The organism is Streptomyces angustmyceticus (genome assembly GCF_040701845.1).
In the GTDB taxonomy this organism is placed as follows: Bacteria; Actinomycetota; Actinomycetes; order Streptomycetales; family Streptomycetaceae; genus Streptomyces; species Streptomyces angustmyceticus_A.
On sequence record NZ_JBFBHQ010000007.1, the window covers coordinates 319,801 to 361,025 of the forward strand.

A 41,225-nucleotide genomic window follows, 5' to 3' on the forward strand; every position below is an offset into this window, starting at 1 on the left:
CCAGCCGGCCGATGCCGCGCACCCCCAGCCGGCCGATGCCGCGCACCCCCAGCCGGCCGATGCCGCGCACCCCCAGCCGGCCGATGCCGCGCACCCCCAGCCGGCCGATGCCGCGCACCCTCGGGCGGCCGACGGTGCCGGCACCTCCCCTCGGCCGGAACCGCAGAAGCCCGGTCCCCCGTGGCCCCCTTCGGCCCCGGACGCCCTCGCCCACACCGACGCACCGCAGACGGACGGCGCGCCAACGACCGCCGTGCCGGCCGCGGGCCCGCAGTCCGCTGCCGCACCCGCCACGGGCCCGCAGTCCGCTGCCGCACCCGCCGCGGGCCCGCAGATTGCTGCCGCACCGCTTGCCGCGGGTCCGCAGACTCCTGCCGCACCTGCCCCGGGCCCGCAGCCCGACGCCGGCCCGCACCCCGCTGCCCCGCACGCCGCGGGCCCGCGGCCCCCCGCCGCACCTGCCCCGGGCCCGCAGGCCGCCCCCTCGGCCGGCGCCCCCCTGGACCCCGCCCCCCGACCGGACACCGGCCCCGACGGACCGGCCACCGGCCCCGACGACTCCGCCCCCACCCCTCAAGCCCCACCCCAGGACACCGCCGACGCCCCGTTCGTCCCCCACCCCGGTGACGGCGGGCCCCGGCCGGCGGGGGCCGCGCCCTACGCGGCGCCACCGCAGGCCTTCTCCGGCCTGCCGGGCGACCACGGGGCGGCGGCCGGTGGCCAGGGGCCGCACCCCGCCCCCCACGGCGCCTGGCAGCAGTACGACCCCTGGAGCGCGCCGTTGCAGGCCGGGCCGCTCGCGCCGGTGTCGCAGGACCGGCGGCGCCGCCGTGGGCCGCTGGTCGCCGGAGCGGTGGCGCTCGCCCTGCTCGCGGGCGGCATCGGCGGCGGCATCGGTGCGTATGTCGAGCGCTACGGCGGGATCAACGACATCAGGCTGCCGCAGTCCGCCGGTGACGGGGCGGGCCGCAGGCCCGACAGCGTCGCCGGGATCGCGCAGCGCGCGCTGCCCGGAGTGGTCACGATCCATGTGCGCGGCAGCGCCGAGCAGGGCACCGGCACCGGCTTCGTCCTCGACCGCCAGGGGCACATCCTCACCAACAACCACGTGGTCCAGCCGGCCGGCAGCGGCGGCGAGATCTCGGTGACCTTCAGCGGCGGCCAGACGGCCAAGGCCAGGGTCGTCGGCCAGGACGGCGGCTACGACCTCGCCGTCATCCAGGTGGAGGGCGTCACGGGACTGCGGCCGCTCACCCTCGGCAACTCCGACTCCGTGCAGGTCGGCGACCCGGTGGTGGCGATCGGCGCGCCCTTCGACCTCGCCAACACCGTCACCTCCGGGATCATCAGCGCCAAGCAGCGCCCGATCACCGCGGGCGGCGAGAAGGGCGACGGCAGCGATGTCTCGTACGTGGACGCGCTGCAGACCGATGCGCCCATCAACCCCGGCAACTCCGGCGGCCCGCTGGTGGACGCCAAGGCGCGGGTGATCGGCATCAACAGCGCCATCCGCGCGGCCGACAGCGCCGGCGGTCTGGAGGGCGGCGGCCAGGGCGGCAGCATAGGGCTGGGTTTCGCCATACCGATCAACCAGGCCAAGCGGGTGGCGGAGGAGTTGATCAACTCCGGCCGGGCGACGCATCCGGTGATCGGCGTGACCTTGGAGATGGAGTACGCCGGTGACGGGGCGCGGGTCGGCAAGAGCAGCAAGGGCGGCAAGCCGCCGGTCCTGCCGGACGGCCCCGGCGCCAAGGCCGGGATCAAGGCCGGCGACGTGATCACGAAGGTGGACGGCGCCCCGGTGCACAGCGGCGAGGAGCTGATCGTCAAGATCCGCAGCCACCGCCCCGGCGACACGCTGGTGCTCACCCTCCTGCGGGGCGGCAAGGACCGGACCGTACGGCTCAGCCTGGGTTCCTCCAGCACGGGCTGATCGTTTGCATGGTGTTGGCACGGGTGACTCCCGTCCGACGTACGGGGCCAGGTACCGTGAGAGGCGGCCTGGCCCAAAGGCCGACGAAGGCCGCGGATGACCCAAGGAGCTGCTAGGTGTTCTTCGACATAGGACCCCTCGAGCTGGTGGCGCTCGTGATCCTTGCCGTGCTCGTCTTCGGCCCGGACAAGCTGCCCAAGGTCATCCAGGACGTCATGGGCTTCATCCGCAAGGTGCGGGCGTTCTCCGACAGCGCCAAGGAGGACATCCGCAGCGAGCTGGGGCCGGACTTCAAGGACTTCGAGTTCGAGGACCTCAAGCCCAAGAACTTCGTGCGCAAGCACGTCCTGGAGAAGGACGAGTACGGCCTCAAGGACCTTCAGGAGATCCGTAACGGCTTCGACCTGAAGAAGGAGATGGCCGAGGTCACCGACGCCGTCCACAGCCGCGAGGGCGCCTCGTCCGCCACGCCCTCGAACGGCTCAGGTCCCAGCCTGTCCAAGGAGTCCCCGGCCGCCTCCGCCGGCCGCCCCGACCTGGTGAAGAAGACCGGAAGCCCTCAGCCGGACGAGCGTCCGCCGTTCGACGCCGACGCCACCTGACACACACCAGTATGACCGGCTGTGTTGACGCCTATGGCTATGCTCCCGGTGTCCGGGGTTCGGTCGCCTGAGGGGGGCGGGCCGCCCACGACACAGGGCAACAAGGAGGCTCCGCGCAGATGGAGACGACGAGTCGGACGGCGGCACAAGGGGTGTCCGTAGAGGCCGGCCGGAAGGTCGACGGCTATCTGCTGGCCGCGTTCCCGTGGTACGGCCTCGACGAGGCGTTCACCGGTCCGCGCTGGTTGATGCAGGTCGGAGCGGCCGCGGACGGGACCGTCGAGCACGGTGCCACCGGGCACGGCGAGGAGCCCACCATCAAGGTGGAGCCGCCTCAGGACGAGCGGTTCGCGGTGGTGGTGACGGTCGCCAGCCGCCCCGTGCGGCGCAGCGCCGACGGCACCGGCGTACTGGAGGCGACCTCGGTCTCGACGGCCGCCTGGCTGGCCGGGTCGGGGCTGCTCGCCCACACCTGGCCCACCCAGATGGACCGGACGCTGCGCCAGGACTGGCTGGACCAGCAGACGATGCTCGCCTGGGAGCTGGCCGACGACCTCGGCGGCGGGAGCTGGAGCGAGCTGATGCTGCCGGTGGACGGCGAGCCGACGTCGTTCGCCTACCGCGAGTCCGAGTACGGCTGGGTACTGGCCGGCTCGGGGGGCGAGGGTCCCGAGGGCGTGCACATCGGCGCCTACGGGCGCGGGATGAGCGCCTACGGGCTGGGCTTCTCGGTGATCAAGGACCTCGCCGCGTACGAGGGCTGACCGGCCGGCGCACACGGGCCGGACGGCCGCACGCACGAAGGGGCGGACCCGCTGTGGGTCCGCCCCTTCGTGCGCGGTCCGGGAACCGGCCCGGCCCGTCTCAGAACTTGTTGCGCGGGGTGATGCCGAGCGACATGCCCTGCAGGCCCCGCTGCCGGCCGCCCAGCTTGCCCGCGATGGTGCGGATCGCCGAGCCGGCGGGGGAGTCGGGGTCGGTCAGCACGACCGGCTTGCCCTCGTCGCCGCCCTCGCGCAGCCGGACGTCGATCGGGATGGCGCCGAGCACCGGCACCTGGGTGCCGGTCGTCTTCGTCAGGCCCTCGGCGACCCGCTCGCCGCCGCCGGTGCCGAAGACGTCGACCATCTCGTCGCAGTGCGGGCAGGGCAGCCCGGACATGTTCTCGACCACGCCGACGATCTTCTGGTGCGTCTGCACGGCGATCGAGCCGGCCCGCTCGGCGACCTCGGCGGCGGCCTGCTGCGGGGTGGTGACCACCAGGATCTCGGCGTTCGGCACCAGCTGCGCCACCGAGATCGCGATGTCGCCGGTGCCCGGGGGCAGGTCCAGCAGCAGTACGTCCAGGTCGCCCCAGTAGACGTCGGCGAGGAACTGCTGCAGCGCGCGGTGCAGCATCGGGCCGCGCCAGACGACGGGGGCGTTGCCGGGGGTGAACATGCCGATCGAGATGACCTTCACGCCGTTCGCCGACGGCGGCATGATCATGTTCTCGACCTGGGTGGGCTTGCCGTCGGCACCGAGCATCCGGGGCACGGAGTGGCCGTAGATGTCGGCGTCCACGACACCGACCTTCAGGCCGTCGGCGGCCATCGCCGCGGCGAGGTTGACGGTCACCGACGACTTGCCGACACCGCCCTTGCCGGAGGCGACGGCGTAGACCCGGGTCAGCGAACCGGGCTGGGCGAACGGCACCTCGCGCTCGGCGGTGCCGCCGCGCAGCGACGTCGCCAGCTCCTTGCGCTGCTCGTCGCTCATCACGTCCAGCTCGACGGCGACGGAGGTGACGCCCTCGACCCGCTCGACGGCCTCCCGCACGTTGCTGGTGATCGTCTCGCGCATCGGACAGCCGGAGACCGTGAGGTAGACCACGACCGCCACGGCGCCGTCCGCCGCGATGTCCACCGATTTGACCATCCCCAGCTCGGTGATGGGGCGGTGGATCTCGGGGTCGTTCACCGTCGCGAGCGCTTCGCGGATCGCGTCCTCGCTCGGTGCGGTGCCTGGGGGAGTGTCGTTGGCCATGTCCCGATGGTACGGCGCGTGAGGGTGCCTCCGGAAAGGCCGTCAGCGGTCGCGTTCCTCACTTTCCGCGCCGGCCGGCCGCCGCGGCTCCAGATCCCTCAGCATGTCCTGGAGCTCGGAGCGGATCCAGTCGCGGGTGGCGACCTCGCCCAGGCCGAGCCGCAGGGCCGCGATCTCCCGGGTCAGATACTCCGTATCGGCGATGGACCGCTCGTTCTGCTTGCGGTCCTGTTCGTGGGTGACCCGGTCGCGGTCGTCCTGGCGGTTCTGCGCCAGCAGGATCAGCGGCGCGGCGTACGACGCCTGCAGCGACAGTGCCAGCGTCAGGAAGATGAACGGGTACTGATCGAACCTCAGGCCGCTGGGCGCCGTGGTGTTCCAGATGACCCACAGGATGATGGTGACGGTCATCCAGACGATGAAGCGGCCGGTCCCCAGGAAGCGGGCGATCTTCTCCGAGAGCCGCCCGAACGCCTCCGGGTCGTACTCCGGCAGGAACGTACGGCGCGGCGCCCGCGGCTGGTCGAGGCGCACCCGCGGCCGGTCGGCGGCGCCCCGGCGCAGCGCCGACGCCCCGTTGGCCCGCGACCGCTCCCTGGCGCCCTCCCGCTCCTCAGCGCCCATGAGCGCGCTCCCCGAGGGCGGTCCCGCCGGTCAGACCGGCCGGACCGGCGCCGTGCAGCCCGTCCTCCCGCCAGTCGTCCGGCAGCAGGTGGTCCAGCACGTCGTCGACGGTGACGGCGCCGAGCAGCGCCCCGCTCTCGTCCACGACCGGGGCGGCGACCATGTTGTACGCGGCCAGATAGCTGGTCACCTCCGGCAGCGGGGTGTCCGGCGGCAGGGCCGGCAGATCGGTGTCGGCGATCGAGCTGACGAGGGTGAACGGCGGGTCGCGCAGCAGCCGTTGGAAGTGCACCAGGCCCAGGTACTTGCCGGTGGGCGTCTCGTCCGGCGGCCGGCAGACGTAGACCTGGGCGGCCAGCGCGGGCGAGAGGTCCGGGTCGCGCACCCGCGCCAGCGCGTCGGCGACCGTCGCGTCCGGGCGCAGCACGATCGGCTCGGTGGTCATCAGCCCGCCCGCGGTGCGCTCCTCGTACGACATCAGCCGCCGCACATCGGCGGCCTCCTCCGGCCGCATCAGCGCCAGCAGCCGTTCCTTCTCCTCCTCCGGCAGCTCGGAGAGCAGGTCGGCGGCGTCGTCGGGGTCCATCGCCTCCAGGACGTCGGCGGCCCGCTCCTCCTTCAGCTTGCCGATGATCTCCACCTGGTCGTCCTCCGGCAGCTCCTCCAGGACGTCGGCGAGCCGGTCGTCGTCGAGCGCCGCGGCGACCTCGGCACGGCGCTTGGCGGAGAGGTGGTGCAGCACCCCGGCGAGGTCGGCGGGGTGCAGCTGCTCGAAGGTGGCCAGCAGGCTCTCCGCGCCCTGTCCGTGCTCCTCCAGCGAGAAGCCGGTCACCGCGGACCACTCGACGGTCAGCACCTCGCCCTTGCGCCGCAGCGCCCCGCCCTTGCCCTTGCGGACGAAGACCTTGTCGATCTCCCAGTCGCGGCGGGCCGGCAGCTGGGTGATGCCGATGTCGAGGACGGTGACCTCCTCGCCGGTGTCCACCAGCCGCACCCGCCGGTCGAGCAGCTCGCCGAGCACCAGCGTCTCCGACGTCCGCTGCTCGAAGCGGCGCATGTTGACCACGCCGGTGATGATGATCTGGCCGGACTCCACCCCGGTCACCCGCGTCATGGGCACGAAGATCCGGCGCCGGCTGATCACCTCGACGACCACCCCGAGCAGCCGGGGCGGGCGGTCGCCGACCCGGAGCAGCGCGACGAGGTCCCGCAGCCGGCCGACCTGGTCGCCGTGCGGATCGAAGACGGCGGTGCCGGCGAGATGGGAGACGAAGACCCGGGGAGTCACCACTGCCATGCAGAGTGCCGCCCTTTCTCCCGTAAGGCCCCGAAACAAGGCATTGATCCGGGTTCAGGCTAACGCGCCCCGGCCTGCGCCGCCCCGGTGGAGGAGGCCGTAGGGTGACCGCCGTGCACCCTGCCGACGACCGTGCGCGGCCCAGGTACGCTGCCGTACTGCTGTCGAGGTCACCCGCATCAGGAGGCACAGCCGACGTGAGCGCAATTCCCCCGGGCGCCGGCCCCCGACCCCTGGCCGGAACCCGTCGTACGGGACGGGCCGCGCTGCTGGGGACGGTCTGTGCGGTACTGGCCGCGGCGCTGGCGGGCTGCGGCGGGGAGGATCCGGACGCCGGCACCAACGGCGTGGGGAAGCTGCCCGCCGCGAAGATCGAAGCCAAGGCGCGGGCCGCGGCCCAGCGCGCAGACACCGTGCACCTCTCCGGCAATGTCGTCAGCCAGGGCCGCACCTACCAGCTCGACATGAGCCTGGCGAAGGACGGCGCGAAGGGGGAGCTGACCACGAAGGCGGCCGCCTTCCAGCTGCTGCGGGTCGGCGACGCGCTCTATCTGAAGGCGAACGCGGCCTTCTGGGCGGGCGAGAAGAGCGGCGGCTCGGGCCGGCCCAACCAGGCGGCGGACAAGCTCGGCGGCAAGTACGTCAAGGTGCCCGCCGGCGACCCCGTCTACCAGCGCTTCAGCGGCTTCACCGACAAGGACACCCTGCTCGCCGGCCTGCTCGGGCTGCACGGCAAGCTGACCACCGGTGAGCGCGGCGACGTCGGCGGGACCCGCACCATCCGGGTGGCGGCCGGCGCGGGCTCCGGCGGCACCCTGGACGTCTCACTGGAGGGCACGTCCTACCCGCTGCGGCTGCGCCGGGCCGGCGGCGCCGGCGTCGTCCGGCTGGCCGACTGGGGCCGCGGCGTCGATCTCAAGGCCCCGGCCAAGGACCAGGTCGTGGACTACGGCTCCAAGATCTCCGGCAAGGGCTGAGCGCCGGGGACGGGCCGCGGAGCCCGCCGCCGGGCGGCCCTCCGGCGGCCCGGCTCCTCGGCGCATCCGGGGCCGGGCAGGGGCCGGGCCTCAGCCCTTGCGCCCCCGCCGCAGCAGCTTCGGCAGCGCCGCGGGTGCCGGGCGCCGGGTGATCGCGGGGGAGGCCGGCGGCGGTGCGGCATGTGAGCCGTCCGGCATCGCGCCGGGGCGCTGCGTCGTCTCCCCGGTCGGCTCCAGCCGCAGCACCCGGCACTCGCGCGCCCAGCGCTCGGTGAGGGTGTCGGCGTCCGGCGCGTTGAGGCGCTTGCCCTTCAGCTCGTCGACGGCGGCCCGCCAGGCCTCGCTGTCCGGTGCCGGCTCGACGACCCTGGCCTGCCAGGCGATCAGCCGGCCGCCCTTGTCCTTGCTGCGCACGGTGACCGTCGCCGTGCCGCCGTCGGCCAGCCCGAGGCCGGTCAGCGGCTGCTCGCCGGCGCCGTCCCCGACGAGGACGGCCGCTCCGTCGTGCCACAGGTGCCACAGCGCCCGGGCCGGGCCGGTGTTCCCGCGCACCCAGATGAGGCCGGACTTCTTGGTGGCCTCTTCGATGAGCGCCCGATCCTGCAGGGCCTGCGACACGGTCTCCGTCATACGACCCAGCCTAATGGCCCCGCGCCGGGCGGTCGGGGGCCGCCCGGGCGCTGGGACGCGGCCGGCCCGGACCCCGCCCGGTCCGCGTCACAGCCACCCGTTGCGCTTGAACCCGCGGTGGATGCCGAAGCAGATGGCGACCGTGACCAGCATCATCGCCGGATAGCCGAACTTCCAGTGCAGCTCGGGCATGTAGTCGAAGTTCATGCCGTAGATCCCGGCGATCATCGTGGGGACGGCGAAGATCGCCGCCCATGCGGTGATCTTGCGCATGTCCTCGTTCTGCGCGACGGCCGCCTGCGCGAGGTTGGCCTGCAGGATCGAGTTGAGCAGGTCGTCGAAGGACAGCACCTGCTCGTTGACCCGCGCCAGGTGGTCGGCGACGTCCCGGAAGTACTTCTGGATGTCGGAGTCGACCAGCCGCATCGGGCGCTCGCTCAGCAGCTGCATCGGCCGCAGCAGCGGCGACACCGCGCGCTTGAACTCCAGTACCTCGCGCTTGAGTTGGTAGATCCGCCCGGCGTCGCCGCCCTTGGGCGAGCCCTTGCCGCCGTTGCCCTTGCCGTTGGTGCCCGAGCTGAAGACGTCGATCTCCACCTCGTCGATGTCGTCCTGGACCGCGCCCGCGACCGCCATGTAGCCGTCGACGACCTGGTCGGCGATGGCGTGCAGCACCGCGGACGGCCCCTTGGCCAGCAGCTCCGGGTCGTCCTGCAGCCGGTGGCGCAGCGCGCGCAGCGAGCCCTGGCCGCCGTGCCGCACCGTCACGATGAAGTCCCGGCCGGTGAAGCACATCACCTCGCCGGTCTCCACCACCTCGCTGGTGGCGGTCAGCTCGGTGTGCTCCACGTAGTGCACCGTCTTGAACACGGTGAACAGGGTCTCGTCGTAGCGCTCCAGCTTGGGCCGCTGGTGGGCGTGCACGGCGTCCTCGACGGCGAGCGGGTGGAGCCCGAACTCCTGGGCGATACCGGCGAATTCGGCCTCGGTGGGCTCGTGCAGCCCGATCCAGGCGAAGCCGCCCTCGGAGCGGACCGAGGCCATCGCCTCGGCCGGGGTGACGTGGTCGCTCACCCGGCGGCCCTCGCGGTACACCCCGCAGTCGACGATGGCGCTGTTGGCGCAGGCCGGGGCGGACTTCTCGTAGGCGTACGGGGCGTGGTCGCGGCGCCGGGAGGGACGGACGGCGGCACGCAGGTCACGGATCATCGACATGGCAGGCTCCTTCACGGGCCGGCCGTCAGCTGCGAGCGCGGGGCGCAACGCTGCCCGGAACGTGGACGTACGAGGCGTCATCGGCTGTACGTCCGCAAAGCGGGCGGCGCTCCGTGCGGGGACACTGACGGCAGTTCGCAGAAAACACGGAACAAAGAGTCGAAGGCGCTCTTCCGTCATCTACATCCGGCGCAAAGGTGCTTCCCTGGTTTCACCGCTGAGCGGCGGGGTACGGAAGCTCTCGGATCAGGAGATTCGCTGCGCGTAGGGGATGACAGGAGAACTATCGGTACTGCACGGTCGACTCGGATCCACCGCAGCCCCACCTCCTCCGGCCGGTCCCCGTTGGGGGACGACGTCATTCCCTGACCAGACGGCAAGGCTATCAGCCGCCTGAAGTGATACCGCGCCGCTTTGCCCGTTCGATACGAAGAACGGGGGCGTTGCGGAGTCGTGCGTGGAGCGGTGACGGACGGCTGACGAGCCCGGCCTATGCTCGCGGCATGTCTGACGTTCTTGAGCTGGTCGAAGCCCGTTTGCGCACGACACTGGGCGAGCCGGACGCGCGTGCTGCCGTCACGTTTCTCGGCACCGACCGTATCGAGGTCCTCCGCTTCGTGGACAGCGGGGTGGTGCGTTACGCCACGCTCGGGATGTCCGCGCAGCCCATGGCCGATCCCACCGCGGTGCTGGCCGATCCGCTGCGCGGACCGCGCGGCGAACTCCTGCTGTCCGTGCGCGCCGGCCTCGTGGAGAGCGACAAGGTGCTCAGGCCGCTCGCCGTGCTCGCCGCGTCGCCGCAGGTCGAAGGGGTGGTCGTGGCGCCGGGGGCCTCGCTGGACGTGGGCGAGCCGCTGTGGCCGGGCGCGCCCTTCACCTCGGTGCTGGTCGCCTCGCCCGGCGGGCTGGTCGAGGACCTCGCGCTCGACGAGCCGAGGGAACCGGTCCGTTTCCTGCCGCTGCTGCCGATGACGCCCAACGAGGCGGCCTGGAAGCGGGTCCACGGGGCCGAGGCCCTGGAGAAGCGGTGGCTGGAGCACGGCACGGATCTGCGCGACCCGCTGCGTCCGGGCGTCCCGCTCGACTGAGCCGCACCCGGCGGTACGACGCGCACGCCCCGTCCGCCCTCCGGAACGAGGGCGGACGGGGCGTCAGTTTCCGTACGCGGGCGGTTTTCGGGGCGTGCGCGATGCCCGGTCGGCTTCAGTCGGCGAAGGCCGCGACCCCGTCCTCCAGGGCGTGCCGCGGCTCCAGTGCCTCGGCCTCGGTGGTCAGCGCGCGGCGCCGGACCGCGACGATGCCGGCGCCGATCGCCGCGGCGGCGGCCGCGACCACGAAGGGGACGTGGACGTCGGTCCACTCCTCGATCTCGGGCGCGAGGAACGGCGCGGCCGCCGCCGCGAACCACCGCACGAAGTTGTAGCCGGCGCTCGCCACCGGGCGCGGCGCGTCCGAGACGCCCAGGGCCAGCTCCGTGAACACGGTGTTGTTCAGGCCGATGAAGGCGCCGGAGGCGACCGTGCAGACGACGGCGGTGGTGTGGTCGCCGTAGCCCAGGACCAGCAGGTCGGCGGCGAGCAGCAGCAGCGAGCCGCCCAGCACCTTCAGCGAGCCGAAGCGGCGTTGCAGCCGGGGCGCCACGAGCACCGAGAACACCGCGAGCAGCACGCCCCAGGCGAAGAACACGCCACCGGACTTGTACGGCGACATGTCGAGCACGAACGGGGTGAAGGCCAGCACCGTGAAGAACGCGTAGTTGTAGAAGAACGCGGAGACGGCGGCGGAGGCCAGGCCGCCGTGGCCGAGCGCCCTGACGGGGTCGAGGAGCGAGGTCCTGGAGGCCGGCTTCGGCTGCTCCTTGAGGAAGGCCGTGATGGCGACGAAGCCGACGGCCATCAAGGCGGCGGTGCCGAAGAACGGGTAGCGCCACTTCATGTCGCCGAGGACCGCCCCGAGCAGCGGGCCGCAGGCCATGCCGAGCCCGAGCGCGGATTCGTAGAGCAGGATCGCGGCCGCGCTGCCGCCGGCCGCGGCGCCCACGATGACCGCCAACGACGTGGACACGAACAGGGCGTTGCCCAGGCCCCAGCCGGCCCGGAAGCCGACGAGTTCGCCGACCGACCCCGACATGCCGGAGAGCGCGGCGAAGACCACCACCAGCGCCAGCCCGGCCAGCAGCGTCCTGCGGCCGCCGATGCGGCTGGAGACGAAGCCGGTGACGAGCATCGCGACGGCGGTGATCAGGAAGTAGGAGGTGAACAGGAGCGAGACCTGGCTGTTGGTGGCGTGCAGGCCCCGGGCGATCGAGGGGAGGATCGGGTCGACGAGGCCGATGCCCATGAAGGCCACGACCGAGGCGCCCGCCGTGGCCCACACCGCCTTCGGCTGGCGGAGGACGGAGGTGCCGCCCTCCTCGAACGGATCGTCCGTGCCGCTGCCGTGGCCGCTGCTCTTCGTGCCGCTCATGCTGCGGATCCCCTTCCCGTTGCCGGTTGCGTATCCCCGGTCCGTGCGGTCCGCCGGGCCGCCGAGATCGTTGACGTTTACACACAATAAGTTAGGCAGGCTAAAGAGTGCAAGTGGCAACTATTCTTCGTGGTGACGGGGGCGGGCCGCGCGGAGCGGTCAATTCCGCTGCGGCGCAGGTGATTCGGGGCACACCGGTCGGGTGATCGTCCTTGACGCGGCGGCGGGGCTGGAGGACCGTGGGGGGCTATGAGGGGCGAACCCAGTTGCCCGAAGTGCGGAGGCCGGGTAAGGGCGCCCGGTCTCTTCTCCGACACCTGGCAGTGCGCGCTGCACGGCACCGTGCACCCGCTCCAGCCGGTCGTCCCGCCGAGCGTCGAGGCGCTCGGCGTTGTCGTGCACCGCGCCCAGGTGCCCGTCTGGATGCCCTGGCCGCTGCCCGTCGGCTGGCTGTTCACCGGCGTGGCCTGCGCCGGCGACGACCGCAGCGGCGGCCGCGCGACCGCGGTGGCCTGCACCGGCCCCGGACCGCTCGGCGGTCCCGGCGAACTGCTGCTGATCGCCGAGGAACTGGGCGTCGGCCTCGGCGCCCGCTATGCCGGGATCGACGGCCCCGACCCCGGCCCCCACATGTGTGTCGACAAGCCGCCGCACGCCAAGGTGCTCGCCGCCGGCCGCCCGACCGCGCTGTGGCACGTCGAGGGGGCGCCCCCGGACCGTGCGGTCTTCGCGGGCGAGGCGCGCGGACTGTGGCTCTGGGCGATCGCCTGGCCGGAGCAGTCGGGGCTGCTGATGTACGACGAGCTGGTGCTGACGGATCTGCGCGAGGCGGGCGCCGAGGTCGACCTGCTGCCGTGCGGGGCCATCTCGCCGCGGATCCTGGGCTGAGGCTCCCTCGGCGCCGTGCCGCCGGGGTGGCGCCGCTCACCCTCCGGCGGGCCCCGGACGCCACCGGCCGCCCGGTATCCTGCTGAGGTCCCTGCGGAGCACCTCCCCGGCGTGCCGGCCGGGCCGCGTCCCGTATCCGTCCCGGAGCAGTCTGGAGTCCGCGTCGTGCGCATCGATCTGCACACCCACTCCACGGCGTCCGACGGTACGGACACCCCCGCGGAGCTGGTGCGGGGCGCCGCGGCCGCGGGTCTGGACGTCGTCGCGCTGACCGACCACGACACCGTCGGCGGCCACGCCGAGGCGCGGGCCGCGCTGCCCGCCGGCCTGACGCTGGTCACCGGCGCCGAACTCTCCTGCCGGCTCGACGGCGTGAGCCTCCACATGCTCGCCTACCTCTTCGACCCCGAGGAGCCGGAGTTCGCCCGCGAGCGGGAGCTGGTGCGGGACGACCGGGTGCCGCGCGCCCGGGGCATGGTCGCCAAGCTGCGCGAGCTCGGTGTGCCGGTCACCTGGGAGCAGGTCGCCCGGATCGCCGGCGACGGCGCCGTGGGGCGGCCGCACATCGCCACCGCCCTCGTCGACCTCGGCGTGATCGGCTCCGTCTCGGACGCCTTCACCTCCGAGTGGCTCGCGAACGACGGCCGGGCGTACGTCGAGAAGCACGAACTCGACCCGTTCGACGCGATCCGGCTGGTCAAGGCCGCCGGCGGGGTCACCGTCTTCGCGCATCCGCTGGCCGTCAAGCGCGGCTCGTGCGTACCGGAGAGCGCGATCGCCGAACTCGCCGCGGCCGGCCTCGACGGCATCGAGGTCGACCACATGGACCACGACGCCCCGACCCGCGCGCGGCTGCGCGGCCTGGCCGCCGACCTCGGCCTGCTGGCCAGCGGCTCCAGCGACTACCACGGCAGCCGCAAGACCTGCCGGCTGGGCGAGTACACCACCGACCCCGAGGTCTACGGCGAGATCGTGCGCCGCGCGACCGGCGCCTTCCCCGTTCCCGGCACCGGCGGCTGAGCCCGCCGCGGCCCGCGGCCGCCCGCGCGCCCCGGTCCTCGTTTCGTCACCGGCACCTGCCCGGCATCGTCCACGCGGTGCGCACACCGCCGTGCGTCCGCCGTCGCCCGCCCTCCCCGTCCCTCGCCTCCTCACGGCTCCGCCTTCGCGCGCCGCCCGAGGGCGTTCGTCCCGTACCACCTCTCGCAAGGCCTTCACCGTGTTCGACATCGCTGTCTTCAGTACGCTCTTCGTCACCCTCTTCGTGATCATGGACCCGCCGGGGATCACCCCGATCTTCCTGGGCCTGACCTCCGGCCGGCCGGCCAAGGTGCAGCGCCGGATGGCCTGGCAGGCGGCCACCGTCGCCTTCTGCGTCATCGCCGTCTTCGGCCTCTTCGGCCGGCAGATCCTGGGGCGGCTGCACATCTCGACGCCCGCGCTGATGATCGCGGGCGGGCTGCTGCTCCTGCTGGTCGCACTGGACCTGCTGACCGGGAAGTCGGAGGAGCCGACCCAGACCAAGGACGTCAATGTGGCGCTGGTGCCGCTGGGCATGCCGCTGCTGGCCGGGCCCGGCGCGATCGTGTCGGTGATCCTGGCCGTGCAGCACGCGCACGGCTTCGCTGCCCAGCTCTCCGTCTGGGCGGCGATCGCGGCCATCCATGTGGTGCTCTACCTGGTGATGCGGTTCTCGCTGGTGATCATCAGGGTGATCAAGGACGGCGGCGTGGTGCTGGTGACGCGGCTGGCGGGCATGATGCTCTCGGCCCTCGCGGTGCAGCAGATCATCAACGGTGTGCTCCAGGTGATCCAGAGCGCCTGACGCCCGCCCGGGGCCCGGACGGCCGCGGACACCGCAGCGCCCCCGTACGACGTGTTCGTACGGGGGCGCTCGTGCGGTGCGGCCGTGCCCGGTCCGCGCTCTGCGCGCGTCCCCGGGCGGCGGGGCGGGGTGTCAGCGGACGGCGGTGCCGGCCGGGCGGATGTAGATGCGCTGGCCCGTTGCGGCGGCCTGCTGCACGATCCGGTTGACGGAGGCGGCGTCCACGACGGTGCTGTCCACGGCGGTGCCGTCCACATCGTCCAGGCGCATGATCTCGAAGCGCATACGGCTTCTCCCTTCGTCTGATCCTCCTGCGGAGAACTTCTGGGTATACGAGCCGCCCGGCTTCGCTGCCGGGCGCTCCTGTTCCGTACAACGACCTGCCCAGTGCAATCATTCCCTACGCTAAAGAAAAATTTCGACGGCCTAAATACGCCGCCCCAGCGCGGTTGTGCCCGTGGAGCGACCGCCCGGACAATGGGTCCGGTATGAACGACGTCCGGCCCACGGGCCCCACCGACCTCACCGCGCTCGCCGCCGGGATCGAGCGCACCAACGAGCTGCTCACCCGGGTGCTCGCCGAGGTCGCCACCACCCCGTCCACCCATGCGGCCTTCGTGGACGCGGGCTATGTCTACGCCGCGGCGGGACGGCTGGTCACGGGTACGGAGGACCGCAAGGCCTTCGACCTCGACGCCGAAGGGCTCATCGAGGCCTTCATCGACAAGGCCCGGATGATCTTCCCGGACAGCCGGCTGCTGCGCGTCTACTGGTACGACGGTGCCCGCCGGCGGATCCACACCCAGGAACAGCAGCGGATCGCCGAGCTGCCCGACGTGAAGGTCAGGCTCGGCAACCTCAACGCCAACAACCAGCAGAAGGGCGTCGACTCCCTGATCCGCTCCGACCTGGAGTCGCTGGCCCGGCACCGCGCGATCACCGACGCGGTGCTCATCGGCGGCGACGAGGACCTGGTCTCCGCGGTGGAGGCCGCGCAGGGCTACGGCGCGCGGGTGCACCTGTGGGGCATCGAGGCCCAGGGCGGCCGCAACCAGGCCGAGCCGCTGCTGTGGGAGGTCGACAGCGCGCGCACCTTCGACATGGAGTTCTGCAAGCCGTACGTCACCCGGCGGGTCGGCGTCGAGTACTGCGAGCAGACCGCCGGCGAAGGGCCCGCGCCCAGCCGGGAGGACGTCCGCTTCGTCGGCGCGCAGGTCGCCGCGCAGTGGCTCTCGGAGCGCGGCCGGGAGTGGGTGGCCGGACTGCTGCCGGGCCACCCGTATCTGCCCGGCGCCGTCGACCAGGAACTCCTGACCGCCGCTGAGGCCCTGCTGCGGCACTCCCTGCGCAGCCACTCCGACCTGCGGCGGGTCCTGCGCGACGGCTTCTGGGACCACGTCCAGGCGCAGTACTGAGGGCAGCGCGCGGGCCTTCGGCAGGGGCCGCCCGGGGAGCGCGGGGACGGCGGCCCGTGACAGGCCGGCGGAGCTTCGGCTTCGGGCCGCCAGGACCGTTCAGGCCCGCGCCAGCAGCTCCGTGAGGCGGTCGAAGAAGCTTGCCCAGCCCGCCTCCGCCTGCCGGTACTGCTCCGAGGTGAGGTTGCCGCCGAGCTGACGGAAGGCCATCTCCGTACCGTCGCCGGCCTCGGTCAGGGTGACCCGGACGATCTCGCCCTCGCTGCCGCCCGGAGCGGCCGCGTCCCGGACGGTGAACTCCAGCCGCTCCGGGGCGCTCACCTCGCGGTAGACACCGGAGAACGGCAGCTCGCCGCCGTCCGGGGTGTGCATGACCAGGCTCCACACCCCGCCCGGCCGGGGGTCCATCGTCACCCGGTCGACGGGCACCTCCAGCTCCCCGCCGAACCAGTACGCGAAGTGCTCCGGCCTCGTCCACGCCTCGAAGACCAGCTCACGGCGGGCGGCGAAGGTCCGGGTGAGCGCGATGCCGTGCGGGCCGTCCTCGGTGCCGCCCCGGGGAGTCGGCGGATTCTCGGTCATGGTCGAGCCCTTCGTACGGAGCGGTGCCGGCCGGGCGCCGGTGAGGGCCCGCCTGATCCGATGCTCGCCGAAGGGCCCGGCGCTGTCCTGGCGACACCGTCCGCTCGGCCCACACGCACCGGCCCGGCCCCTCACGCCTGGGGCGCCCGCCGCCGCGGCCGGACGGCGCTCAGCCCACGCCGCTCCAGAACCCGGCGAGCGCCTCGGCCGTCTTCTGCGGCCGTTCGGCGTTGGGGGAGTGCTCCGCGCCCTCGATGACGGTGCGCCGGGCGGACAGCCGCTCGGCCATCGCGTCCATCGACGGCACCGGCCAGGCGTAGTCGACGGCGCCGGAGACGACATGCGTGGCGAGCCCCGTACCGGCCAGCTCCGCCACCCGGTCGGGCTCCTCCAGCATCTGACGGCCGGTCGCGATCAGCTGCTCGGGGACGGTGTTCAGCCAACGACGGTGCAGGAACGCGCCGATCTCCGGTGGCGTCGCCGCGTCCGCCGCCTCCGGCGGGTCCAGCTCGCGCATCGCCCGCCACACGCCCTCCATGTCGAGCGTGCCCAGCGCCTCGATCAGCATCCGCACCCGGGCCTGCTGGGACGCCTCGATGGCGGCGGGACCGGAGCTGAGCACGGTCAACGACCGGAACGGGGCCGCGTCGAGCAGCACGGCGGCCCGGGTGACCAACCCGCCCAGCGAGTGCCCCAGCAGATGCACGGGACCGCCGTCCGGCTCCCGCAGGACCTGCGCCTGGGCCAGTACGTCGAGCGCCAACTCCCTTTGCGCGTAGGCCCGTTCGTCGCGGGGGCCGGGGGTCTCGTGCTGCCCGCGCCCGTCCACCGCGACCGCCCGGAATCCGGCCGCGGCCAGCGGGGCCAGCAGGGCGATGAAGTCCTCCTTGCTGCCGGTGAACCCGGGCACCAGCAGGGCGGTCCCGATCGGCGCGGCATCGGGCCGGGCGTCCTGGACGGCGAACGCGCCGCGCTCGGTGTCGAGTCGGTACGCACGGGCGCACGGCGGCAGTGTGAGGGAGGGCGGCCTGCTCATGGGGTGAGGTTATCGGGGCCGGACGGCGAAAGAGGCCCGGGACGCCGACGACCCGGCACCCGCGGAGTGCGGGACCGGGTCGTCGGGCCGTGCGGAAGGCGCGGGCCGGGAGGCTCAGCTCTCGGGCGTCGCCTCCGCGGCGGGGGCCTTGGCGCGGGTGCGGCGGCGCACCGGCTTGGCCTCGGCGGTCTCCGCCGCCTCCGCGGCCGGCTTCGCCGCGGCCTTGCGGGTCCGCTTCGGCTTGGCCGGGGCGTCCTCGGCGGCGGGTGCGTCCACCGTGGACTTGGCGGCGGCCGCGGTCTTGCGCGTGCGCTGGGACTTGGCCGGGGCCGCCGCGGCGCCCTCGGCGGTGTCCACGGCGCTCTCGGCGGCCGGCTTGGCGGCGGCCTTGCGGGTGCGCTTGGGCTTGGCGGGCGCCTCCACGGCGGCCTCGGCGGTGTCCGCCGCCTCAGCGGCCGGCTTGGCCGCGGCCTTGCGGGTCCGCTTCGGCTTGGCGGGAGCCTCCACCGCGGCCTCCGCGACGGTCTCCGTCACCGCGGCCGGTGCCGTCGCCGCGGCGGCCTTGGCGGCGCCGCGGGTCCGGCGGCGCGGCACGGCGGGCGCCTCGGTGACGGCCGCGGCCTCGGCGGCCTGCGCCGTGAGTGCGCTCGCGGCGGTCTCGACGGTCTGGAAGGTCCCGGTGTCCGCGGGACGGGCGACCCGGGTACGGCGACGGCGCGGCGCGGCGGGCTCGGCCGGAGCCTCGGTCGCCACGGCGGCGGCGTTCGCGGTCTCGGTGACGGGAGCCGTCACGGCGGCGGCCGCACCGGAGGAGGACGGTCCGCTGCGGGTCCGGCGGCGCCGGCGCGGCTGACGCGGCCCGGTGCTCTCCGCGCCCTCGGCGGCGGGCGCCTCGGTCGGCGGCGCCTCGGTGGTGGCCTGCCCGTCCAGCGGCGTGCCGCCACGGGTACGGCGGCGCTGCCGCGGCGTACGGGTGCGCGGGGGACGCGCCTCCTCGACGGCCGCGCTCTTGCGCGGACCACGGCCGCGGCCGCCGGTCTCGCCCAGGTCCTCGACCTCTTCCGCCGCCAGCCCGGCCCGGGTGCGCTCGGCGCGCGGCAGCACGCCCTTGGTGCCCGCGGGGATGTTCAGCTGCTCGTAGAGGTGCGGCGAGGTGGAGTAGGTCTCCTCCGGCTCGTCGAACGGCAGGTCCAGCGCCTTGTTGATCAGCTTCCAGCGCGGGATGTCGTCCCAGTCGACGAGGGTGACCGCGGTGCCCTTGGCGCCCGCCCGGCCGGTGCGGCCGATGCGGTGCAGGTAGGTCTTCTCGTCCTCGGGCGACTGGTAGTTGACGACGTGCGTCACGCCCTCGACGTCGATACCGCGGGCGGCGACGTCGGTGCAGACCAGAACGTCGACCTTGCCGTTGCGGAAGGCGCGCAGCGCCTGCTCACGGGCGCCCTGGCCGAGGTCGCCGTGCACCGCGCCGGAGGCGAAGCCGCGGCGCGAGAGCTGGTCGGCGATGTCGGCGGCGGTCCGCTTGGTACGGCAGAACAGCATCGCCAGGCCCCGGCCCTCGGCCTGCAGGATGCGGGAGACCATCTCCGGCTTGTCCATGGAGTGGGCCCGGAAGACGTGCTGGGTGGTGTTGGCGACGGTCTGGCCCTCGTCGTCCGGCGCGGTGGCGCGGATGTGCGTGGGCTGCGACATGTAGCGGCGGGCCAGGGAGATGACCTGGCCGGGCATGGTCGCGGAGAACAGCATCGTCTGGCGCTTGGCCGGCAGCAGCTGGATGATCTTCTCGACGTCGGGCAGGAAGCCCAGGTCGAGCATCTCGTCGGCCTCGTCCAGCACCAGGCTCTTGACCTGGGAGAGGTTGAGCTTGCGCTGGCCCGCGAGGTCGAGCAGCCGGCCGGGCGTCCCGACGACGACGTCGACGCCCTTCTTCAGCGCCTCGACCTGCGGCTCGTAGGCACGGCCGCCGTAGATCGCCAGCACGCGGACATTGCGCACCTTGCCGGCGGTGAGCAGGTCGTTGGTGACCTGCTGGCACAGCTCACGGGTGGGGACGACGACCAGGGCCTGCGGCGCCTCGGTGAGCTGCTCGGGCTGCGCGCGGCCCGCCTCGACGTCGGCGGGGACCGTGACGCGCTCCAGGAGCGGCAGGCCGAAGCCCAGGGTCTTGCCGGTGCCGGTCTTGGCCTGGCCGATGACGTCGTTGCCGGAGAGGGCGACGGGGAGCGTCAGCTCCTGGATGGGAAAGGGGGAGATGATGCCGACGGCCTCCAGGGCCTCGGCCGTCTCGGGGAAAATCCCGAGGTCTCGAAACGTAGACAGAATCTTGCCTCTTCTGTGAGACGCGGCGTGAGGCGGCGAAGGGGGTCGTACCGCACCTTCGTACGAGTTCGTACGGGCCGGCCTGATGAGGCGGCCGGTGGGGCGGGACCACTGCCAACGCTCAGGCACTCCTGCCGCGAGCGGTGTCCCTCCTGCCGTGCGTATGTCTGCTACGCGCCGCAATAGAGGGCGGTCGGTTTGGAGCCGATCGGGCCACCGACCGGGCATCCGCTTCGTGGAACGACCCACCGATACTCGGCAGGTCCAAATACCACTGTACCCCGGATAAGGCCCGCCCATCCGAAGGCTTGTATGAGTGAGGAATACATCACGGCCCGGCGCGGCATCGGGACACCGGGTCCGACCGCCGCGCGTACGGGCGAAGGGGAGTGGCTGACCAGGGCCTTCCCCCGGCGGCCGAGCGGGCTATTGTGCCGGTCATGGGAACGCCTGACAACGCCGCCGCCGACGCGCACACACCGACCGGGATCGCCGCCCAGGACTGGGCGCAGGCATCCGCCGACCCGCAGTACCGAGCCGCCGTGATCGACCTGCTCGGCGCGCTCGCCTACGGCGAGCTGTCCGCCTTCGAGCGCCTGGCCGAGGACGCCAAGCTCGCGCCGACGATGGACGACAAGGCCGAGCTGGCCAAGATGGCCTCGGCCGAGTTCCACCACTTCGAGCGGCTGCGGGCGCGGCTCGCACAGATCGAGGCGGAGCCGAACGAGGCGATGGAGCCGTTCGCCGCCGCCCTGGACGAGTTCCACCGCCAGACCGCGCCGTCGGACTGGCTGGAGGGCCTGGTCAAGGCCTATGTCGGCGACTCGATCGCCAGTGACTTCTACCGCGAGGTCGCGGCCCGGCTGGACACCGACACCCGCGGTCTGGTGCTGGCCGTGCTCGACGACACCGGGCACGCCACGTTCGCCGTGGAGAAGGTCCGCGCGGCCATCGAGGCCGAGCCGCGGGTCGGCGGGCGCCTCGCGCTGTGGGCGCGCCGGCTGATGGGCGAGGCGCTCTCGCAGGCGCAGCGGGTCGTCGCGGACCGTGACGCGCTCTCCACGATGCTGGTCGGCGGCGTGGCCGACGGCTTCGACCTGGCCGAGGTGGGCCGGATGTTCTCCCGGATCACCGAGGCGCACACCAAGCGGATGGCGGCGCTGGGCCTCGCGGCCTGACCCGCGACGGGCGCGCCGGGCGGTTCAGGCCGTCCGGTGCCCCTTCAAAGGCGCGGCCGGCCGCCGAAAACGCCGGCGCGGCGGGCGCGCCACGACCGACAGCAGCGCCGCCCCCACGGCGACCGCGGCTACCAGCGCCTGAACGGGGTGGCCCGGGCCGAGGATCGAGCGGGTCAGCAGTGCGCCGAGCAGCGCCGCGACCGGGCCGGTGGCCAGCGTGAGACTGCGTGCGGGGAAACGGTCGGGCAGCCAGCGCGTGGCGGACAGGGCGATGGCGAGGCCGATGAGCACGGCGCCGAGCGCTTCCCAGATCATGCTTTTCCCTCCCGCGTGACGATGCCGATCAGCTGAACAAATCGGTCACAGGCGGTCGTACCCAGGGGGCACCGGCAGCAACCCTCCCTGCGGCGATGCCCTGCCTGATCAGCTCAGCCGGACCGCCTCGAACGGCCTGATCTGCGCAAAAGCGGCGGCCGGGCCCCGGGTCGGGGCGACGGCACCATGGTGGGCCGACGTGCGCAAGCAGCGGGAGACAGCCGGGGAAACTCCGGGAGAACGCGGGGGAAAACGCAGAAAAGGGCGGCGGCCCGGAGTCAGATCTCCGGGCCGCCGCCCTTGTCGCCTCCGGGCGCCGCGCCGGGCGCCCGCTGCGTCAGAGCGCGCCGAACCCGACCTTGCGGGCGGTCGGCTCGCCGATCTCCACATAGGCCAGCCGGTCCGCCGGGACCAGAACCTTGCGACCGTGGTCGTCCACCAGGCTCAGCAGCTGAGACTTGCCGGCCAGCGCGTCGGACACCGCGCTCTCGACCTCTTCGGCGGACTGCCCGCTCTCCAGAACGATCTCGCGGGGTGCGTGCTGCACGCCGATCTTGACCTCCACGGCTTATGTCCCTCCGACGGTCCGGGTCCCCCAGCGTCGGCTGGGGGAGGATGCGCGGCGATCCGCGCCGTACGCAGCACACATTAGCCCGGTCCGGGGATGCGCAGGACGCCCTGGAGCACGCCCGCAGCGAACACGGTCAGTGCGTGTCGCTGCCGTGCAGCGGGAAGCCCGCGATGCCCTTCCACGCGAGCGAGGTCAGCAGCTGCACCGCGGTGTCGCGCGGCACCTTGCTCTCCGAGGACAGCCAGTACCGCGCCACCACCTGGGAGACGCCGCCCAGGCCCACGGCGAGCAGCATCGACTCGTCCCGCGACAGGCCGGTGTCCTCGGCGATCACCGCGCTTATGGCCTCGGCGCACTCCAGCGAGACCTTGTCGACGCGCTCGCGCACCGCCGGCTCGTTGGTGAGATCCGACTCGAACACCAGGCGGAACGCGCCGCCCGGGTCCTCGACGTACGCGAAGTAGGCGTCCATCGTCGCCGCGACCCGCTGCTTGTTGTCGGTCGTCGACGCCAGCGCCGAGCGCACCGAGTGCAGCAGGGCCTCGCAGTGCTGGTCCAGCAGGGCGAGGTAGAGGTCCAGCTTGCCCGGGAAGTGCTGGTAGAGCACGGGCTTGCTGACGCCCGCCCGCTCGGCGATGTCGTCCATCGCGGCCGCGTGGTAGCCCTGTGCGACGAAGACCTCCTGGGCGGCGCCCAGAAGCTGATTGCGCCGGGCCCGTCGTGGCAGGCGTGTGCCCCGCGGGCGCGCCGCCTCGGTCTGCTCGATGGCGCTCACGCTGCCTCCCAGAAGTTGTTTCGTACGCGGTCCGTACAAGGTGGTGCACCGCGCCCGCCATCGTACTTTTGGGTAACCCGGCTGTGCGCGGTCGAGGCCGAGAATTTCTGACCGGTCCCCCACCCGGAAGCCGACATAACGCCCCAGGTCATCGGTATTCGTCTTCGTTGAGTTCGACGACACGGGCCTGTTCGGCGAGATCCGCCTCGTTCGCCTCGTCCGGATCGTGGTCACTCAGCGGCTCGTCGCGCCGCGGAGCGAGGTCGGTGTACTGCTCGGCGGCGTCCGCTTCCGGGGCCTCGACGTCGATCGGGGCGGCGTCGCTCTCGTCCGCGAAGGTCTCCGGGTCTGTCGGGTCGACGCGCATGGTGGCTCCCTTTCCCGCGTGCTCGTTCGTCGGCTGGTGCCTGGCATGAAAGCAGGGGCCGGGGCGGCTGCCCTCGCCTACGAGCGTAGGAGAGCGGCCGCGGCAGCGCGATGCGGTGTGTGACCGCGGACACACGATCGGGGGCGTGATCGTCTCGTAACATCGTTCCATGTCTTCGACCGAGTCGCCGGACACCGCGACCGCCGCCCTCCCGGTGCCGCCGGCCGGCTCCGGCCGGCGCGGCGGGGAGGAGACGGTGCGCACCGTGACCCTGCCGGGCCTGACGCTGACCGTACGGGCACCGGCCGGACGGCCGGCGCGCGGCGGCGACGGGCCGGACGCCGGCGGCGACGGCGGGGCGGGCCGCGAGCCCGCGCTCTACGTCCACGGCCTCGGCGGCTCCTCGCAGAACTGGTCGGACCTGATGCCGCTGCTCGCCGACCGGGTGGACGGCGAGGCGATCGACCTGCCCGGCTTCGGGCACTCGCCGCCGCCCGCCGACGGCAACTACTCCGTCTCCGCGCAGGCCCGCGCGGTCATCCGCCACCTCGACGCGGCCGGGCGCGGCCCCGTCCACCTCATCGGCAACTCCATGGGCGGTGCCGCCTCGACCCGGGTGGCGGCGGTGCGCCCCGACCTCGTCCGCACCCTGACGCTGGTCTCCCCGGCGCTGCCCGAGCTGCGGCCGCAGCTGACCGCGGTGCCCACGGCGCTGCTCGCCGTCCCCGGCATCGCCGGGCTCTTCGGCCGGCTCACCCATGACTGGACGCCCGAGCGCCGCGCCCGCGAGGTGCTGGCGCTCTGTTACGGCGACCCCGGCCGGGTCAGCCCGGAGGGGTTCAACGCCGCGGCCGACGAATACGCGCGACGCCTGGAACTCCCGTACTTCTGGGAGGTCATGGAGCGCTCGGCGCGCGGCCTGGTGAACGCCTACACGCTCGGCGGCCAGCATAATTTGTGGCGTCAGGCAGAGAGAGTGCTCGCTCCCACCCTTCTCGTCTACGGTGGACGCGACCGCCTGGTCTCCTACCGGATGGCGCGGCGGGCAGCCGCGGCGTTCCGCGGTTCGCGACTGCTGACGCTGCCGGAGGCGGGTCATGTGGCGATGATGGAGTACCCGGAGACAGTGGCGCGGGCCGTCCGCGACCTGCTCGACAGTGATGTGACCGATGTGACCGCTGATGCGGGCAGGAGCTGACACGCCCCGTGGGACGCCATAGCCGCCGAGGCCGGCCCGAGACCGCCGCCGAGAGCCCGGAGACGGCCGGTCCGTCCGGCAACAGCCCTTCGGGGGGCGATGCCCCCGGCCCGGGCCCCGGACGCCGCAGACGCGAGCCGTTCGAGGGCGATGCGGTGCGCGGCGGACACCCCGAACAGCACGAGCCGGGAGGCGGCTGGGGCGCGATCCCCGCGACGCCGGCCGCCGGCCGGGGCGCGCCGAGGATCCCGCGCCCGCGCGCGGAGATGCCCGGCGAGGCACCGCCCCTCGCCCCGCCCGGCAGCGGGCCGGGCCCCCGGCGCGACTATGTGGCCGCCTTCGACGCCGGGGCGTTCCCGGACGGCCGGGGCGCCGACGGCGATGCCGACGACGATGTGTTCCGGGCCGGTGCGCCCCGTACCGCTGCCCCGGCGGCCGGTCCGTACGCGCCGGGCGCCGGTGCTTCGCCCGCGGGCGGACGCTTCACCGGGCGGCCGGCGGTCCTCGACCGCGACGAGGCCGACGGGCCGGAGGGGCCTGCCGGGTTCGGCGCCGACGCCGGCGCGGCGGACCTCGATCCGGACGGCGACCCCGCCGTGGAAGAGGCGCGGCACGGCCTCAAGAAGGGCGGCATGGGCCGGACGTTCACCGGTGCGGCGGCCGCGGCGGTGACCACCGTCCTCGCCGTCGTCATCGCGGGCCAGGTCGCCGAGCAGCACAAGGACGGCGGCGACCCGCAGCCCCGCAGCGGCAACGACCGTACCGACGGGGCGGGCGACGAGGCCTCCCGGTCGCGCGCCAGGCCCACCCAGGACGCCAAGCCCGCCAGTTACGACGAGCAGATGACGCAGGTCTTCCCGCTGGACGCGCATCTGACGGCCAGCGGGAAGTTCCAGCCGACCGGCGGCGACGCCAAGGCGCCTGGGCACGGCAAGGTGGTGCGCTACCGCGTCGACATCGAGGAGGGACTCCCGCTGGACGGCAAGCTGTTCGCCGAAGCGGTGCACAAGACCCTCAACGACGACCGCAGTTGGGCGCACGGCGGAGCGCGGACCTTCCAGCGCGTGGGGTCCGGCGACGCCGACTTCGTGATCACGCTGGCGAGCCCGGGGACCACGGCGACGTGGTGCGCCAAGTCCGGTCTCGACACCAGCGAGGACAACGTGTCCTGTGACTCGGCGGCGACCGACCGGGTGATGATCAACGCCTACCGCTGGGCACAGGGCGCCCGGACCTACGGTCACGACAAGATGCACGCCTACCGGCAGATGCTGATCAACCACGAGGTCGGCCACCGCCTCGGGCACAACCACGAGATCTGCTCGCGGCAGGGCGCCCTGGCCCCGGTGATGATGCAGCAGACCAAGTTCCTGACGACGGACGGCGTGACCTGCCGGCCCAACTCCTGGCCGTTCCCCACCCAGCGCTGACCGGCCGGGCGCCGTCGCCCGGAGGCGGCGCCCCCTCCGCGGGCCCCGCCCCGCAGCGGTCGCTACGGACGGTGTCGCGGCGGGCACATAGCGCGCCGAAACGCCCCCGGGGGCGGAAAGTTACGTGTGTTCACCCCTTCCGGTGGCGCGATGGACAACCGTCCATCGCGCCACCGGTCGTTTGCATAGCTTCTTCCCGCAGGTGGCGGCCGTGTCGCTGGCACACCAGGGACGCCGATATGGGAGGACGGTGGTGCACTCGTGCGGATTGGACTGCTCACCGAAGGTGGTTATCCGTATGCGCCCGGTGAGGCGCATACGTGGTGCGACCGGCTCGTGCGCGGGCTCGCCGGCCATGACTTCGAGGTCTACGCCCTGAGCGCCGAGCCCCGCCCGGAAGCGCTCCACCGGCCCGAACTCCCGCGCCACGTACGGACGGTGCACATCGCGTCCCTGGGGAGCGACGCTCCCGGCGGGCGCCGCCGGACCGGTGAACCGCGCCGGGGCCGCACCCCCGGGCGCCGTGAACGCCGCCGCTTCGCCGAGAGCTTCGGCGCGCTCGTGGCGGCCTTCGCCACGGTGCCCGCGGGAGGCGGGCCGGCCGGGGGCGCATGCCAGGGGGGCGCGCCGGCCGACGCCCCCTCGGCCGTCCCGTGCGGCGCCCCGGAGCACTCGCCGACCAGCAAGGCGGACCGTTTCGCCAGTGGTCTGTACGGGCTCGCCGAACTCGCCCGGGAGCACCGGGGCCTGCCCGCACTGCTGCGCTCCGAGGACGCCGTACGCCTCCTGGAGGCCGCCTGCCACGGCCCCCACGCGCTGCCCGCCGCCCACGGCGCACAGGTCGGCGATCTGCTGGCCGTCACCGCCGGACTCGCCCGCGCGCTGCGGCCGCTGTCCCTGGACTGGTACGGCGACGGAGCGGCCCCCGGGCTCGCCGGGGTGGACCTGTGCCATGCCACCTCCGGCGGCGCGGCCGCCCTCCCCGGGCTGCTGGCCCGGCACTACTTCGGCACCCCGCTCCTGGTCACCGAGTACGGCGTACGGCTGCGCGAGCACTATCTCGCGCGCGCCGCCTCGCCGTTGCGTGCGCCGGTGCGCGCCCTGCTCGCGGCCTTCCAGGGTGCCCTGGCCGCCGAGACCTACGCGCAGGCCGCCCTGATCACCCCCGGCAACACCCACGCCCGGCGCTGGCAGGAGCGCTGCGGCGCCGACCGTGCCCGGCTGCGCACGGTCTACCCCGGCATGGACGCCGCCCCCTTCGCGTCCGTCGCGGACGCCGCGGCGGACGACTCCAAGACGCTGGTGTGGGTCGGCAGCATCGAGCCGGCAAAGGACCTCATCGCGCTGCTGCACGCCTTCGCCGAGGTCCGCCGGGCCGAGCCGGCGGCCACCCTGCGGATCATCGGCGGCCCCGGCCGCGACCCGCAGGCGCCCGGCTACCTCGCGCACTGCCGGGCGCTGGCCGCCCAGCTCTTCCCCGACGAGGCGGCCGACGTCCGCACCGTCGGCGAGAGCCCGGTCAGCTTCGAGGAGATCGGCGGCCCCGAGGTGCCCGCCCTGGAGGACGCCTACGCCTCCGGTGCCGTGGTGGTGCTCTCCAGCGTCATCGAGGGCTTTCCGCGCTCCCTTGTGGAGGCGATGTTCTGCGGCCGCGCCACGGTGTCGACCGATGCCGGCGCGGTCTGCGAGGTCATCGGCGGCACCGGCCTGGTCGTCCCGCCGCGCAACCCCCGTGCCCTCGCCGAGGCCTGCACCGCGCTGCTCGGCGACCCGGACCGCAGGGCCAGGCTGGGCGCGGCGGCCCGGGCGCGGGCGCTGGAACTGTTCACCGTCGAGCAGAACGTCGCGGCATTTCGTGGCATCTACCTGGAGCTGATCTCCCACGCCCCGGCCCGGCCGGCCGGCCGCCGCGGGCGCGGGGGAGTACCGCAGCCCTTCGCCCGCCCCGCCGAGTCCCATGTCCCCGGCCGCTGGGCCGCGACCGGCGCCGCCGCGCGGGCCGCCGCGTCCGCCGGCCGGACGCCGAGCTGGGCGGTTCCCGCGGTCCCCGCACAAGAGCGGAGCGCCGACCCGCCGGTGCCGGCCGGCGGCTGCGCGGAGAGCGGGGCGGCCGCTGTTCGAGGGGTGAGACGGCCGGTGAGACGGGGCGGGGCGGGCGAGCCGACGGGCGTGACCGGAGCGAAGGAGGCAGGGCAGTGGTGACGGCTGTGCTGGACGTGATGTGTGCGATGGGGCTGGTGGGCGTGGCACTGGTGACGGGCATGACGGATGTGGCGCACGGCGGGAGCCGGAACGGCACCCGGCGCGCGGGCCGTCCGGCCTACGCCGAGCACCCCGCCCCCGGCGGCCCCGGTCGCCCGGCCCGGCGGCGCCTGCCGCACCCCCGCCCCGACCGGGGCGGCTGCGCGGCGGCACGGGGGAGAGGGGACGGGCGGTGACCACACCCGACACCGGCGCCACCCGCGCCGCAGCCGCGGGAGAAGACCACCCCGCGGCCCGTACCGGGGGACCGCCCCAGGAGGCTGCCGCCCGCTTCGCGCCACGCCCCGACGAGGCCACCGCCCGTACCGCGGCGCCGCCCGGGGTGTCCGCCGCCCGCCTCGCGCCCCTGCCCGAGGAAGCCGTCACCTCTACCGCGCCGCAGGCCGAGGGGGCCGCTGCCCGCTTCGTGCCGCCACCCGAGGGGCCCGCCGCCCGTACCGCGCCCCCGCCCGGGGACGCCGTCACCCGCATCGCCCCACGCCCCGACGAGGCCACCGCCCGCCTCGCGACCCCTCCCAAGGAAGCCGCCGCCCGCCCCGGGCGCCGTGGTCCCGCCGACCCCGTGCGGTCGCTGATGCACCGCCATCAGGAGCTGTGCGCCCGTGCCGTCGACGCGCTGGAGATCGCCGCCGGCCTGGAGGCGCACGGCGTCACCGACCGCACGGCCGCGCGCTTCCGGCACCGCGACGTCTTCTCGCTGGCCGAGGAGCTCTACGCCCGGGTGCCCCGCGCCGACCCGGAGAGCGCCGATCCCGAGAGCGCCGGCCCGGAGCGCGCCGGGCACCACGGGCCGGGGCACCCGCCCGCCCCAGCCCCCGCCCGCGGCGCCGGCGGTGTGCGCGGGGTGCTGCAGCTGCTGCCCGGCGCCGTCTGCGCCGCGGCGCTCGCCGCCCTCGCCTCGGCCGAGGCCGCACCTCCCGGCGTACGCGCCGCGGTCGGCGCCGCGGGCGGGGTGCTGCTCGTCCTCGCCGTCCGGCTGGCCGTCCGGTCCGGGCCGCTGCGGCTGCGCCACCGGGGCGCCGGACCGTGGACCGCGGGACTGTGGGTCTGCTGGACGGCCGGGTACGCGGTGTACGGCGACTGGCTGCTCGAAGAGCTGCTGGCCGGCGGTCCCGACCTGCCGTACGCCGCTCCGCACGCGGCCGTCGCCACCGCCGTGGCCCTCGCCTTCGCCCTCGCCCCCGCGGCCGGCTGCGCCCGCTGGTTCGCGGCCCGCGGGCGGCGCGGCCTGGCCGCCAGCCGCGGCCTCGGAGAACTCGCCGCCCGCATCCGGCCGTTGCTGCTCGCCACCACCCTGCTCTTCCTGGCCGCGCTGACGGCGCTGCTCCTCGGCGCGGACGCGGCCTTCGGGGGCGACGGCAGGACGGCGCAGGCCGCCGCGGCCGCCCTCGGAGTGCTGCTCTTCCTCGCCCGGCTGCTGGCCGTGCACGGCTTTCCCGAGGCGGCCGCGACGGGCGTGGCCGCGGCCGCCGCCCTCGAAGCCCTCGCCCTGTCCCTCGTACTGATCGCCCGGCTCCCCGGCCTGCCTGGGCTGGACGTCCCGGTCGAGGCGCTCACCACCGCCGTGGGACCGGCCGCCGTACCCGCCGTGGCCTGCACGGTCGCGGCCGCCGGCCTCCTCGTGTACGGCCTGCGGGCGCTCACCGGCGCCTGCGCGCACCGGCCGGCCCCCTCCGGCCCCGCGGAGGCGCAGCGGCCGTGACCGTCCGGACGATTCCCGGCCCCCGACTCCCCGTCTCCCCACACGGGCACCCCCACCACGCACCACCCCCGGAGCGGCACCCCGAAACGGCCGCCCCGGCCCCCGCCCCGCGGACCTCACCCCCCACGTGGCCCCCGCCCCCGGGGCGGACGCCGACTCCGCGGAAGCCGACACACTTCCCTCGATCCGCCTTAGGAGCACGACATATGAACGTCCAGCCGACCACACGCCACGCGGACCGGGGGGTCGCACGATGAGGGTGCTGCTCATCGGTGCCAACGGCTATCTGGGCCGTTATGTCGCCGACCGCCTGCTCGCCGACCCCGCCGTCCAGCTCACCGCCCTCGGGCGGGGCGACGACGCCGACGTCCGCTTCGACCTCGCCACCGGCAGCCCCGGGGCGCTCACCCGCTTCCTCGACGCGGTGCACCCCGGAGTCGTCGTCAACTGCGCGGGTGCCACCCGTGGCGGCGCCCGCGACCTGACCCGGCACAACACCGTCGCGGTCGCCACCATCTGCGAATCGCTGCGCCGCAGCAGCTGCGGCGCCCGCCTCGTCCACCTGGGCTGCGCCTCCGAGTACGGGCCCTCCCAGCCCGGATCCTCCACCGCCGAGGACGCGGTGCCGCGCCCCGGCGGGCCGTACGGCGTCAGCAAACTCGCCGCCACCGAACTGGTCCTGGGCTCCGGGCTGGACGCCGTCGTGCTGCGGATCTTCTCGCCGGTCGGCCCCGGCACCCCGGCGGGCTCGCCGCTCGGCCGGCTCGCCGAGGCGATGCGCCGGGCGATGCAGTCCGGCGACAACGAGCTCAAGCTCGGCGGGCTCGGCGTCCAGCGGGACTTCGTCGACGTCCGCGATGTCGCGCGGGCGGTGCACGCCGCCTCGCTGTCCGCCGCGCAGGGCGTCGTCAACATCGGGACCGGCCGGGCCGTACGGCTGCGCGAGGCCGCGTCCGTGCTCGCCCGGGTCGCCGGCTTCGGCGGCGCGCTCCACGAACTCGACTCGCCGCCCGCCCGGCTGGTCATCCCCGGCCCGTCCCCCGAGCACCCGACGGGCTCGCCGCCGGTCACCTACCCGTATCCGGACGGCTGCGGCACCTGGCAGCAGGCGGATGTCCGCACCGCCCGCGACCGGCTCGGCTGGCGCCCGCGGATCGGGCTGGAGGAGTCCCTGGCCGACATCTGGATGGAGGCCGCATGTCGCATCTGACCAGCACTGCCGGCACCGCCCCGGCCCCCAGCGGGGCGACGCCGGTCGGGATCGGGGTGCCGGGCTTCGCCCACCCCCTGCTGGCACCGGCCGAATGGGCCGAACTGCTGCGCTGCGCCGACGGGTGCGTGCTGCCGCGGGAGCCGGAGCGCGGCGACGGCCGGGTCCCGCCGCGGGCGGGGCCGCTGCACTGGGCGGTCCTCGACGTGTCCAACGGCCCCGGCTCCCGCCCCGACCCGCACTGCCTGCCGGCCGCCGCCCGGCTGCGGGAGACCGGTGTCCGCCTGTTGGGACACCTGGACACCGGGCGCGGGACGCGGCCCTTCGGCGAGCTGCTCTCCGACGCCCGCCGCTACCTGGAGTGGTACGAGCCCGACGGCTTCTGGCTGGACCGCGCTCCCACCGACCGGGCGCAGCTGCCCGCGATGCGGCGGCTGACCGACGCCCTGCGCGCGCTGTGCGGCGGCCCCCTCGTCCTCGGGCACGGCAGCCACCCCCACCCCGGCTACGCCGAGACCGCCGACCAGCTCGTCACCTTCGCCGGCTCCTGGGCCGACTACCGCTGGTCACAGGTGGCCGAGTGGACCGCCGACCACCCTCCGGAGCGGTTCTGTCACCTCGTCCACAGCGTGCCGCGCACCCACCTCGACGAGGCGCTGCGGATCGCCCGCTGGCAGGGCGCGGGCACCGTGTACGTCACCGACCGCCGTGCCGCGGCGGCGGCGGGTGTGCCCGACGGCGCCTGGGAGGCGCTGCCCGGCTACTGGGACGAACTCGTCTCGCGCATCGGAACAGGTGTCTCGGAATGAAGAAGGGCGTGGCAGTGTTACGGGGAGAGCAAGCTCCCCCACTCTCGGCTCCGCTCGGGCGGGGGGAACCCCACCACGACCGATCAACGGAGTCCCCGTGTCGCTGCCACCCCTGGTCGAGCCCGCTTCGGAGCTCACCGTCGATGAGGTCCGCAGGTACTCCCGCCACCTGATCATCCCCGACGTCGGGATGGACGGGCAGAAGCGGCTGAAGAACGCCAAGGTGCTGTGCGTCGGCGCCGGTGGCCTGGGCTCGCCCGCCCTGATGTATCTGGCCGCGGCCGGCGTCGGCACGCTCGGCATCGTGGAGTTCGACGAGGTCGACGAGTCGAACCTGCAGCGCCAGATCATCCACAGCCAGGCGGACATCGGCCGCTCCAAGGCGGAGTCCGCGAAGGACACCGTCCTGGGCATCAACCCGTACGTCACGGTCAACCTGCACCAAGAGCGCCTCGACTCCACCAACGTCATGGAGCTCTTCGCCCAGTACGACCTGATCGTCGACGGCACCGACAACTTCGCCACCCGCTACCTGGTCAACGACGCCTGCGTGCTGCTGAACAAGCCGTACGTCTGGGGCTCGATCTACCGCTTCGACGGCCAGGCGTCGGTGTTCTGGTCCGAGCACGGCCCCTGCTACCGCTGCCTGTACCCGGAGCCCCCGCCGCCCGGCATGGTGCCCTCCTGCGCCGAGGGCGGCGTCCTCGGCGTGCTGTGCGCCTCCATCGGCTCCATCCAGGTCAACGAGGCCATCAAGCTGCTCGCCGGCATCGGCGACCCGCTCGTCGGCCGCCTGATGATCTACGACGCGCTGGAGATGACCTACCGCCAGGTCAAGGTCCGCAAGGACCCCGACTGCGCCATCTGCGGCGAGAACCCGACCGTCACCGAGCTCATCGACTACGAGGCCTTCTGCGGCGTCGTGTCCGAGGAGGCCCAGGAGGCGGCGGCCGGCTCCACGATCACTCCCCAGCAGCTCAAGGAGTGGATCGACGGCGACGAGAAGATCGAGATCATCGACGTCCGCGAGCCGAACGAGTTCGAGATCGTCTCCATCCCCGGCGCCCGGCTGATCCCGAAGAACGAGTTCCTGATGGGCAGCGCCCTCCAGGACCTCCCCCAGGACAAGAAGATCGTCCTGCACTGCAAGACGGGCGTCCGCTCCGCCGAGGTGCTGGCCGTACTGAAGTCCGCGGGCTTCGCCGACGCCGTGCACGTCGGCGGCGGCGTCATCGGCTGGGTCAACACCGTCGAGCCGGAGAAGCCGGTCTACTAGAGGCCACGGCCCCGCCGGGCCCCCTCCAGGGGCCGGTGGGGCCGGCGCGAAGGCGCCGGTCCGTACCGCAACGGACCGGCGCCTTTCGCATGCCGTGCGGCGCCCGGCAGCCGCGCTCGGCGGCCTCCGCTCAGATCTCGCCCTTGCGGGTGAGGTAGGTGAAGGCCAGCCAACCCGGCAGCACCGGCAGCCAGAAGACCATCAGCCGGAACAGCAGCACCGCGGGGAAGGCCGTGTCGCCGGCGAGCCCGGCGACCGTCAGCGCACCGATCAGCGCGCCCTCGACGGCGCCCACACCGCCCGGCGTCGGCGCGGCCGAGCCCAGCGCGTTACCGGCGAGGAAGGCCACCGCGATGCTCGCGTAGCTGATCGTGTCGCCGCCGCCGAACGCCCGGATCGAGGCGTCCAGGCACATCACGTTCGCCGCCGTCAGCAGCAGCATCCCGCCGATGCCGGTGACCAGCTTCCCGGGCCGCTGCAGGATGTCCAGCATCCGCGGGACGACCCCCGCGAACAGCGACCGCACCCGGGTGGAGACGAACTTCCGCAGCGCCGGCACCGCCGTGACGATCAGCACCAGCACGGCCACCGTCAGCAGGCCGGCGATGACCGTACGGGACGGCGAGATCGACGGGGTCTGCTCCTGGGTGCCGGTCAGATAGCCGAAGACCAGCAGCAGCAGCACATGGCTGCCCAGGCCGAACAGCTGGGACGCGCCGACGCTGGCCACCGCCAGCCCGGGCCGGACCCCGGCCCGCTGCAGGAAGCGGGTGTTGAGCGCCACACCGCCGATCGCCGCGGGCGCCACCAGCTTCACGAAGTTGCCCGCGATCTGCGCGATGACCGTCCGGACGAACGACACCCGCTCGGTGACGAACCCCAACAGGCTCATCGCCGCCGCGATGTACGTCAGCGCCGAGAAGAACATCGCCACCAGCACCCACTCCCACCGGGCCTTGTCGACCATGTCGCCCAGGTTGAAGTTGGTGAGCTGGGACAGCAGCAGGTACACCGCGAAGGCACCGGCGATCCAGCTGATCAGGATCCGCGGACTGAGCCGCTCCAGCTTGGCGGGTTCGATCACCGCCGTCGGACGGATCAGCAGCACCTGCCGGCGGATCTGGGCGAGCAGATCCTCCTCGCGGGCCTCCTCCGACGCCTCGTCCAGAGCCCGCTTCTCGGCGTTCTTCTCCGCGTGCCGCTCGGCCCGGATCGTCTTGCGGTCCTTGGGGCCCGCCGCCTCGCGCTCCTCCCGCGCCTCCTTGGCGGCCTGCGAGGCCGCCAGCACCGCCTCCCGCTCCCGCTTGGAGCGCTCGCGGGCCAGCTGGCGCAGCGTCGCGCGGGTGGTGCGGCTCAGCGCGATCGGCTGCAGCAGCGGCAGGCTGTCGGCGACCGCGTCCGGGCCGAGCACCTCGACCGCCGCGGCCACCGCCCGCTCGGCACCGACCCGCAGACCGCAGGTGGCCAGCAGCTGGGCGATGTCCATCCGCAGCACGAGATCACCGGCCGCGATCTCGCCGCCGCGCAGCTCGGTCAGGACGATATTGCCGGAACGATCCATCAGCAGCGCGTCACCGACCAGCCGCCGGTGCGCGATCCGCCGGGACTGCAACGCCTCGACCTGCCGCCAGGCGCTGTGCATCAGCGCGTCGGTGATCTCCTCGTCGGCCAGCGAGTCGAAGGTGCGGCCGCCGATGTGCTCGTAGACCAGCATCACCGCGTCCGGGCCGAGCTCGGAGGTGGCGATCAGCTTGGGGGCGTGGGCGCCGGCCGCGATGGCCGCGTACGCCAGCAGCGCCTCCTGCTCCAGCGCCTGGCGCAGCGACTGCAGGCTGCGGCGCTGGTTGATGCCGCGCAGCGAGAGCCTGCGCCACACCCGGTAGAAGAAGCCGTGCGCCTGCTGCTCGCGGTCCACGACGGTGACGTCGATCGGCGGACCGTCCTCCAGGGTGACGAGGTAGCGGCGGCCCCGGTCGGGGTGCTCGGTGTGCTCCGTGGGGGTGGCGTCCTCCGCCCGCAGCGCGGACACCGGATGGAAGCCGACCCGGCGCAGCCCCGCGAGGAGGTTCTGGCCGGTGGGGCGGACATTGGGGGAGCCGACGGCGTAGAGGGTGCCGTAGGCGACGGTCCAGCCGATCAGCACGGTCGTGATGATCGCGAACGGTGTGGTGTAGCGCCCCACCAGCACCGCGAAGGCGTCCAGCAGCAGCACGCACCACATCGCGACCCGCCAGCGCGGCCGCCGGGACATGCCCACCGCCGTCATATAGGCGATCACCGGCGCGAGGTAGCTGTGCACCGGAGCGGAGAGCGAGCCGTTTTCGAGGGGCTGGGTCAGCGCGTCCCGGATGGAGACGGGCGCGGAGTCGGCCACCCACAGGTCGGCGGCCAGCGACACCCCGTGGGCGAGGACGGCGGCCAGCACCCCGTCCGCGATCCGCAGCCCGTCGCGCTTGATCAGCCGCTCGACGGCGAACGCCACCGGCACGATCAGCACCGCGACGCTGGAGGTGAGCCCCGCCAGGTTGATCAGCAGCGGCGGCGCCGCCTTCGCGCCGGTCCCGATGTCCCGCGCCAGGCCCTGGGTGGTGCCGTGGGCGAACGTGGCGAGTCCGAGGACGAGGGCGATCCCCGCGATGCCGAGCAGCAGCCGCAGCAGGTCGGCGGGGCGGTGCACCCGGGCGGGCAGCAGCGGCTCGTCACCGGAGACCCGGTCGACGTGGAACTCGCCGTACTCGCCGGAGCCCAGGTCGGAACGGTGCGAGCCCGTGTGGGGCCGCCCCCGGGGCGCGCCGGACGCCGGCTCCTCGCGCTCGTCGCGCGCGGCCGGCCCGTCCTGCCCCTCCTCGGGCTCCTTGCTGTTCCGCTCGTCGCCGTTCGGCTCCTCCTCGTGCCGCTCGGTTGGCTCGGGCTCCTTGGGTCCTTCCGGCCTCTCGGACGCCCCGGGTCGTTCGGCCTTCTCGATCGTGCTCGCCTTTTCGGTAGCGGAGGCCGTGTCCGGCCTCCGTTGGTGCTTCCCCTGTGGTGCCGCCTGCCGCCGCTGCGGCCGCTCGGTCCGTGCGGCCGGTCCGTGTGCCGGGCCGGCGGCGTCGACGGCCAGCGCTTCAGGGGCGCCCGCCTCCCGTGGAGGCGCCGCACCCTGCTGCTCGGCCGTCTCTTCTTGATCTCGTATCACCAGTCACCGTCCGGAAGATGGTGGCACGGCCGACCGGTGGAGGGGGGCATCAGGGTGCATTTCGGGGGCGCGGGAAGCGGAACGCCCTCCCCGCACGGGGCCGTCGGCGCCTTGCCACCGACCTCCCGGAGGCGCGGGACCGTGTGTCCGCTCCCATTGTCGGTGCCGTGCGGCAGGATGGACCGAATGAGTGGGACCGGAGATGAGACATCGGGTGAATTCCCCGCGAACCCGGAAGACCCGGAAGGTCCGGGAGGCGCGGAAGATCCGGAATACCCGGAGTACGCGGAACGCGTCCTGGCCGTCGCCGAGCTGATCCCGGCGGGCCGGGTGATGACGTACGGGGACGTCGCGGAGTGGCTCAAGGACGAGGAGCAGCCCGAAGGGCTTCCGGCGCAGGGCGGTGGCGGGCAACGGGTGGGCGGGCCGCGGCAGGTCGGGCGGGTCATGGCGCTCTACGGCGCCGCCGTGCCCTGGTGGCGCGTGGTCCGCGCGGACGGCCGGCTGCTGCCCGGCAGCGAACTGCGCGCCCTGGCGCACTACCGCGACGAGGGCACCCCCCTGCGCACCGCCCCGCACGTCGCCGACGACCACATACCGCGGCTCGACATGCGGCGGGCCCGCTGGGACGGGCGCCAGGACTAGGGGCTCCCGTCCGGGGCCTGCCCGGGCCGTGTGCCCGAGCCGTCGGTTCGGGCCGACCCGGACGGCCGCCCTCCGGGCCGGCGGCACCGAGCGGCGGACCGTGGGGCCGGACGCACGGCGAGCCGTGGGGCCGGGCGCCCGGCGGGCCGTGGGACGCGCTGCGGCACGGGCACCACCTGGCGTAGCGTCGGGCCCTGCCGTCACGACGACGGCCCCGCCGCGCACCGCACGGCCGGACCACTCCCGGCCGGCGGACCACGGCGCCGCGCACCACCTCCGCACCACGACCAGCACCTCCTCAGGACCGGCGATCCACGTGAGTTCCTCCTTCTCGGCCTCCCCGGCCGTCCCGACGGCGCAGCCCCACCGGGCGGCGCCGCGGGGTGCCGCGGGCACGTACCGGCTGGTGCGCACCCCGCCGGGGCGGGCGACTCCTCCTGCGTTGGACGCAGCGCAGCGCGCCGTGGTTGACCACCGGCACGGCCCCCTGCTGGTGCTGGCCGGGCCGGGCACCGGCAAGACCACGACACTGGTGGAGTCGGTCGCCCGCCGGGTGCGGGCCGGCACCGACCCCGAGCGGATCCTCGTCCTCACCTTCAGCCGCAAGGCCGCCGTCGAACTCCGCGACCGGCTCGCGGCCCGGCTGACCGACCTGGAAAAACAGCCCGGCGGACCGACCGCCACCGGGGACGGACCACGATCCGGCATCCCGCAGGCGACGACCTTCCACTCCTTCTGCTACGCCCTGGTCCGCGCCCACCAGGACGCCGACCTCTTCGCCGACCCCCTACGGCTGCTGTCCGGACCCGAACAGGACCTCGTCGTCCGCGAGCTCCTCGAAGGGCAGGCGGAACTGGCCGGCGCCGGCCGTGCCCGGGTGAGCTGGCCCGACGAACTGCGGGCCTGCCTGACCACCCGCGGCTTCGCCGACGAGGTCCGCGCGGTGCTCGCCCGCAGCCGCGAACTGGGCCTGGGCCCGGACGCCCTCGGCGCCTTCGCCCGCCGCACCGGGCGCCCCGACTGGAGCGCCGCGGCCGCCTTCCTCGCCGAATACCTCGACGTCCTGGACGCCCAGGGGGTACTGGACTACGCCGAGCTGGTGCACCGCGCGGTGCTGCTCGCCGAGGACACCGACGTCGCGGCGCAGCTGGCCACCGCCTATGACGCGGTCTACGTCGACGAGTACCAGGACACCGACGCCGCCCAGGTACGGCTGCTGCGCGCGCTCGCCGGCAACCACGGAGCGACGGGCCGGCCGGGCGCCCCGGGACGCACGCTCATCGCCTTCGGCGACCCCGACCAGTCGATCTACGCCTTCCGGGGCGCCGACGTCAACGGCATCCTCGACTTCCCCGAGACCTTCCGCCGCGGTGACGGCACCCCCGCCCCCGTGGCCGTGCTCGGCACCTCCCGGCGCTCCGGCGCCGCCCTGCTCGCCGCCACCCGGCTGCTGACCCACCGGATGCCGCTCACCCGCCTGCCCGCCCAGAAGGTCCGCGCCCACCGCGAACCGGTGCCCGTACGGGACGGCGGCCGCGTCGAGGTGTACACGTACCCGACACCCGGCACCGAGCTCGACAACATCGCCGACATCCTGCGCCGCGCCCACCTCGAAGACGGCGTGCCCTGGCACGAGATGGCCGTCCTCGTCCGTGCGGGCGGGCGCTCGCTCCCCGCGGTACGCCGCGCCCTGACCTCCGCCGGCGTACCGCTCGACATCGACGGCGACGACCTGCCCCTGCGCCACGAACCCGCGGTCGCCCCGCTGCTGACGGCACTGCGGGTGGCGGCACGGGCCGCGCTGGAACGGCCGGATGCCGGCGGGGCCGGGCCGGGGGAGGGGGAATCCGGTGCCGGTGGGGGCGCTGTGGGTGATGCTGCGTCCGTTGTTGATGCTCCGCCCGCCGGGCCCGTCCCCGAGGACGCCTCGCCCGGCGAGGGTGCCTCTGGTGATGCCTTGTCCGGCTCGGCTGCCCCCGGTGACGCCCTGCCCGTCGGACCCGCCCCCGGGGATGCTCCGTCCGTCGAGCCCGTCCCCGGTGACGCCCCGTCCGCGGCGGCCGCCCCCGGTAGCGCCGCCCGCCCCGTGCTCGATGCCGAGACCGCGCTGGACCTGCTGACCTCCCCGCTGGGCGGCATGGACGCCGCCGACCTGAGACGGCTGGGCCGGGCCCTGCGCGAGGAGGAGCGCGCCGCCGGGCAGGCGCTGCCGCGGCCCTCCGACGAGCTGATCGCCCAAGCGCTCGCCGAACCCCAGCGCCTGGTGGCCCACGACCCCGCCTACGCGCGCGGCGCCCAGCGGCTCGGCCTGCTGCTGCGCAAGGCCCGCGAACTCCTCGCCGGCGGCGGCACCGCGGAGCAGGCCCTGTGGGAGCTGTGGGACGGCACCCCCTGGCCGCAGCGTCTGGAGCGGGCCGCCCACCGCGGCGGTGCCGCCGGGCGCAACGCCGACCGGGACCTGGACGCCGTCGTCGCGCTGTTCGAGACCGCGGCCCGCGCCGAGGAGCGCACCGGCGGCCGCGGCGCGCTCAACTTCCTGGAGGAACTCGACGCCCAGGACATCGCCGCCGACACCCTCACCCGGCGCGCCGTGCGCCCCGACGCCGTACGGCTGATGACCGCGCACCGCGCCAAGGGCCTGGAATGGCGGCTCGTCGTCGTCGCCGGGGTCCAGGAGGGGCTCTGGCCCGACCTGCGCCGCCGCGGCTCGCTGCTGGAAGCCGACCGGATCGGCCGCGACGGCCTGGCCGAGCCGCTCACCCCGGGCGCCCTGCTCGCCGAGGAACGCCGGCTGTTCTACGTCGCCGCCACCCGGGCCCGCGACCGGCTGGTCGTCACCGCCGTGAAGGCCGCGGCCGACGACGGCGACCAGCCCTCCCGTTTCCTGACCGAACTGGGCGTCGCCCCCCAGGACGTCACCGGCCGCCCGCGCCGGCCCCTCTCGGTGGCCGCGCTCGTCGCCGAGCTGCGCGCCACCACCGTGGACCCGGCCGCCACCCCGGCGCTGCGCGAGGCCGCCGCCCAGCGGCTCGCGAAACTCGCCGCCCTGCACGACGACGACCAGCACCCCCTCGTACCGGCCGCGCACCCCGACAACTGGTGGGGCCTGTACGAACCCACCCACAGCACCGTCCCGCTCCGCGACCGGGACCGTCCCGTCGTCCTCTCCGGCAGCGCCCTCGACCAGCTCGCCAACACCTGCTCCCTCCAGTGGTTCCTGGGCCGCGAGGTCAAGGCGGACACCCCCGCCACCGCCGCCCAGGGCTTCGGCAACGTCGTCCACGTGCTCGCCGACGAGGTCGCCTCCGGCCGCACCCCCGCCGACCTGACCGTCCTGATGGAGCGCCTCGACTCCGTATGGGACGCCCTCGCCTTCGACGCCCCCTGGAAGTCACGCCAGGAAAAGGAATCCGCGCGCGCCGCCCTGGAGCGCTTCCTGCGCTGGCACGTCATGGAACGCGAGACCCGCGGCCGGGACACCGTCGCCACCGAGCACGGCTTCGACCTCACCCTCCGGGCCGGTGCCCACGAGGTCCGCATCCGCGGCAGCATGGACCACGTCTCCAAGGACGCGCAGGGCCGCGCGTACGTCGTCGACTTCAAGACCGGCAAGCAGAAGCCGACCGGCCCCGAGGTCGCCCGCCACCCCCAGCTCGCCGTCTACCAGCTCGCGGTCCGCGAGGGCGCCGTCGACGACGCCTTCGACGGCCGCACACCGGCCCCGGGCGGCGCCGAACTCGTGCACCTGCGGCTGGGCGCCGCCCAGAAGGAGGGCGGCGACGCGCTGCCCGCCGTACAGGCGCAGCAGCCGCTGGAGGCGGGAGGCCCCCCGGAGGAGCCGGGGGGAGAGTGGGTCGGCGAACTGCTCGCCACCGCCGCGGGCCGCGTACTGGAGGAGCGGTTCACACCGACCACCGGCACGCACTGCACCCACTGCACGTTCCGGGCGTCGTGCAGCGCCCAGCCGGAGGGGCGGCACGTCGTGGAGTGAGGTTCCGTTGCGCTTGGGTGGGCCTCCCACGTTTTTGTCTTTTCCGCCGTGGGGGTTGCTCGCCGGTTTTCGCCCGCTGCGCGGTGCGCTCGCCGTTGCGCCTGGCCGGTCCGCTGCGCTTTGCTTGCCGCCCACGTTTTTGGCTGTCTCGCCGTTTCGCCTGCGGCGGGCGGTGCCGCTGCGCGGGGCGTTCGGGTGCCGGTGACGGGCCTGCGCGGGTGGGTGTCCGGACTGCTTCGCTTTACGTCCGGACACCCACCCGCTCCGGCCCGTCCCCTCCCGTTGGGGGGTGGGGAGAAGGCCGGTGGGGGTGCACGTGGCTGGTCCGGTGCGCCTCGCGGTCACACGAAAACGGGTCACCCCGTGACGACAAGGTGGGGGTGGGCCACGACTACGGCCCGCCCCCACCCACGTTCACTCAACTCCCCCACGGGAGGGGACGGGCCGGAGGGGCCGGTGTGTGGGACGTAAAGCGAAGCAGTCCCACACA

Annotated in this window: 35 protein-coding genes; 20 read left to right on the forward strand and 15 right to left on the reverse strand. The window is 74.2% G+C overall.

Going from position 1 to position 41,225, the window contains the following annotated elements:
• The first annotated feature begins 253 nt into the window (after positions 1-253).
• The 3 genes from AB0411_RS19295 to AB0411_RS19305 all read left to right on the forward strand — a co-directional run bounded on the left by AB0411_RS19295 (position 254) and on the right by AB0411_RS19305 (position 3,299).
• A complete protein-coding gene (locus AB0411_RS19295) occupies positions 254-1,933 on the forward strand; it encodes a trypsin-like peptidase domain-containing protein (RefSeq protein WP_366418484.1) in 1,680 nt (559 codons plus the stop codon).
• A 116-nt stretch (positions 1,934-2,049) separates the two neighbouring features.
• Positions 2,050-2,535, forward strand: a complete 486-nt coding sequence (locus AB0411_RS19300) for a sec-independent translocase (protein WP_366418485.1) — start codon at positions 2,050-2,052, stop codon at positions 2,533-2,535.
• 119 nt (positions 2,536-2,654) lie between these two features.
• Positions 2,655-3,299: a hypothetical protein gene (locus tag AB0411_RS19305; RefSeq protein WP_366418486.1), complete on the forward strand. Its 645-nt coding sequence runs from the start codon at positions 2,655-2,657 to the stop codon at positions 3,297-3,299.
• Positions 3,300-3,399: 100 nt separating this feature from the next.
• Here AB0411_RS19305 and AB0411_RS19310 read toward each other — a convergent pair whose 3' ends face one another.
• From AB0411_RS19310 to AB0411_RS19320, 3 genes are read right to left on the reverse strand one after another with little or no spacing between them, the layout of a single operon-like run.
• Positions 3,400-4,560 (reverse strand): Mrp/NBP35 family ATP-binding protein, encoded by a 1,161-nt coding sequence (locus tag AB0411_RS19310; RefSeq protein WP_366418487.1) that lies wholly within the window; start codon positions 4,558-4,560, stop codon positions 3,400-3,402.
• 42 nt (positions 4,561-4,602) lie between these two features.
• Positions 4,603-5,184 (reverse strand): DUF1003 domain-containing protein, encoded by a 582-nt coding sequence (locus tag AB0411_RS19315; RefSeq protein WP_366418488.1) that lies wholly within the window; start codon positions 5,182-5,184, stop codon positions 4,603-4,605.
• Positions 5,174-6,481 carry a magnesium transporter MgtE N-terminal domain-containing protein gene (locus AB0411_RS19320; RefSeq protein ID WP_366418489.1) on the reverse strand — a complete coding sequence of 436 codons (1,308 nt, stop codon included), beginning with the start codon at positions 6,479-6,481 and terminating at the stop codon, positions 5,174-5,176. Before AB0411_RS19320 ends, AB0411_RS19315 begins: the two co-directional genes overlap by 11 nt.
• A gap of 197 nt (positions 6,482-6,678) precedes the next feature.
• Between AB0411_RS19320 and AB0411_RS19325 the strand changes: the two genes are divergently transcribed.
• The gene (locus AB0411_RS19325) at positions 6,679-7,458 is read left to right on the forward strand and encodes a hypothetical protein (RefSeq protein WP_366418490.1); all 780 of its coding nucleotides are present in this window, start codon (positions 6,679-6,681) and stop codon (positions 7,456-7,458) included.
• Positions 7,459-7,548: 90 nt separating this feature from the next.
• Here the strand turns inward: AB0411_RS19325 and AB0411_RS19330 are convergent, their stop codons facing one another.
• Positions 7,549-8,088 carry a hypothetical protein gene (locus AB0411_RS19330; protein ID WP_366418491.1) on the reverse strand — a complete coding sequence of 180 codons (540 nt, stop codon included), beginning with the start codon at positions 8,086-8,088 and terminating at the stop codon, positions 7,549-7,551.
• A gap of 87 nt (positions 8,089-8,175) precedes the next feature.
• Positions 8,176-9,303: a magnesium and cobalt transport protein CorA gene (locus AB0411_RS19335; RefSeq protein WP_366418492.1), complete on the reverse strand. Its 1,128-nt coding sequence runs from the start codon at positions 9,301-9,303 to the stop codon at positions 8,176-8,178.
• A gap of 503 nt (positions 9,304-9,806) precedes the next feature.
• Here AB0411_RS19335 and AB0411_RS19340 point away from each other — a divergent pair.
• On the forward strand, positions 9,807-10,391 hold the full coding sequence (locus AB0411_RS19340; protein ID WP_366418493.1) for a suppressor of fused domain protein: 585 nt from the start codon (positions 9,807-9,809) through the stop codon (positions 10,389-10,391).
• Positions 10,392-10,506: 115 nt separating this feature from the next.
• Here AB0411_RS19340 and AB0411_RS19345 read toward each other — a convergent pair whose 3' ends face one another.
• A complete protein-coding gene (locus AB0411_RS19345) occupies positions 10,507-11,769 on the reverse strand; it encodes an MFS transporter (protein ID WP_366418494.1) in 1,263 nt (420 codons plus the stop codon).
• Between the two features lie 249 nt (positions 11,770-12,018).
• Between AB0411_RS19345 and AB0411_RS19350 the strand changes: the two genes are divergently transcribed.
• The 3 genes from AB0411_RS19350 (at position 12,019) to AB0411_RS19360 (ending at position 14,482) form a co-directional block, all read left to right on the forward strand.
• Positions 12,019-12,657, forward strand: a complete 639-nt coding sequence (locus tag AB0411_RS19350) for a DUF6758 family protein (protein ID WP_366418495.1) — start codon at positions 12,019-12,021, stop codon at positions 12,655-12,657.
• A 165-nt stretch (positions 12,658-12,822) separates the two neighbouring features.
• Entirely contained in the window at positions 12,823-13,677 is an 855-nt protein-coding gene (locus tag AB0411_RS19355) for a PHP domain-containing protein (protein WP_366418496.1), read from the forward strand.
• 199 nt (positions 13,678-13,876) lie between these two features.
• Positions 13,877-14,482: a MarC family protein gene (locus AB0411_RS19360; protein WP_086716602.1), complete on the forward strand. Its 606-nt coding sequence runs from the start codon at positions 13,877-13,879 to the stop codon at positions 14,480-14,482.
• 132 nt (positions 14,483-14,614) lie between these two features.
• Here the strand turns inward: AB0411_RS19360 and AB0411_RS19365 are convergent, their stop codons facing one another.
• Complete coding sequence (locus AB0411_RS19365; RefSeq protein WP_086716590.1) at positions 14,615-14,767, reverse strand: hypothetical protein; 153 nt, start codon at positions 14,765-14,767, stop codon at positions 14,615-14,617.
• Between the two features lie 203 nt (positions 14,768-14,970).
• On the opposite strand from AB0411_RS19365, the gene AB0411_RS19370 reads away from it, so the two are divergent.
• On the forward strand, positions 14,971-15,897 hold the full coding sequence (locus AB0411_RS19370) for an NYN domain-containing protein (protein ID WP_366418497.1): 927 nt from the start codon (positions 14,971-14,973) through the stop codon (positions 15,895-15,897).
• A gap of 99 nt (positions 15,898-15,996) precedes the next feature.
• On the opposite strand, the gene AB0411_RS19375 is transcribed toward AB0411_RS19370, so the two are convergent.
• The 3 genes from AB0411_RS19375 to AB0411_RS19385 form a co-directional block, all read right to left on the reverse strand.
• The gene (locus AB0411_RS19375) at positions 15,997-16,479 is read right to left on the reverse strand and encodes an SRPBCC family protein (protein WP_366418498.1); all 483 of its coding nucleotides are present in this window, start codon (positions 16,477-16,479) and stop codon (positions 15,997-15,999) included.
• Positions 16,480-16,648: 169 nt separating this feature from the next.
• A complete protein-coding gene (locus AB0411_RS19380) occupies positions 16,649-17,515 on the reverse strand; it encodes an alpha/beta fold hydrolase (protein ID WP_366418499.1) in 867 nt (288 codons plus the stop codon).
• A gap of 114 nt (positions 17,516-17,629) precedes the next feature.
• Positions 17,630-19,960, reverse strand: a complete 2,331-nt coding sequence (locus AB0411_RS19385; protein WP_366418500.1) for a DEAD/DEAH box helicase — start codon at positions 19,958-19,960, stop codon at positions 17,630-17,632.
• A 311-nt stretch (positions 19,961-20,271) separates the two neighbouring features.
• Between AB0411_RS19385 and AB0411_RS19390 the strand changes: the two genes are divergently transcribed.
• Positions 20,272-21,009 (forward strand): ferritin-like fold-containing protein, encoded by a 738-nt coding sequence (locus tag AB0411_RS19390; RefSeq protein WP_366418501.1) that lies wholly within the window; start codon positions 20,272-20,274, stop codon positions 21,007-21,009.
• A 24-nt stretch (positions 21,010-21,033) separates the two neighbouring features.
• Here AB0411_RS19390 and AB0411_RS19395 read toward each other — a convergent pair whose 3' ends face one another.
• The 4 genes from AB0411_RS19395 to AB0411_RS19410 all read right to left on the reverse strand — a co-directional run bounded on the left by AB0411_RS19395 (position 21,034) and on the right by AB0411_RS19410 (position 23,037).
• A complete protein-coding gene (locus tag AB0411_RS19395; protein ID WP_086716596.1) occupies positions 21,034-21,324 on the reverse strand; it encodes a hypothetical protein in 291 nt (96 codons plus the stop codon).
• A 337-nt stretch (positions 21,325-21,661) separates the two neighbouring features.
• Positions 21,662-21,889, reverse strand: coding sequence for a DUF3107 domain-containing protein (locus AB0411_RS19400; protein WP_086716597.1), 228 nt, complete (start codon positions 21,887-21,889; stop codon positions 21,662-21,664).
• A gap of 139 nt (positions 21,890-22,028) precedes the next feature.
• Positions 22,029-22,670, reverse strand: coding sequence for a TetR/AcrR family transcriptional regulator (locus tag AB0411_RS19405; RefSeq protein WP_359010597.1), 642 nt, complete (start codon positions 22,668-22,670; stop codon positions 22,029-22,031).
• Positions 22,671-22,818: 148 nt separating this feature from the next.
• Positions 22,819-23,037, reverse strand: coding sequence for a hypothetical protein (locus tag AB0411_RS19410; RefSeq protein ID WP_366418502.1), 219 nt, complete (start codon positions 23,035-23,037; stop codon positions 22,819-22,821).
• Between the two features lie 169 nt (positions 23,038-23,206).
• Between AB0411_RS19410 and AB0411_RS19415 the strand changes: the two genes are divergently transcribed.
• The 8 genes from AB0411_RS19415 to moeZ all read left to right on the forward strand — a co-directional run bounded on the left by AB0411_RS19415 (position 23,207) and on the right by moeZ (position 32,924).
• Entirely contained in the window at positions 23,207-24,235 is a 1,029-nt protein-coding gene (locus tag AB0411_RS19415) for an alpha/beta fold hydrolase (RefSeq protein ID WP_366418503.1), read from the forward strand.
• 8 nt (positions 24,236-24,243) lie between these two features.
• Positions 24,244-25,665 carry a DUF3152 domain-containing protein gene (locus tag AB0411_RS19420; RefSeq protein ID WP_366418504.1) on the forward strand — a complete coding sequence of 474 codons (1,422 nt, stop codon included), beginning with the start codon at positions 24,244-24,246 and terminating at the stop codon, positions 25,663-25,665.
• Positions 25,666-25,926: 261 nt separating this feature from the next.
• Positions 25,927-27,867, forward strand: coding sequence for a DUF3492 domain-containing protein (locus AB0411_RS19425; protein WP_366418505.1), 1,941 nt, complete (start codon positions 25,927-25,929; stop codon positions 27,865-27,867).
• Positions 27,861-28,103, forward strand: coding sequence for a hypothetical protein (locus AB0411_RS19430; RefSeq protein ID WP_366418506.1), 243 nt, complete (start codon positions 27,861-27,863; stop codon positions 28,101-28,103). Before AB0411_RS19425 ends, AB0411_RS19430 begins: the two co-directional genes overlap by 7 nt.
• Positions 28,100-29,629: a hypothetical protein gene (locus tag AB0411_RS19435; protein WP_366418507.1), complete on the forward strand. Its 1,530-nt coding sequence runs from the start codon at positions 28,100-28,102 to the stop codon at positions 29,627-29,629. The genes AB0411_RS19430 and AB0411_RS19435 overlap by 4 nt, the downstream gene beginning before the upstream one ends.
• A gap of 253 nt (positions 29,630-29,882) precedes the next feature.
• Positions 29,883-30,839 (forward strand): NAD-dependent epimerase/dehydratase family protein, encoded by a 957-nt coding sequence (locus tag AB0411_RS19440; RefSeq protein WP_366418508.1) that lies wholly within the window; start codon positions 29,883-29,885, stop codon positions 30,837-30,839.
• Complete coding sequence (locus AB0411_RS19445; protein ID WP_366418509.1) at positions 30,827-31,648, forward strand: spherulation-specific family 4 protein; 822 nt, start codon at positions 30,827-30,829, stop codon at positions 31,646-31,648. The genes AB0411_RS19440 and AB0411_RS19445 overlap by 13 nt, the downstream gene beginning before the upstream one ends.
• Positions 31,649-31,745: 97 nt before the next feature.
• Positions 31,746-32,924, forward strand: coding sequence for an adenylyltransferase/sulfurtransferase MoeZ (gene moeZ, locus AB0411_RS19450; RefSeq protein ID WP_086719485.1), 1,179 nt, complete (start codon positions 31,746-31,748; stop codon positions 32,922-32,924).
• Positions 32,925-33,054: 130 nt separating this feature from the next.
• On the opposite strand, the gene AB0411_RS19455 is transcribed toward moeZ, so the two are convergent.
• On the reverse strand, positions 33,055-36,099 hold the full coding sequence (locus AB0411_RS19455) for a lysylphosphatidylglycerol synthase domain-containing protein (RefSeq protein ID WP_403147087.1): 3,045 nt from the start codon (positions 36,097-36,099) through the stop codon (positions 33,055-33,057).
• Between the two features lie 186 nt (positions 36,100-36,285).
• Between AB0411_RS19455 and AB0411_RS19460 the strand changes: the two genes are divergently transcribed.
• Positions 36,286-36,744: an MGMT family protein gene (locus AB0411_RS19460; protein ID WP_366418510.1), complete on the forward strand. Its 459-nt coding sequence runs from the start codon at positions 36,286-36,288 to the stop codon at positions 36,742-36,744.
• A 316-nt stretch (positions 36,745-37,060) separates the two neighbouring features.
• Positions 37,061-40,735 (forward strand): ATP-dependent helicase, encoded by a 3,675-nt coding sequence (locus AB0411_RS19465; protein WP_437042587.1) that lies wholly within the window; start codon positions 37,061-37,063, stop codon positions 40,733-40,735.
• Positions 40,736-41,225 lie beyond the last annotated feature (490 nt).

What these genes read in the sequence shown, in the direction of transcription:
- AB0411_RS19370 (WP_366418497.1), top strand. Translation starts at nt 14,971, where the DNA reads ATGAACGACGTCCGGCCCACGGGCCCCACCGACCTCACCGCGCTCGCC.
- AB0411_RS19315 (WP_366418488.1), bottom strand. Translation starts at nt 5,184, where the DNA reads ATGGGCGCTGAGGAGCGGGAGGGCGCCAGGGAGCGGTCGCGGGCCAAC.
- AB0411_RS19410 (WP_366418502.1), bottom strand. Translation starts at nt 23,037, where the DNA reads ATGCGCGTCGACCCGACAGACCCGGAGACCTTCGCGGACGAGAGCGAC.
- AB0411_RS19460 (WP_366418510.1), top strand. Translation starts at nt 36,286, where the DNA reads ATGAGTGGGACCGGAGATGAGACATCGGGTGAATTCCCCGCGAACCCG.
- AB0411_RS19335 (WP_366418492.1), bottom strand. Translation starts at nt 9,303, where the DNA reads ATGTCGATGATCCGTGACCTGCGTGCCGCCGTCCGTCCCTCCCGGCGC.
- AB0411_RS19380 (WP_366418499.1), bottom strand. Translation starts at nt 17,515, where the DNA reads ATGAGCAGGCCGCCCTCCCTCACACTGCCGCCGTGCGCCCGTGCGTAC.
- AB0411_RS19340 (WP_366418493.1), top strand. Translation starts at nt 9,807, where the DNA reads ATGTCTGACGTTCTTGAGCTGGTCGAAGCCCGTTTGCGCACGACACTG.
- AB0411_RS19395 (WP_086716596.1), bottom strand. Translation starts at nt 21,324, where the DNA reads ATGATCTGGGAAGCGCTCGGCGCCGTGCTCATCGGCCTCGCCATCGCC.
- AB0411_RS19305 (WP_366418486.1), top strand. Translation starts at nt 2,655, where the DNA reads ATGGAGACGACGAGTCGGACGGCGGCACAAGGGGTGTCCGTAGAGGCC.
- AB0411_RS19375 (WP_366418498.1), bottom strand. Translation starts at nt 16,479, where the DNA reads ATGACCGAGAATCCGCCGACTCCCCGGGGCGGCACCGAGGACGGCCCG.
- AB0411_RS19365 (WP_086716590.1), bottom strand. Translation starts at nt 14,767, where the DNA reads ATGCGCTTCGAGATCATGCGCCTGGACGATGTGGACGGCACCGCCGTG.
- AB0411_RS19330 (WP_366418491.1), bottom strand. Translation starts at nt 8,088, where the DNA reads ATGACGGAGACCGTGTCGCAGGCCCTGCAGGATCGGGCGCTCATCGAA.
- AB0411_RS19390 (WP_366418501.1), top strand. Translation starts at nt 20,272, where the DNA reads ATGGGAACGCCTGACAACGCCGCCGCCGACGCGCACACACCGACCGGG.
- AB0411_RS19345 (WP_366418494.1), bottom strand. Translation starts at nt 11,769, where the DNA reads ATGAGCGGCACGAAGAGCAGCGGCCACGGCAGCGGCACGGACGATCCG.
- AB0411_RS19350 (WP_366418495.1), top strand. Translation starts at nt 12,019, where the DNA reads ATGAGGGGCGAACCCAGTTGCCCGAAGTGCGGAGGCCGGGTAAGGGCG.
- AB0411_RS19440 (WP_366418508.1), top strand. Translation starts at nt 29,883, where the DNA reads ATGAGGGTGCTGCTCATCGGTGCCAACGGCTATCTGGGCCGTTATGTC.
- AB0411_RS19445 (WP_366418509.1), top strand. Translation starts at nt 30,827, where the DNA reads ATGTCGCATCTGACCAGCACTGCCGGCACCGCCCCGGCCCCCAGCGGG.
- AB0411_RS19415 (WP_366418503.1), top strand. Translation starts at nt 23,207, where the DNA reads ATGTCTTCGACCGAGTCGCCGGACACCGCGACCGCCGCCCTCCCGGTG.
- AB0411_RS19320 (WP_366418489.1), bottom strand. Translation starts at nt 6,481, where the DNA reads ATGGCAGTGGTGACTCCCCGGGTCTTCGTCTCCCATCTCGCCGGCACC.
- AB0411_RS19310 (WP_366418487.1), bottom strand. Translation starts at nt 4,560, where the DNA reads ATGGCCAACGACACTCCCCCAGGCACCGCACCGAGCGAGGACGCGATC.